This is a genomic window from Pusillimonas sp. T2, assembly GCF_002236805.1.
Taxonomy (GTDB): Bacteria; Pseudomonadota; Gammaproteobacteria; order Burkholderiales; family Burkholderiaceae_B; genus Neopusillimonas.
Window position 1 is genome coordinate 173,015 of record NZ_NIQA01000004.1, and the last position, 57,118, is coordinate 230,132.

Annotated in this window: 52 protein-coding genes and 1 tRNA gene (1 of these 53 only partly in view); 30 read left to right on the plus strand and 23 right to left on the minus strand. The window is 56.6% G+C overall.

The window, feature by feature from the left end; genetic code table 11:
* The 11 genes from phnE to uca form a co-directional block, all read left to right on the plus strand.
* Positions 1-382, plus strand: partial view of a phosphonate ABC transporter, permease protein PhnE gene (gene phnE, locus PuT2_RS08985; protein WP_256387469.1) — the end only. Its footprint begins 395 nt before the window's first position; 382 of the gene's 777 nt are visible here — the last part of the coding sequence; its start codon lies off the left edge, out of view; the stop codon is at positions 380-382.
* Positions 383-445: 63 nt separating this feature from the next.
* Complete coding sequence (locus tag PuT2_RS08990; protein ID WP_093970701.1) at positions 446-1,426, plus strand: NAD(P)-dependent oxidoreductase; 981 nt, start codon at positions 446-448, stop codon at positions 1,424-1,426.
* A 1-nt stretch (position 1,427) separates the two neighbouring features.
* Positions 1,428-2,411: a YeiH family protein gene (locus PuT2_RS08995; RefSeq protein ID WP_093970702.1), complete on the plus strand. Its 984-nt coding sequence runs from the start codon at positions 1,428-1,430 to the stop codon at positions 2,409-2,411.
* Between the two features lie 148 nt (positions 2,412-2,559).
* The gene (locus tag PuT2_RS09000) at positions 2,560-3,027 is read left to right on the plus strand and encodes a CopD family protein (RefSeq protein ID WP_093970703.1); all 468 of its coding nucleotides are present in this window, start codon (positions 2,560-2,562) and stop codon (positions 3,025-3,027) included.
* A 34-nt stretch (positions 3,028-3,061) separates the two neighbouring features.
* Positions 3,062-3,535, plus strand: a complete 474-nt coding sequence (locus PuT2_RS09005; RefSeq protein WP_093970704.1) for a Dps family protein — start codon at positions 3,062-3,064, stop codon at positions 3,533-3,535.
* A gap of 145 nt (positions 3,536-3,680) precedes the next feature.
* Positions 3,681-4,730 carry an NADP(H)-dependent aldo-keto reductase gene (locus PuT2_RS09010; protein WP_093970705.1) on the plus strand — a complete coding sequence of 350 codons (1,050 nt, stop codon included), beginning with the start codon at positions 3,681-3,683 and terminating at the stop codon, positions 4,728-4,730.
* A 6-nt stretch (positions 4,731-4,736) separates the two neighbouring features.
* Entirely contained in the window at positions 4,737-5,423 is a 687-nt protein-coding gene (locus PuT2_RS09015) for an ATP-binding cassette domain-containing protein (protein ID WP_093970706.1), read from the plus strand.
* Complete coding sequence (gene fetB / locus PuT2_RS09020; protein ID WP_093970707.1) at positions 5,413-6,207, plus strand: iron export ABC transporter permease subunit FetB; 795 nt, start codon at positions 5,413-5,415, stop codon at positions 6,205-6,207. Before PuT2_RS09015 ends, fetB begins: the two co-directional genes overlap by 11 nt.
* 59 nt (positions 6,208-6,266) lie before the next feature.
* Positions 6,267-7,061, plus strand: coding sequence for a histidinol-phosphatase (hisN, locus tag PuT2_RS09025; protein WP_093970708.1), 795 nt, complete (start codon positions 6,267-6,269; stop codon positions 7,059-7,061).
* Between the two features lie 183 nt (positions 7,062-7,244).
* Positions 7,245-9,086, plus strand: coding sequence for an allophanate hydrolase (gene atzF / locus PuT2_RS09030; protein WP_093970709.1), 1,842 nt, complete (start codon positions 7,245-7,247; stop codon positions 9,084-9,086).
* Between the two features lie 12 nt (positions 9,087-9,098).
* Positions 9,099-12,719 (plus strand): urea carboxylase, encoded by a 3,621-nt coding sequence (uca, locus tag PuT2_RS09035; RefSeq protein ID WP_093970710.1) that lies wholly within the window; start codon positions 9,099-9,101, stop codon positions 12,717-12,719.
* A gap of 32 nt (positions 12,720-12,751) precedes the next feature.
* Here uca and PuT2_RS09040 read toward each other — a convergent pair whose 3' ends face one another.
* Positions 12,752-13,246, minus strand: coding sequence for a MarR family winged helix-turn-helix transcriptional regulator (locus PuT2_RS09040; RefSeq protein ID WP_093970711.1), 495 nt, complete (start codon positions 13,244-13,246; stop codon positions 12,752-12,754).
* A 189-nt stretch (positions 13,247-13,435) separates the two neighbouring features.
* On the opposite strand from PuT2_RS09040, the gene PuT2_RS09045 reads away from it, so the two are divergent.
* From PuT2_RS09045 to PuT2_RS09075, 7 genes are read left to right on the plus strand one after another with little or no spacing between them, the layout of a single operon-like run.
* Positions 13,436-14,428, plus strand: coding sequence for a VOC family protein (locus PuT2_RS09045; protein ID WP_093970712.1), 993 nt, complete (start codon positions 13,436-13,438; stop codon positions 14,426-14,428).
* Positions 14,429-14,437: 9 nt separating this feature from the next.
* Complete coding sequence (locus PuT2_RS09050) at positions 14,438-15,583, plus strand: NAD(P)/FAD-dependent oxidoreductase (RefSeq protein WP_093970713.1); 1,146 nt, start codon at positions 14,438-14,440, stop codon at positions 15,581-15,583.
* Positions 15,584-15,625: 42 nt separating this feature from the next.
* On the plus strand, positions 15,626-16,813 hold the full coding sequence (locus PuT2_RS09055; RefSeq protein ID WP_093970714.1) for an amino acid ABC transporter substrate-binding protein: 1,188 nt from the start codon (positions 15,626-15,628) through the stop codon (positions 16,811-16,813).
* A 5-nt stretch (positions 16,814-16,818) separates the two neighbouring features.
* Positions 16,819-17,703 (plus strand): branched-chain amino acid ABC transporter permease, encoded by an 885-nt coding sequence (locus PuT2_RS09060; RefSeq protein ID WP_093970715.1) that lies wholly within the window; start codon positions 16,819-16,821, stop codon positions 17,701-17,703.
* An 11-nt stretch (positions 17,704-17,714) separates the two neighbouring features.
* Positions 17,715-18,617 (plus strand): branched-chain amino acid ABC transporter permease, encoded by a 903-nt coding sequence (locus tag PuT2_RS09065; RefSeq protein WP_158214029.1) that lies wholly within the window; start codon positions 17,715-17,717, stop codon positions 18,615-18,617.
* Positions 18,614-19,345, plus strand: coding sequence for an ABC transporter ATP-binding protein (locus PuT2_RS09070; protein ID WP_093970717.1), 732 nt, complete (start codon positions 18,614-18,616; stop codon positions 19,343-19,345). Before PuT2_RS09065 ends, PuT2_RS09070 begins: the two co-directional genes overlap by 4 nt.
* Positions 19,338-20,063 (plus strand): ABC transporter ATP-binding protein, encoded by a 726-nt coding sequence (locus PuT2_RS09075; protein WP_093970718.1) that lies wholly within the window; start codon positions 19,338-19,340, stop codon positions 20,061-20,063. Before PuT2_RS09070 ends, PuT2_RS09075 begins: the two co-directional genes overlap by 8 nt.
* On the opposite strand, the gene PuT2_RS15700 is transcribed toward PuT2_RS09075, so the two are convergent.
* The 11 genes from PuT2_RS15700 to PuT2_RS09125 form a co-directional block, all read right to left on the minus strand.
* A complete protein-coding gene (locus PuT2_RS15700) occupies positions 20,036-20,314 on the minus strand; it encodes a hypothetical protein (RefSeq protein ID WP_143516125.1) in 279 nt (92 codons plus the stop codon). The two genes, PuT2_RS09075 and PuT2_RS15700, sit on opposite strands and share 28 nt — an antisense overlap.
* Positions 20,315-20,418: 104 nt before the next feature.
* Positions 20,419-21,651 (minus strand): imidazolonepropionase, encoded by a 1,233-nt coding sequence (hutI, locus tag PuT2_RS09080; RefSeq protein ID WP_093970719.1) that lies wholly within the window; start codon positions 21,649-21,651, stop codon positions 20,419-20,421.
* 79 nt (positions 21,652-21,730) lie between these two features.
* Entirely contained in the window at positions 21,731-22,537 is an 807-nt protein-coding gene (gene hutG / locus PuT2_RS09085; protein ID WP_093970720.1) for an N-formylglutamate deformylase, read from the minus strand.
* Positions 22,538-22,561: 24 nt separating this feature from the next.
* Complete coding sequence (locus PuT2_RS09090) at positions 22,562-23,944, minus strand: formimidoylglutamate deiminase (protein ID WP_093970721.1); 1,383 nt, start codon at positions 23,942-23,944, stop codon at positions 22,562-22,564.
* Between the two features lie 46 nt (positions 23,945-23,990).
* Complete coding sequence (locus tag PuT2_RS09095; protein ID WP_093970722.1) at positions 23,991-24,602, minus strand: HutD family protein; 612 nt, start codon at positions 24,600-24,602, stop codon at positions 23,991-23,993.
* A gap of 42 nt (positions 24,603-24,644) precedes the next feature.
* On the minus strand, positions 24,645-26,360 hold the full coding sequence (hutU, locus tag PuT2_RS09100) for a urocanate hydratase (RefSeq protein ID WP_093970723.1): 1,716 nt from the start codon (positions 26,358-26,360) through the stop codon (positions 24,645-24,647).
* 57 nt (positions 26,361-26,417) lie between these two features.
* Positions 26,418-27,122 (minus strand): ABC transporter ATP-binding protein, encoded by a 705-nt coding sequence (locus PuT2_RS09105; protein ID WP_093970724.1) that lies wholly within the window; start codon positions 27,120-27,122, stop codon positions 26,418-26,420.
* Complete coding sequence (locus PuT2_RS09110; RefSeq protein WP_093970725.1) at positions 27,115-27,912, minus strand: ABC transporter ATP-binding protein; 798 nt, start codon at positions 27,910-27,912, stop codon at positions 27,115-27,117. The genes PuT2_RS09105 and PuT2_RS09110 overlap by 8 nt, the downstream gene beginning before the upstream one ends.
* Complete coding sequence (locus PuT2_RS09115) at positions 27,909-28,772, minus strand: branched-chain amino acid ABC transporter permease (RefSeq protein WP_254046985.1); 864 nt, start codon at positions 28,770-28,772, stop codon at positions 27,909-27,911. Before PuT2_RS09115 ends, PuT2_RS09110 begins: the two co-directional genes overlap by 4 nt.
* Before the next feature lie 11 nt (positions 28,773-28,783).
* Positions 28,784-29,647, minus strand: a complete 864-nt coding sequence (locus PuT2_RS09120) for a branched-chain amino acid ABC transporter permease (protein ID WP_093970726.1) — start codon at positions 29,645-29,647, stop codon at positions 28,784-28,786.
* Positions 29,648-29,707: 60 nt separating this feature from the next.
* Positions 29,708-30,868, minus strand: a complete 1,161-nt coding sequence (locus tag PuT2_RS09125) for an ABC transporter substrate-binding protein (RefSeq protein WP_093970727.1) — start codon at positions 30,866-30,868, stop codon at positions 29,708-29,710.
* 163 nt (positions 30,869-31,031) lie between these two features.
* Here PuT2_RS09125 and hutC point away from each other — a divergent pair, with 163 nt between their 5' ends.
* Positions 31,032-31,736, plus strand: coding sequence for a histidine utilization repressor (gene hutC / locus PuT2_RS09130; RefSeq protein ID WP_093970728.1), 705 nt, complete (start codon positions 31,032-31,034; stop codon positions 31,734-31,736).
* Positions 31,737-31,805: 69 nt separating this feature from the next.
* Here the strand turns inward: hutC and PuT2_RS09135 are convergent, their stop codons facing one another.
* Positions 31,806-32,420: an ATP-binding cassette domain-containing protein gene (locus PuT2_RS09135; protein ID WP_093970836.1), complete on the minus strand. Its 615-nt coding sequence runs from the start codon at positions 32,418-32,420 to the stop codon at positions 31,806-31,808.
* A gap of 13 nt (positions 32,421-32,433) precedes the next feature.
* Complete coding sequence (locus PuT2_RS09140) at positions 32,434-32,940, minus strand: nucleoside 2-deoxyribosyltransferase (protein ID WP_093970729.1); 507 nt, start codon at positions 32,938-32,940, stop codon at positions 32,434-32,436.
* A 149-nt stretch (positions 32,941-33,089) separates the two neighbouring features.
* Here PuT2_RS09140 and PuT2_RS09145 point away from each other — a divergent pair, with 149 nt between their 5' ends.
* Together PuT2_RS09145 and PuT2_RS09150 are read left to right on the plus strand one after the other, a co-directional pair.
* Positions 33,090-33,764, plus strand: coding sequence for an ankyrin repeat domain-containing protein (locus PuT2_RS09145; RefSeq protein ID WP_093970730.1), 675 nt, complete (start codon positions 33,090-33,092; stop codon positions 33,762-33,764).
* Positions 33,765-33,775: 11 nt separating this feature from the next.
* Positions 33,776-34,987, plus strand: coding sequence for a cyanate transporter (locus tag PuT2_RS09150; RefSeq protein WP_370318039.1), 1,212 nt, complete (start codon positions 33,776-33,778; stop codon positions 34,985-34,987).
* 205 nt (positions 34,988-35,192) lie between these two features.
* Here PuT2_RS09150 and PuT2_RS09155 read toward each other — a convergent pair.
* A tRNA-Arg gene (locus tag PuT2_RS09155) sits at positions 35,193-35,269 on the minus strand.
* Between the two features lie 298 nt (positions 35,270-35,567).
* Between PuT2_RS09155 and PuT2_RS09160 the strand changes: the two genes are divergently transcribed.
* Complete coding sequence (locus PuT2_RS09160; protein ID WP_093970732.1) at positions 35,568-36,695, plus strand: alpha-hydroxy acid oxidase; 1,128 nt, start codon at positions 35,568-35,570, stop codon at positions 36,693-36,695.
* A 22-nt stretch (positions 36,696-36,717) separates the two neighbouring features.
* Here the strand turns inward: PuT2_RS09160 and PuT2_RS09165 are convergent, their stop codons facing one another.
* Positions 36,718-37,005, minus strand: a complete 288-nt coding sequence (locus PuT2_RS09165) for an encapsulin-associated ferritin-like protein (protein ID WP_093970733.1) — start codon at positions 37,003-37,005, stop codon at positions 36,718-36,720.
* Between the two features lie 93 nt (positions 37,006-37,098).
* On the opposite strand from PuT2_RS09165, the gene PuT2_RS09170 reads away from it, so the two are divergent.
* Together PuT2_RS09170 and PuT2_RS09175 are read left to right on the plus strand one after the other, a co-directional pair.
* On the plus strand, positions 37,099-38,982 hold the full coding sequence (locus tag PuT2_RS09170; RefSeq protein WP_093970734.1) for an SLC13 family permease: 1,884 nt from the start codon (positions 37,099-37,101) through the stop codon (positions 38,980-38,982).
* Between the two features lie 2 nt (positions 38,983-38,984).
* Entirely contained in the window at positions 38,985-40,796 is a 1,812-nt protein-coding gene (locus PuT2_RS09175) for a SulP family inorganic anion transporter (RefSeq protein ID WP_216820811.1), read from the plus strand.
* A 59-nt stretch (positions 40,797-40,855) separates the two neighbouring features.
* On the opposite strand, the gene PuT2_RS09180 is transcribed toward PuT2_RS09175, so the two are convergent.
* Both PuT2_RS09180 and PuT2_RS09185 read right to left on the minus strand, forming a co-directional pair.
* Positions 40,856-41,884 (minus strand): adenosine deaminase, encoded by a 1,029-nt coding sequence (locus PuT2_RS09180; protein WP_093970735.1) that lies wholly within the window; start codon positions 41,882-41,884, stop codon positions 40,856-40,858.
* 41 nt (positions 41,885-41,925) lie between these two features.
* Entirely contained in the window at positions 41,926-42,303 is a 378-nt protein-coding gene (locus PuT2_RS09185; protein ID WP_093970736.1) for a DUF423 domain-containing protein, read from the minus strand.
* Between the two features lie 24 nt (positions 42,304-42,327).
* Here PuT2_RS09185 and PuT2_RS09190 point away from each other — a divergent pair, with 24 nt between their 5' ends.
* Genes PuT2_RS09190 through PuT2_RS09210 form a run of 5 tightly spaced genes read left to right on the plus strand, consistent with a single transcriptional unit; the run spans position 42,328 to position 49,325 of the window.
* Positions 42,328-44,598 (plus strand): ABC transporter substrate-binding protein, encoded by a 2,271-nt coding sequence (locus tag PuT2_RS09190; RefSeq protein ID WP_093970737.1) that lies wholly within the window; start codon positions 42,328-42,330, stop codon positions 44,596-44,598.
* Positions 44,595-45,572: an ABC transporter permease gene (locus PuT2_RS09195; RefSeq protein WP_093970738.1), complete on the plus strand. Its 978-nt coding sequence runs from the start codon at positions 44,595-44,597 to the stop codon at positions 45,570-45,572. The genes PuT2_RS09190 and PuT2_RS09195 overlap by 4 nt, the downstream gene beginning before the upstream one ends.
* 4 nt (positions 45,573-45,576) lie before the next feature.
* A complete protein-coding gene (locus tag PuT2_RS09200; RefSeq protein WP_093970739.1) occupies positions 45,577-47,034 on the plus strand; it encodes an ABC transporter permease in 1,458 nt (485 codons plus the stop codon).
* Complete coding sequence (locus PuT2_RS09205) at positions 47,031-48,788, plus strand: ABC transporter ATP-binding protein (protein ID WP_254046986.1); 1,758 nt, start codon at positions 47,031-47,033, stop codon at positions 48,786-48,788. The genes PuT2_RS09200 and PuT2_RS09205 overlap by 4 nt, the downstream gene beginning before the upstream one ends.
* Positions 48,789-48,815: 27 nt before the next feature.
* On the plus strand, positions 48,816-49,325 hold the full coding sequence (locus PuT2_RS09210) for a DUF1178 family protein (RefSeq protein ID WP_093970740.1): 510 nt from the start codon (positions 48,816-48,818) through the stop codon (positions 49,323-49,325).
* Positions 49,326-49,371: 46 nt separating this feature from the next.
* Here PuT2_RS09210 and efp read toward each other — a convergent pair whose 3' ends face one another.
* The 5 genes from efp to PuT2_RS09235 all read right to left on the minus strand — a co-directional run bounded on the left by efp (position 49,372) and on the right by PuT2_RS09235 (position 56,147).
* The gene (gene efp / locus PuT2_RS09215; RefSeq protein WP_093970741.1) at positions 49,372-49,929 is read right to left on the minus strand and encodes an elongation factor P; all 558 of its coding nucleotides are present in this window, start codon (positions 49,927-49,929) and stop codon (positions 49,372-49,374) included.
* An 83-nt stretch (positions 49,930-50,012) separates the two neighbouring features.
* Positions 50,013-51,110, minus strand: a complete 1,098-nt coding sequence (gene earP / locus PuT2_RS09220; RefSeq protein ID WP_093970742.1) for an elongation factor P maturation arginine rhamnosyltransferase EarP — start codon at positions 51,108-51,110, stop codon at positions 50,013-50,015.
* 51 nt (positions 51,111-51,161) lie between these two features.
* Positions 51,162-52,373 carry a DUF2863 family protein gene (locus tag PuT2_RS09225; RefSeq protein WP_093970743.1) on the minus strand — a complete coding sequence of 404 codons (1,212 nt, stop codon included), beginning with the start codon at positions 52,371-52,373 and terminating at the stop codon, positions 51,162-51,164.
* A gap of 102 nt (positions 52,374-52,475) precedes the next feature.
* Complete coding sequence (gene acnB / locus PuT2_RS09230) at positions 52,476-55,061, minus strand: bifunctional aconitate hydratase 2/2-methylisocitrate dehydratase (protein WP_093970744.1); 2,586 nt, start codon at positions 55,059-55,061, stop codon at positions 52,476-52,478.
* Positions 55,062-55,160: 99 nt separating this feature from the next.
* Positions 55,161-56,147: a malate dehydrogenase gene (locus PuT2_RS09235; protein WP_093970745.1), complete on the minus strand. Its 987-nt coding sequence runs from the start codon at positions 56,145-56,147 to the stop codon at positions 55,161-55,163.
* Between the two features lie 180 nt (positions 56,148-56,327).
* Here PuT2_RS09235 and PuT2_RS09240 point away from each other — a divergent pair, with 180 nt between their 5' ends.
* Positions 56,328-57,095: a GntR family transcriptional regulator gene (locus PuT2_RS09240; RefSeq protein WP_093970746.1), complete on the plus strand. Its 768-nt coding sequence runs from the start codon at positions 56,328-56,330 to the stop codon at positions 57,093-57,095.
* Positions 57,096-57,118 lie beyond the last annotated feature (23 nt).

The window sequence follows — 57,118 nt, forward strand, 5'->3', positions numbered from 1 at the left end:
GGCCCTTCCTGGTGTGCTCGCACTGGCGCTGCATTCAACCGGTATGGTGGGCAAGTTTTATGCCGAGGCAATAGAGCATGCGGACCCTAAACCCATGGAGGCTGCAGCAGCTGCAGGCGCAAGTCGTTTTCAGATCATTACACATGCCGTATTGCCGCAAGTGTTACCCCAATTGGCCGATATCACAATTTATCGTTGGGAATATCACTTCCGGGCCTCAGCAGTCTTGGGGATTGTCGGTGCAGGTGGGATTGGCTTTGAATTGATGGCGGCCTTGCGCCTCATCAAGTACTCCGAAGTGTCTGCGATCTTGTTGTCTATCTTGGCCTGTGTGATTGTGGTCGACAGCTTGGGTGGCTGGTTACGTAAGAACCTGAAGTAAGGCTTCAGACCGGCCCCGCGTCCAGATGAGGCGGGGCCTTATTTGAATAAGAAAAGATTTGATATGTCTAAAAAAATTGTGGTGACTCAGCCCGTGCATGCTGAGGTTTTACGCAGATTAGAAAGTGTGGGTGACGTGGTTATGAATACAGGGCCCGCACCTTGGACTCAGGCCGAACTGTATCAGCACCTGGTCGATGCCGAAGCCATGATGGCGTTTATGCCAGATCGTGTCGACGCAGAAGTGTTACGTCGTGCCCCCCGTTTAAAAACCATTGCGTGTGCATTGAAGGGCTATGACAACTTTGATCTGCAGGCCTGTGAGCAGGCCGGTGTGGTCGTATCGTTTGTGCCCGATTTGTTAACAGAACCGACCGCCGAGTTAGCGATTGGTTTGGCGATCGCAGCAGCACGCAATATCAAACCTGGTGATGATTTTGTCCGTACGGGCCAGTATGAAGGTTGGCGCCCGGTACTGTATGGAACGGGTTTGCATCAGTCTGTCGTGGCTGTGGTGGGTTTGGGTGCCGTCGGACGTGCGATTGTGGATCGTTTACAGGGGTTTGGGTGCGCGCAAATTTTGGGGGTTGATCCCTACAACGTCGATGAGCGTGTCGTTCAGGTCGCGTTGTCCACCGCAATGACACAAGCCGACTACCTTATTTTGGCCGTACCCTTGACCGATACAAGTCGTTATCTCATTGATGACGCGGCATTAGCCCAGGCTAAGCCGGGGCAGGTGCTGGTGAATATCGGACGGGGTTCAGTAGTATGCGAGGCTGCCGTAGCACGTGCCTTGCAGCGTGGTCAGTTAGGTGCTTATGCGGCTGATGTTTACGAAATGGAAGATTGGCGACTGGCCGATCGCCCTCTGTACATTAATCCGGTCTTGTTGGTCGCTGACAATACCGTATTGACCCCGCATATTGGTTCTGCTGTGGCACGAGTGCGGCTGGCGATTGAGTTGCGTGCGGCTGATAACTTAATTCAAGTGTTGGCGGGGCAGATGCCTGCAGATATCGTTCGTTCTGTTGTTCCGGCTTGAAATGTTCGCCGGGCTAGCGTTGACCGCCATTCTGGCGATATCGGGGGTAGGGCTCGCGCAGGTGGCTTGGGCTAACGCCATGGGGTTAAGCGGGCTGACGCTGGCGATTATCCTGGGCATGGTCGTGGGTAATACCGTTTTCCCCCATATGGCCAAGCAGGTCTCGGCGGGTGTTGATTTTTCAAAAAGCACGTTGCTCAAGGTCGGGATTGTCTTGTTCGGGTTCAAAATCACCATCCAGGAAATGATCCAAGTAGGTTGGAGCGGTGTGGTGATTGCGGTGGTCATGGTCGGGTTGACCTTTGGGTTGGCTTTGGGATTGGGTCGTTTATTGCGATTGGATAGACAAACGGCCATGCTGATTGGTGCCGGGAGTGCCATTTGCGGTGCGGCTGCAGTCATTGCAACCGAGTCTGTCGTGAAAGGGCAGGCTCATAAAGTGACAGTGGCCGTAGCGACAGTCGTTATATTTGGCACGTTGGCTATGTTTTCCTATCCATGGCTATATCCCGTTTTGAACATGACGGATCAGGCTTTTGGTGTCTTCGTGGGCTCAACGGTTCACGAAGTGGCGCAAGTCGTGGCGGTTGGCGTGGCTGTAAACGAGGCCGTGGCTTCAACGGCGGTCATTGAAAAAATGATTAGGGTCATGTTTTTAGCCCCTTTTCTCATGATCTTATCGGCTTTTGTGGCCTGCCCATCAGCCCAGGGCAGACGCATAGTCATCCCTTGGTTTGCCGCGTTGTTTATTGTGATGGTCGGACTGAATTCATTGCAGATACTGCCTGCAGAGTGGGTAGCCTTCATTGTGCAGTTGGATGCCGTGTTTTTGGCCATGGCGATGGCTGCATTAGGCTTGCGGACGCGAGTAAGTTTTTTGCGTGAGGCAGGGTTGCGCCCCATGCTGTTGGCGACAGCTTTGTTTGTTTTTTTAGTGGTCGGGGGCTATCTCGTTAACCTAGGGGTCATTGCTTGGCTAGGTTAGTTTTATTTAATGCGTCTGACGACGACGTGAATTCATCACAACCCTGTTACGGTTGTATCATTAACCACCAGTCGACGACAGATTGTCGGTCAAAATGAATATTTAAGGGCCGACGATGTAGCGCCATTATTATTCAAACGGAGCCCGCATGCTGTATGCCATTCTTAAAACCTTGCACGTCCTGTCCATTATTGTTTGGGTGGGCGGCATGGCGTTTGCCCATTGTTTCTTGCGGCCTGTGGCTGCACAACTCGACCCGCCAGTGCGCCTGAATTTGCTGTGCAACGTGCTAGGGCGTTTTTTCAAGACCTTGCTGTGGGTTGCCCCATTAGCCATTATTACGGGTATCTGGATGATCGGTAACGCGGCGCGCTCTGCGTCGCAAGCCGGTATTGGGTTCAGCATGCCCCTCGACTGGCACATCATGTCAGTGCTGGGTTTGCTCATGCTGGTTATTTTCCTGGCAGTGCGTTTTCGCTTGTATCCGCAGTTTGCCCGTGCGGTCGCAGGTGCCGATTGGCCGGTTGCTGGGGCCGCAATGGCCAAGATTCGCAAGTGGGTTGCCGTAAATCTGGTACTGGGGCTTACCACGGTTGTCGTAGCGTTGGTATATTGAAGCTTGTTCCTTCAACTGCAACAAGGTACTTATCATGAAGATCGATATCGGCATTTCAGAAAAAGATCGTAAAGCAATTACCAAAGGGTTGGGCAATTTGCTTGCTGACACCTACACGCTTTATCTGACCACGCACAATTTCCATTGGAATGTGACGGGCCCCATGTTCAACAGCTTGCACGATATGTTCATGCAGCAGTACACCGAGCTCTGGAACGCGGTCGACCCCATTGCCGAGCGTATTCGTTCGTTGGGCTTTCCTGCACCCGGTTCATATGCCGAGTTTGCCAAACTCAGCTCTTTGCCCGACGCACCGGTCAAGCCGCCCAAAGCCCTCGAAATGGTTGCCATTCTGGCCAAAGGCCACGAAGCCACGGCTAAAACCGCGCGTGCGTTGTATCCGTTGGTTGAAAAAGCCAGCGACGAGCCCACCGCCGATCTATTGACTCAACGTATTACCGTACACGAGCAAACCGCCTGGATGTTGCGTTCATTGCTGGAGCAATAAGCCACAGTTGTAGCGTGTCGATATGCCGGGCCACTCCGTTTCGCTTCAACGCGCCGGGGTAGCCCGGCTTTTTTTGCGTCCCGTTCTGTCGGATTGCCAGCAGCAGATACAATGTTCTCAGTCATTTCAGCACCAAGGAGCAACAATGCAGTATCGCAAGCTGGGTCATACCGATATTCAAGTCAGCCTGATTGGTTTGGGCACCATGACGTTCGGGGAGCAGAACACCGAAGCGCAGGCGCACGAGCAACTGGATTACGCCTACGCCCAAGGCGTGAACCTGGTCGATGTGGCCGAAATGTACCCAGTACCGCCCAAGCCTGAAACTTATGGTTCAAGCGAGCGGTTTGTCGGTTCGTGGCTGAAGAAAACAGGCTTGCGCGACAAAATTGTGTTGGCCACAAAAATTGCCGGGCCGTCACGTCAGGCAGGCCGCCCCAGCCATATTCGCGGTGCGGCCAACCAGTTCGACAAGCCTAATTTGGTAGAAGCGCTTGACGGTAGTTTGCAGCGCCTGGGTACTGACTACGTCGATTTATATCAGTTGCATTGGCCCGATCGCAGCACGACAACCTTTGGCCGTACCGCGTATCCCTACGAAGACGAACCTTATACGGTACCTATCGAAGAGACCTTGCAGGCGCTGTCTGATCTGGTGAAAGCGGGCAAGATCCGCTATATCGGTGTGTCAAATGAAACGCCCTGGGGTGTGTCACGCTTTCTAGCGGCGGCGCGCGAATTAGGTCTCGAGCGCATCGTATCAATTCAGAACCCGTATAGCCTGCTGAACCGAACCTACGAAGTGGGTTTGTCCGAATTTACGCATCGTGATGGGGTGGGCTTGCTGGCCTATTCGCCATTGGCGTTTGGCTGGTTGTCGGGCAAATACGAAGGCGGTGCCCGGCCGGCGGGTGCCCGTATTACCTTGTTCGAGCGTTTTACGCGCTACACACGGCCACAAGCCGTCGCAGCAACGTCGGCGTATGTGGCACTGGCCCTCAAGCATGGGTTGACGCCGGCATCCATGGCGCTGGCCTTCGTCAACCGTCAGCCATTCGTGACCAGCAATCTGGTTGGTGCGACCTCGCTCGAACAGCTTCGCGAGAATATCGCCAGCGTCAATGTCACGCTCGACGACGAGGTTCTGCAGGGCATTGCAGCCATTCATGAGCTTTATCCCAATCCGGCGCCTTAACGCCCGATGACCGATAACGTGTTCGAACTGTCGGGCGTGACGCACGCCCGACAGGGCCGCGAAGTGTTGCACGACATTAACCTGTGCTTGGCGCGTGGGCGGCCGGTGTGTCTGGTGGGTGCCAGCGGTAGCGGCAAGACATCCTTTTTGCGTCTACTGAACCGACTCGAAACTCCCGCTGAGGGCCGCATACTGTTCGATGGCAAACCTATCGAAGACTACCCGGTGCGCCGTTTGCGCACACAGGTGGGGTTTGCGTTTCAGACGCCGGCCATGTTCGACGGCACAGTGCACGACAACCTTGCCGCAGCAGTCAGGTTTTCAAAAGGTAAGTCGGCTCAAGACGATCACGAACGTATGCTGCGTGCCCTTGAATTGGCCGAGTTGTCGGGCGACTACCTTGAGCGCCCCGCCGATCAGTTGTCAGGCGGTGAAAAGCAGCGCGTTGCGCTGGCTCGCACCCTGATGACGGACCCGGCAGTCTTGTTGCTCGACGAACCTACTTCGGCGCTTGATCCTGATTCCGGAGCTCGTCTGATTAACACCCTCAAGAAGTTATCTGACGCCGGAATGACCATTATCATGTCGACGCATCGCTTGGGCGAAACCGAGGCGCTGCAGGCCGATGTGGTGGAGTTTGATGCCGGTCGTGTGGTGACACACAAAACGGCGAAGGAGCGTAATGTCGATTGAGCGAGCGATAGATCTGGATTGGATCAACCTGGCCATGGCATTGCCGCTGATTTTCGTGGCCATTGGGTTGTCGTGGTGGCAACGCCTTGGTTTGGGCAAGAGCCTCATCATTGGCGCTATTCGAGCGGCAGTTCAATTGCTGCTTATCGGCCAGATCCTGGTCTGGCTATTTTCCACCGAACGCTGGTATCTGGTGCTTGGGGTGCTGCTTGTCATGGTGGTGACCGCGACCTTCTCGGCCACGGGCCGGCTCGATGCCGTCGGGTCGCGCGCCGGCTTGCGGTGGTTGTGTGGGGGCGCCATCTTGATTGGCTCGGGCCTGACCATGGCCTACGTTGATTTGCTGGTGGTGCACATTACGCCCTGGTACGACCCCAGATACCTTATTCCCATATTTGGCATGATTGTGGGTAATGCCATGAACGGTGCGGCATTGGCGGCAGAACGCTTGCGCTCGGAATTTCAGTCGCGACGCGATGAGATTGAGGCTTGCCTCGCTTTGGGTGCCAGTCCTGCACAGGCGTCGGCAACGGTCGTGCGACAGGCAATGCAGGCGGCGATGATCCCTACTATTAATGCGCTGGCGGTGGTCGGTATAGTGTCGTTGCCGGGTATGATGACGGGGCAAATTCTGGCGGGCGCCGACCCAACCCAAGCCGTCAACTACCAGTTGGTCGTGATGTTTATGCTCACGTCTGCGACGGCCATTACCGCTATTTTAGTAACCTTGTGGTATCGCAATCGCTTTTTCAGTCCCGACGAGCAACTGGTAATGCTGGATTAAAGCGCCTTGCTTCCTCGTGATCGCCTCACGGTAGCCTTTCTGTTTTTTATCTTTGTACTATGTCTCTTAGCACTGACCAACTCAACGAATATCGGCGCTTTGCCGAAACGCTGGCCGACGCGGCTGCCAAGGCGATCATGCCTTATTTCCGGGCGCCCCTGCCGGTACAAGACAAGGGCGGCAAATTGTTCGACCCGGTAACCGAGGCCGACAAGGCAGCCGAGCGTGTGATGCGCGAATTGATTCTTGAGCACTACCCAACGCATGGCGTAGTGGGTGAGGAAGAAGACAACGTGGCCGGTAGCAGTGGGTTGACCTGGGTGCTCGATCCCATCGATGGTACGCGCGCCTTTATTACGGGTATGCCTTTGTGGGGTACGCTGATTGCGCTGAATGACGGCAACCGTCCGGTTCTGGGCGTCATGAATCAGCCGTACACTGGCGAACGCTTTGTCGGTGCGCCAGAGGGCGCCTGGTGCAATGGTCAGGCGCTTAAAACCAGGGCATGCGCCAGCATCGCGTCAGCACGCTTGATGTGTACGTCCCCGCAGATTTTTGATAATGAACAGCAGTTGGCGGCATTCAATGCCGTAGCCGAGCAGGTTCAGTTGTTACGTTACGGTGGCGATTGTTATGCCTATTGCATGCTGGCGTCGGGCCATGTCGATGCCGTTATCGAGGCGGGCTTGCAAACTTACGACGTGCAGGCTTTGATTCCTATTATTGAAGGCGCCGGCGGCGTCATGACCGCCTGGGATGGCGGCGATGCACAGCACGGTGGGCCGGTTGTCGCTGCGGGTGATCCGGTCTTGCATGCGCAACTGGTTGCGCAATTGTCGGCTGCAATGCGGTAGTTGTTGGTTCGGCCAAATGCACCTTTATGGTGCAGTCGCCAGTGTCGGCAAACCGATCGTTGTGGTGCGGCGGTCGCGCACCGTGGGATAACACCACGCCAGGAACAAATAACACGCTTCAATAATTAGTGGCATGTATCTTGCTTGATAACACCTGTTTCCACAAAAACCGGGTGTCGGATCATGCTGCTTGAAACTTCCAGGTCATTGATAACAAAAGGATGGACGATCGCCCAGTGGCAATCTGTCTATCGGCAGGCGTCCGCGTCGCCGTCCGAGTTGGTTTCTGAATTATTGAGCAATTTGTCCGACAATGATCCGGCGTGGATCTCAGTGGCTGGCGCTGATCAATTGGCAGGGCAGCTTGACGCGCTGGCGCGTCGTTTAGCGGATGTAAACGGCGATATGTCGGCCTTGCCGTTGTATGGGGTGCCTTTTGCGGTAAAGGACAATATTGATGCCGCGGGTTGGACGACCACGGCGGCTTGTCCTGCATTTGCTTATACCGCGCGTGACGATGCGCATGTCGTGGCCCTGTTGCGCGGTGCCGGGGCCATTCTTGTGGGCAAAACCAATCTTGATCAGTTTGCCACTGGTTTGGTTGGTACCCGTTCACCCTACGGCTGCGTCCCCAATTCATTCGACCCAAACTATATCAGCGGCGGTTCCAGCTCGGGCTCGGCCAGCGTCGTAGCAAGGGGATTGGTGCCATTTGCGCTGGGCACCGACACTGCGGGCTCGGGGCGCGTGCCCGCTGCGTTCAATAATATTGTGGGCCTCAAACCTACCCGAGGTTGGGTCAGTAATCGCGGGTTGGTGCCTGCGTGTCGGACGCTGGATTGCATTACAGCTTTTGCGCTCACGGTTGAAGATGCGTCGGCTGTTGTCTCGTTCTTTAGTGGTTACGATGCGGCCGATCCGTTTAGTCGTCCCCAGCCGACGCGTTTGCCTGTTCATTTTTCGTGCAAACCTGTGCTGGCGGTACCGGCTAATCCTTGGTTTGATGGCGACAAGCGGGCTCAATTGCATTTCGAGACCAGCCTGCGGCGACTGAAAGATATGGGGGCTACCCTGGTCGATATCGATTTCACGCCATTCAGCGAGCTGGCGCAGTTGCTTTACGCCGGCCCGTGGGTTGCCGAGCGGTATGTGGCGATAGAGCACATGATGACCGAGCAACCTGAGGCCGTTCATCCGGTAGTCCGGGGCATTATTGAACAGGCTGGTCGTTACAGTGCAGCAGATGCCTTTCGCGCTGAGTATCGTCGCGCTAATCTTGCCCGTCAGATTCAGCAGGTACTTGCTACGGCAGATGCCCTGGTGGTGCCGTCAACGCCTTCCATCTATACCATCGCGCAAGTCTTGCAGCAGCCCGTTGCCTTGAATTCTGCACTAGGCACCTATACCAACTTTACGAATCTGGCTGACTTGTGTGCGTTGGCTTTACCGGCCGGGTTGCGTAGCGACGGCCTGCCTGCAGGCATTACCTTGATTGCACCCGCCTGGCACGATGCAGCACTGGCCGATTTTGGTATGCGCTGGCAAGTCGCAAGCACGACCCCACCGGGGGCGCCGGGGGTATGGCAACACGAATGGCCGCTATCAGTGTCGTCTGGCAATTCGCTTGATAGCAGTGACGAGATTATGGTGGCCGTCGTCGGTGCGCATTTACGCGGCATGCCTTTGAACCATCAACTGACCTCGCGGGGCGCACGATTCGTCGAGGAAGCGAGAACTAGCGATGACTATCGTTTGTATGCCCTGGCAGGCGCGATTCCGCCTAAACCCGGCTTGAAGCACGTGCCGGTTTCGGGCGCCCAAATTGCGCTGGAGCTGTGGGCGTTGACGCCTCAGGCTTTTGGTGAATTTACGGCTGAAGTGCCTGCGCCGCTGGGTATTGGCAATGTCGTGCTGGCCGACGGCCGTTGCGTCAAGGGGTTCATATGCGAACCCTCGGGGTTTGAGGATGCGCTGGACATCACCGCCTATGGCGGTTGGCGCAGCTACGTTAAGCACGCGAAGTAGCGGAGGCACATCATGTTTCATACCGTACTTGTCGCCAACCGTGGCGAAATCGCAGTCAGAGCTATCCGAACGCTGAAGCGGCTGGGCATCAGGAGCGTGGCGGTTTACGCCGACGCTGACCGCAATACCAGGCACGTCCAGTTGGCTGACGAGGCTATTGCGCTGGTAGGCGACCGGCCCGTCGATACCTATCTGAATATCGAGAAAATCATTGCCGCTTGCCGCAAAACCGGTGCACAGGCAGTGTTTCCGGGCTATGGTTTTTTGTCCGAAAGTATGGCGTTTAGTCAGGCTTGCGTTGACAACGACTTGGTCTTTATTGGCCCGACCGCGGCGCAAATCGAGGCGTTCGGGCTTAAGCATCGGGCGCGCGAGCTGGCACGGGCAGCCGGGGTACCCATGACGCCAGGCACCGGTTTGCTGGGCAGTCTTGAAGAGGCGCTGGCGGCCGCACACGACATTGGCTACCCCGTCATGCTCAAGACCACAGCCGGTGGCGGTGGCATTGGTTTAACGCGTTGCGACACGGCCGAAGCGCTGGGCAAAGCCTATGACAGCGTGCAGCGCTTGGGCGAGACTTTTTTCCGTGACGGTGGTGTTTTTCTGGAGCGCTTTGTTGACCAGGCACGACACGTGGAAGTCCAGATTTTTGGCGATGGTGACGGCAAGGTTGTAGCGCTGGGAGAGCGCGATTGCTCGATACAACGCCGTAACCAGAAATTGATCGAAGAAACGCCCGCACCGTGTCTGCCTGCTACCACGCGTCAGGCGCTGCTTGATGCCGCCGTCATGCTGGGCAGGTCAGTCAATTATCGTAGTGCCGGCACAGTCGAGTTTATTTACGATGCCGCGCGCGACGCTTTTTACTTTCTTGAGGTCAATACGCGTCTTCAAGTCGAGCATCCGGTGACCGAGGCCGTAACTGGTCTTGATTTGGTCGAGTGTATGTTGCGTGTTGCGGCGGGTGATCCGCTGGACTGGACTGCGTTGTCGCGAGCACCGCAGGGTGCGGCGATTGAAGTGCGGCTGTATGCTGAAGATCCCCTTAAGCAGTTTCAGCCTTCGCCTGGTACGTTAACCGACGTTTATTTTCCAGAAGAGGTCCGCGTTGATGGCTGGGTGGATACCGGCACTGAAGTCACGTCGTTTTACGACCCCATGCTGGCCAAGTTGATTGTCTGGGGTGACGATCGCGCCACAGCTATTTCGCGTCTGCAGGCTGCGCTGGCGAAAACTCGTATTCACGGCATTGCCACTAACCTAGACTATCTGCGTCAAATTGCAGGGGCAACGGCATTTGCCCAGGGTCAAGTCAGCACTCAGTTTCTGGGTAGCTTCGAGTACCGGCCCCCTGTCATTGAAGTGATCGCGGCGGGCACGGCCACCAGCGTCCAGGATTACCCGGGGCGCGAGGGGTTCTGGGATATTGGCGTGCCCCCGTCAGGCCCGATGGACGATTTCGCCTTCAGGCTAGCCAACCGTCTGGTCGGCAATCATGACAAAGCCGCGGGGCTCGAGGCCACCTTGATCGGACCAACTTTACGTTTCCACACCGATGCCGTTGTAGCCCTTACCGGCGCGGCAATGGCCGTTACGCTGGATGACGACGAGTGCCCGATGTGGAGTGCGTTTGACGTCAGGGCCGGCCAGGTCTTGAAGTTTGGCAAGGTGTTGTCGGGCTGCCGGACATACCTGGCCGTACGTAACGGCATCGATGTGCCCGAGTACCTGGGGAGCCGATCGACGTTTGCCCTGGGGCAGTTTGGTGGGCATGGCGGCAGGGTACTGCGCGGCGGGGATATGCTGTCGGTATCCCAGCCCGGTTTACCCGCGTGCACGACACCGGCACCTGTCGCCGCACCGTCACGGCTGGAAACGCCGCTGGTGCCTACATACGGCAGTCGGTGGAGCATTGGTGTGTTGTATGGCCCGCATGGCGCCCCTGACTTTCTCGATCCGACCGCCATCGAGATGTTCTTTTCCACCGATTGGCAAGTGCATTACAACTCGAATCGTCTGGGTATTCGCCTGATGGGGCCTAAGCCCACCTGGGCACGGACCGACGGCGGCGAAGCGGGCTTGCATCCGTCCAACGTGCATGATTGCGAATACGCCATTGGTAGTATCAATTTTTCGGGCGACACCCCCATTATTTTGACCAAAGATGGTCCTAGCCTGGGCGGCTTTGTGTGCCCGGTTACCATCGCCAAAGCCGAGTTGTGGAAAGTCGGTCAGGTCAAGCCGGGCGATTTGATCCGCTTTCATCCTTTGACTTACGACCAGGCGGTGTTGTTGCAGTTGCGCCAGGAAGAGGCCATTGCAACTTTGTCTGCCCCCCCAGAAGGTATTGCCAGTGTGCCCGTAGCGCAGGCCGACGCCTTGGCGTCGACCATTGTGGCCCAGTTGCCGGCGCAAGGGCATCATCCACGGATTACATATCGGCAGGCGGGTGACAGCTATTTGCTGCTGGAGTATGGCGACAACGTACTTGAAATCGCCTTGCGCCTGCGTATCCATTTGCTGATGCAGCATCTGGCGCAGCACCCGATAGCGGGGGTGTTTGAGTTATCGCCCGGGGTGCGCTCATTGCAGGTGCGTTACGACAGCCTGCAGATTCGTCAATCCGATCTGGTCGACCGGCTGCTGGTCATCGAGGCACGTTTACCAGACGTTAAAACCGTTTGCGTGCCGACTCGGGTTGTGCATTTGCCAGTTGCCTGGGAAGACACCGCAACGCTTGACGCTGTCCAGCGGTATCAGGAAACAGTGAAGCCCGACGCCCCCTGGCTGCCAAATAATGTTGATTTTATTCAACGTATCAATGGTTTGAAAGATCGCGATGATGTACGGAAAATTTTCTTCGACACGCGCTATCTTGTCATGGGCCTGGGCGACGTGTATTTAGGGGCGCCGTGCGCCGTACCCCTGGATCCGCGTCACCGTTTGCTAACGTCAAAGTACAACCCGGCCCGTACGTTTACTGCTGAAGGCACCGTGGGCATTGGCGGGGTTTATATGTGTATTTACGGTATGGACTCGCCTGGCGGTTATCAGTTGGTGGGGCGTACCGTGCCGATCTGGAACAAGTTCTTGAAGAACCCCGTGTTCCATAAGGGCAAACCGTGGTTATTGCGCTTCTTTGACCAGGTGCGTTTCTATCCGGTGTCAGAGCCTGAGTTAACCCGGTTTCGCGACGACTTTCGAGAGGGTAGGGCGGTGGTGCAGATCGAAGAAGAGATCTTCGATTACGCCGCCTATCAGCAGTTTCTTGACGACAATGCCGATAGCATTGCGCAGTTCAAACAACGTCAGACGCAGGCGTTCGCCTCGGAAGTTGCCCGCTGGCAAGTTGATGATGTCGCCATGCAAGAGGCGCCGGCTGTGTTGGACTCTACCGTCAGCTTGACCAAGGGGCAGTCGCTGATCGAAGCCGATTTGTCGGGCAATATCTGGAAGGTTCAGGTCGTCGCAGGGCAGCGCGTTGTCGAGGGCGAGACGCTGTTGATCGTCGAGGCCATGAAAATGGAGGTGCATGTTACCGCCCCAGCGGCCGGGCGCGTCGACCGAGTTGTGTGCGCATCGGGGCGGACGGTTAATGCCGGGGATCCGCTGGTGGTATTTGCGGCTGATTGATAGTGCTGGTGAGCAGCTGGCCGGCTTGCTATTTAAGTTTCTTGCATGTGGTTGTCCATGCGGATCAGGACATCGCACAATTGTGAGCGCTCTTCGTTCGACACTACTTCGAGTGCCCGAGTCATGATCTGGTGCGCTGCCGGCCAGGCTTGCTCGTAGTGTTGCTTGCCTGTTTTGGTCAGGTAAACGCGCATATAGCGGCTGTCGTCTTTATCTTGTTTGCGTTGTACCAGCTTGCGCACTTCCATTTGGTCGATTACCCGGCTTAGCGCAGGTTGGCGCATAACGATACTGCGCGCAATATCGCCTATTTGTTGGCCATCTTTCTCGAAAAGCACCTGAAGTACGCGGAAATGAGCGTAAGTCAGGTCTAGTTTGCGCAGCACAGAGTCGCGCAATTCTTGGTCCATTCTGAAAATAACGCAGGCCATGCGGAACGCAATGTTCTGTTGCAGGCTCCAGTCTTCGTCACTGAGTTGAGGGGTTGAGACTGGTTTTTTGGTCTTGGTGCGTTGTGTGGTTGCCATGTATGGAATCACTGCCCGGGTTAAACGAAAGCGCCGTCAAAAGTGTAGGCGGCTCTGATCCTCTTACGATTTTAACGGTTCTGGTATTGGTGTAATCACTAATTATATTACATTACATATGTATTGACATGACAAAACATGATTCTTATAGTGTCCTTGCATGGATTGATTTCAGCGAGGAGATAAAGAATGAGTACAGCAGCAAACGTAACCGAGCGTCAGCGTTACTTTCGGCCGCGGCGCCTGGGTCACGTCAACCTTTGGGTAGACGATCTGGGCACGTCCGAGCGCTTTTACAGCGAAGTTTGTGGACTTAATGTTGAGTTTTCCGAGCCCGACCTGGTGGCCACTTTTTTGGGAACCGGTCATACCCCTCATGACTTGGGCATGATTCAGAAAACAAATGGGGTAGACCGATACGGGCGAGATGGTTTGCTGCAACTGCCTGGCACGATCGGGTTGCACGCAGGCTTGAACCATCTGGCATGGGAGCTAGAAAACGAGGCGCAACTGATTGAAGCCTTCAAAAACCTGAAGGATGACAACATTGAAACAGACATTACTGTTGATCATCAGGTCGCGCATAGCGTGTATATGTTCGACCCAGATGGCAATTACAACGAGTTTTACTGCGACACAGTGAAGGACTGGCGCAATGTTCTCAATGGCCCGATGGAGTTGCTGACCAGTCATTGGGACCCTTTGTCTGCCGAGGGCTTTACTGAAGGGCGTTACGAGAATAACCCCGTGCTCAAGACTGTAGAAGGTGCGCCTGTTCAACCATGGCGACTCACGCATGCCACGTTGCAGACATCAGATGTGGCACGTTTGGTTGATTTCTATACGAACGTCGCTGGCCTGAAGGTTGTAGGCGAAGAGGCCGGTGCTGTTTATTTGGCCGCTGATCTTGAGGCGTATGAGTACAACCTGGTTTTGGTGCCACATAGCCACGCGGCTTATCACCATGCGTCGTTCCAGTTAAAAGATGACGCCGCTTTGGCGTCCGCAAAAGCTGCGCTGTCCCAAAAGGGTGTTGCGCTTGTCAATGAGGTCGATCTGCCTTGGAAGCGCAGCATTTTCCTTAAAGACCCTGATGGGATGTTGAGCGAGTGGTATGTGGTGGGTAAAGAAAGCCGCCGGCTTGAGGCGCGCGGAAATGTCGATTTGGCGATGGCGGTGTAGGAGTCGGGTATGAGCAAGAAACTACATGCAGTAATTTCAGGTGGTGGTATTGGCGGTCTTGCGACAGCGGCGGCCATGGCACAGCGCGGTTGGGACGTTACGGTATATGAACGGCAAGATGCCTTGCGTGCGGTAGGGGCGGGTATCTATATCTGGGAAAACGGGCTTCGCGTGCTTGAGGCGCTCGGTGCCTACGAGGAAGCTACTGCGGGCGCGTTCCGCGGGACGCACTTTGAGCAGCGAGACAATTTGGGGCAGGTGATTGAGTCGGCGCGTATCGAAGAGAGCAAACGGTTGTTGACTGTTCCTCGCAGCGCCTTGCTGGACGCGTTGAAAAATGCGTGTTTACGTGCGGGCGTCAAAGTCGAGACACGGGCCGAAGTCATTGGTGCGACCGCCAAAGGCGAGTTGTTGTTTGCGAACAATCAGTCTGTCCAGGCTGACCTTGCCATTGGCGTTGATGGTGTGTGGTCGCGGGTTCGATCTTCGTTAGGTCTTGAGTTATTGCACGAGCAGACGCGTGAAGGTGCGTTGCGTACCATGATCCCGGCCCAACCGGGCGATTTTGGACCCGAAGATACGGGGAAATACATCGAGTGCTGGAATGGCGACCGTCGCTTTCTTATCACGCCAGTCAGTGAAAAGGAAACCTATCTGGCCTTGACCTGTCCTCACGATGACGCGAGAGGCCGTTCGATTCCTGTAGATAAAGCGCTCTGGGCAGAGGCGTTTCCGCAATGGAAGCACTTGATCGATCGCATCGGCGCGGCCCCGGTGAATTGGGGTGTTTACAGCATCACACGATGCACAGCCTGGTCAGCCGGGCGCGCCGCTATTCTTGGCGATGCGGCACACGCGCAACCGCCAAATTTGGGCCAGGGGGGCGGGATGGCCATGCAAAACGGACTTTCGTTGGCTGTTCACCTTCAGGGTCTCACAGACAGGCGGGACATTCCTGACGCACTTGAGCGCTGGGAGCGTAAAGAGCGTGAGTTGACTGAGCATTGTCAGCGTTGGGCCATTCTGTATGGTGAGGTTACTTATTTGCCAGACGAAATCCGGACGCGAGTGATGCGTAATGCGATGAGTGATCCATGGATCGCAGGACAAGTCTTCCGGGCAGCCAATCATTCCCCTACCGGCACCACCGATTAAGCAGTTGACCGTCACACCACAGGATATCAACAGGAGATAAGCATGAAAACAATGAAGAATCTCGCGCGTCTGGCGCTGGCGACCCTGACGCTTTCAGTGACCGCAACTTCGTTTGCGGTCGAACCGGTAAGGATCGGGTTTGGCATTTCAAAGACTGGCGAGCTCGCGCCAACTGCGGCGGGCCCTTTAGCAGCTTATGAGTTATGGCGAGATCAGGTTAACGCTCGAGGTGGATTGGACGTAGCGGGCACTAAAAGGCCTGTTGAGTTTGTCGTTTACGACGATCAATCCGACGGCGGCAAAGAGGCAGCCATCTATGAAAAGTTGATTACCGATGACAAAGTCGATTTGCTATTGTCACCCTGGGGCTCTCACAATCACTTTGCCATTGTCGGCGTGCTCGAAAAACATGGCTTTCCGATGGTTGGCAGTACAGCGTCATCCCAGCAAATCCGTTCTCTGAAGGCGAAAAATATCTGGTTCCCCACATCGGCGATTCCAGATAAGCACGGGGTGGAAATGGCGCGCATGCTCAAAGAGATGGGTGTCAAGACAGCAGCCGTTACAACGGTGCAAATTGGCTTCCCAATGGAAAATCGCAAAGAGCTGTTGCCGGCGCTGAAGGAAGCAGGCATCAAAGTTGTGCTTGATCAACAGTATGCCCCTGGCGTGAAAGACATGACGGGGATCCTGGCTGACATCAAGCGTTTGCAACCCGATGCGGTGATCAGCTTGTCTTATCCGCCAGACGCCATCCTTTACATGCGTGGTGCGCGTGAGCAAGACATCAAAGCACCTTTCCAGTTTTTGCTGGTCGGGCCCACTGCGGCGTTCTTCAGCAATATGTTCGGGAAGAATCTCGACAACATTGTCACTATGGGGCACTGGTCACCCGAAAAAACTGATTGGCCGGGTGCTCGTGAGTTCTTTGATGCCTACAAGGCGAAAACTGGTGAGACACCTGACTACCTGGATGCCGTGTTGACGTACGTCTCTGCACAGATTCTGGAGCAGGCTGTGGCCAAAGCCGGGCTCGAGAAAGACGCGTTGCGCAAGACAATCTCGAGCGAAACGTTCTCGACTATTAATGGGCCCATCCGATTCAATGGTGTACAGAACGATGTAACCCCGACGATGTTCCTGCAATTTCAAAACGGTGATGTACAGATTATTCATCCACCAGAAATGGCTACGGCTAAATTCCAACCTAAAACTCAGTGGGAAAAATAAGCGTCATGGCGAGCTTGTTCTCCTTTGAGCTCCTGATCGCAACCTTGGCATTGGCTTCGGTCTATGCCTTGGTTGCGCTGGGGTTGAATCTGATTTATGGGGCCATGCGGCTATTAAATGTGGCGCATGGGGAAATCATGATGCTAGGGGCATATGTGACTTTTTGGCTGTTTACAGCATACAAAGTATCGCCCCTGGTATCGATGTTTGCTGCGATGGCGGCTGCCGCTGTCCTTGGGTGGCTTTGCTATGAGTTGTTGATTCGTAAGTTGTCGTCCACACCTGCGTTGGTGCAACGCATCGAAGCTAACTCTTTGTTGGTGTTTTTCGCGCTTTCGGTGATTTTGCAGAACTTGGGCGCATTACTTTTTTCAGCCAATGCACGTAGTTACAGTTATATGGAGTCTTTGGTGCAAATTGGCGATGTCAGCATTGCATTGAACAGGCTTGTCATTATTGCCGTGAGTGTGCTGGCAACAGTCATGGTTATGTCTTTCCTGCGCTTTGGCACAACGGGTTTGGCTATCCGCGCCTTGATTCAGCAACGCGATGCGGCGTCGTTGGTTGGCGTTCATGCCGATAAGGTCAACCGCGTTATTTTTTGTTTGGGCTTTGCGTTGGCTGGGTTGGCAGGTTCATTGGTCAGCATGGTAGAGAGCATTACGCCCTTTTCAGGCTTTCCTTTCACCATTGCCGCATTTTTCGTCATTATCCTGGGTGGCTTGGGCTCGATTGGCGGAAGCGTTGTGGGTGCTATTTTGCTAGCTTGTGTAGAGGTCTACGGTTCTGCGCTGACATCACCTGCTTATCGTTCTATTTTGCTCTACGGGGTTTTCATTTTGGTTCTGTTCGTTCGTCCCCAGGGCTTGTTTGGCAGGAGATTGACATGAGGCGCTTGCGTATGACGGACCTTACCGTGTGGCTGGCGCTGCTCGCGGTATTCGCTGTTTTGCCCGCAGTATTGGGTACGTATGGTCAAGGCGTCATGTTCCAGCTGTTCGCCTGGATTGCGTTAACCGCAAGTTGGGTCGCGTTTTCGGGTATGACGGGTTATATCTCATTGGGTCATGCAGTGTTTTACGGCCTTGGCGGGTATGTAATGGCACTAAGCTGGATGACGTTGCCGTTGTGGGTTGCACTGCCGCTTTCCGCTGTCGTTGCCGCTGTGTTTGCGTTTTTGGCGGGCTTGCCTTCCTTGCGTGTTCGCGGTCCTTACTTCGTCATTCTTACCTTTGGTTTGGCCGAGTTTGTCAAATTCATCGTGATTGCGATTGAGTCCTCGTTAGGGATGAGCGGGCGTTTGCTGTTGGGTGCTCCTGATGTCAGCGTCCTCGTATACGCGATGCTCGGTCTGGCGGCACTCGCGGTTGCGTTGGTTATGGGCTTGCGACACTCGCGCTTGGGGATGGCATTGTGGTCGGTACGGGAAGACGAGGTTGCCGCCATGACATTGGGTGTGCCGGTGACCAAAGTAAAACTTCTGGCGTTTGTATTGTCTGCTGTTATTCCTGCAATGGTTGGTGCGCTGGCCGTGCTTAGGTCAACATATTTTGAGCCGATGCAGATGTTCAGCCCCATTACTTCGTTCACGATCGTCACGATGGCCATTATTGGCGGTAGCGAGCGTCCTGCAGGGCCCGTGCTTGGGGCCGGCTTCATCATGTTGTTGTCAGAGATCTTGTGGTCGCGTGCTCCCGAGTTCTACATGATGTTGCTTGGCGTGCTCTTGCTAGGTTTTGTGTTGTTTGCGCCTGATGGCATTGTGGGCAAATGGCAGTCGCGTCGTCGAGGTAAAGTCGTATGAGTGAATTTTTGAAAGTTGAAGGTCTGACTCGGCGGTTTGGTGGCGTTGTTGCGGTTCGCGATGTCAGCTTCCACATGAACGAGGGCGAGATTCTGGGGCTTATGGGGGCGAACGGCGCCGGGAAGACAACCTTGTTTTCGATGATTGCCGGTAATGTTGCACCCAGCGAGGGCTCCATTTACTTCCGTGGCCGTGGTGTTCCGGCCCGGCCTGATGAAGCCAGCCAAATGGGCATTGCGCGTACTTTCCAGATCGTGCGGCCGTTTCCCCAAATGAGTGTGCTCGAGAACTGTATGGTCGGCGCTCTTTACGGCCACCGTCGTCTAAGTGATTTGCAGTCGGCACAAGACGTTTGCTTGTCGCTTTTGGAAGAGGTTGGGTTGGCGGCTCAGGCCAATAAACCTGCCTCCACCTTGAATCTGGCGAGTCGAAAACGGCTTGAAATTGCGCGTGCGTTGGCTACAAAGCCGACGTTGTTACTGCTTGACGAAGTGCTTGCCGGTTTGAACGCAACAGAAGTAGATGCCGCACTTGAGTTAATACGTCATGTGCAGGAGCGATATTCGTTGAGCATCATCATTATCGAGCACGTCATGAAAGTTTTAATGCGGATGAGTGACCGTATTGTTGTGCTGCACGAAGGCCGAAAACTTATGGAAGGTGTCCCGGAGGCTGTCGGAAAAGACGAGCGGGTAATCAATGCGTATCTCGGGGAGCAGCATGGATAACATTCTTGAGGTCAAAGATTTGTGTGGTGGATATGGCGAAATTCGTGTCCTGAAAGGCGTTTCCGTTTCTATGAAGGAAGGAAGTGTCACTGCGTTTGTGGGCAGTAATGGCGCTGGGAAAACAACACTGATGCGTTTGTTGGCTGGCTTGATCCCGGTTTCTGAAGGCCATGTAACGTTGAACGGTACTGTTTTAAATAAACTGGCTCCGCCCGACCGATTGGCGCTGGGACTGTCTCTGGTACCCGAAGGGCGCATGGTGTTTCCGGACTTCACGGTTGCAGATACGCTGCGAATGGGGGCATACGCACCCCATGCTCGCGAAGGTTGGCGAGATCGTGCCGAGCAAATGTATGAGCTTTTTCCGCGTTTGCGAGAACGCAAGAGCAGCCAGGCCGGCTACTTGTCGGGTGGCGAGCAGCAAATGTTGGCGCTGGCGCGAAGCCTGATGTCCAAACCCCGCGTCTTATTGCTAGACGAACCGACTTTGGGGTTGGCGCCGGCAATGGTCAAAGAACTGTTTTCTATTTTGTCCGACATCCAGAAGACTGGTGTGACGATTGGTCTGGTTGAGCAGAATGTACATGCCGCCCTGAGTATGGCTGACTATGCTTATGTATTTGAAGACGGTCACGTAGCGTTTGATGGCATCGGTTCGGAGATGTTGGCCTCGCCAGCAGTAAAAGCTGCTTACTTGGGGATCGACGACGCTGCATAGCACTGGTGCGAATAGACTTCGTCACCAGCGCGATAACCCATGCCACGGCCTGAAATGTTCAACCTCCAGTGCGATGCCCCGTGCCAGTGCCTAAAGGCTTTGAGCATGCCGGCGGCAAGGCCTTGAACGTGGGGGCAAGGACGCGGCTGTTCGAGCGAGTCGTTTTCGACCAGCCGGGGGCTGGTCGATCTCGCGAGTTCCGCGTCCGCCACGGGCAAGGCCTGGACGGCGGGTAGCCCCGCAGGGGCCATGCGATGCCTGTGGGCACTGGCACGGGGTGTCGCACGACGCAAGAGCTAAAACAACAAGCCCTCGACGTACAAACGCCGAATAGCCCTAAGGCCGAAACCGACGTTTACCCCCGCAGCGTCCCCCGAAACACCACCCCCGCGCACGGATTAAACCCAATCGCGTAAGCCAGATCACCCGGCCGATCAATGCGCCATAACGCGAAATCGGCCGATTTCCCCACCGATAGCGTGCCCGTTTCCTCTGCAAGCCCCAATGCCTGAGCGGCATGACACGTCACGCCCGCCAACGCTTCTTGTGGCGTCAAACGAAACAACGTACAGGCCATGTTCATCGTCAACAACAACGAGGTCATCGGCGACGTACCTGGGTTGCAGTCGGTCGACACCGCGATGGGGACACCGGCCGCCCGCAACGCCTCAACCGGTGGAAGCCGCGTCTCGCGCAGCGTATAAAACGCGCCAGGCAACAGCACAGCGACCGTACCCGCTTGCGCCATTGCAGCAATGCCCTTGGGCGACAACCATTCCAGATGATCTGCCGACAGCCCATGAAACGCCGCCACCAGCGATGCACCATCTTGGTCCGAGAGTTGTTCGGCATGCAGCTTCACCGGCAAACCATGCCGTTGTGCAGCCAAAAAAACCTGTTCGGTTTGTTCACGAGAAAACGCAATGTTCTCGCAGAATGCATCGACAGCATCTACCAGGTTGTCTTCGACCAGCGTATCGAGCATGTCGTGGCAAACCAATTGCAAGTAGTCGTCAGCCCGCGTTTTAAATTCTGGCGGTATGGCGTGCGCCCCCAGAAATGTCGTGCGCACGCGCACATCAAGTTGTTCGCCCAACCGGCGGGCCACACGCAACATTTTGGCTTCTGTGTCCGTATCCAGCCCATAGCCCGATTTGACCTCCAGCGTTGTGACTCCCTCGGCCAATAAAGCTTTCACACGCGGCAAACTTGCGTCAAACAATGCATCTTCGCTTGCGGCCCGCGTGGCCTTGACGGTGGATACAATACCGCCGCCCCGACGCGAAATTTCTTCGTACGGCACACCATTCAGGCGCGCTTCGAACTCGTCGCTGCGGTTACCGGCATACACAATATGTGTATGGCAATCGATCAGGCCCGGGGTGATCCAGCACCCATGGCCGTCGTGTTGCCTGACGGCAGCGTGCCCGGTGGGTAAATCGGAACGCTTGCCTAGCCAAGCTATCCGCCCGTGCTTGACAGCGATAGCTGCATCAAGAAGTTCGCCATAGCCCGTGCCGGGCTGCATCGTGGCCAGGTGGACGTTCAGCCAGAGGTCGTCCCATGCATTGTCAGCAGAAAGTGTCATCGTGGCCTCTTTTTGGACTTGAGCGTATGAAAGATATGAAATGCGTGCTGCGCCCGAACGGTGCGATAGCGTGGAAAAACTAGCCTTGTTGCTTTGCCCAGGTCAGCATTTGCGACAAGAATGCGTGTAATGTCGGCCGAACCTGATTGGCCAGTGTTTCGTCGAACCCATAGGGGTAAGCTTCTTGCATGTAGGTGGCTTCGGAAAGCTCAAGCTGTATGGCGTGGATATTTTCTTGGGGCCTGCCGTAGTTTCGGGTAATGTAGCCCCCCTTGAAACGGCCGTTGACGGCCACGGTGTAGCCCGAGCCATCGGCAATGGTCTTAACCTGTGCCAAAAGCCCGGGGTCGCAAGAGGCGCCGTTGGCCGTACCAATATTCAGGTCGGGCAGTTTGCCTTCAAAAAATCGGGGTACTACCGAACAGATCGAATGTGCATCCCAGAGTAGGGCAACGCCGTGTGTTGCTTTCAGCTGGCTGAGCGTTTGAGACAACTGGTTGTGATACGGCGTCCAGTAAGAGGTCACCCGTCGTTGGATTTCGGCCGCATCGGGTTGCGCATCATTGCCATAGATGGGGTTGCGATGGAAAGTGTCGACCGGGCACAAGCCTGTCGTATCCTGGCCGGGGTACAGGTTTTCGTCATCTTTAGGGCGGTTAAGGTCGACGACATAACGCGAATGTGTCGCCACCAGCACCGAGGCGCCCAGGGCGACTAAGAAATCGTATAGTTGTTCAAGGTGCCAGTCGGTATCTGGCAGACGCAGCGCTTCGGGCGTCATGCCGGCCTTGATGTCGTCGGGGATATGCACGCCAACGTGCGGCATGGAGACCAGCAAAGGCGTCGTGCCCTGATGAAATTTGAAGGCGCGGACTGTATTGCTCATGATGAATTCCAGATAAAAAAGACCTTAAGCGGTCAATAGAATTGACAGCGTTTTGCGATAGCGATCGGTTACGGCCGCTTGCTGTACATGGGCGCCTTGGCGAACGCGCCATTGGCCCGCCGTCATGACATCGGTGATCAGGCCGTTACCGTGCCGGGCAAACACAAAGCTGTCTAATAACGCATTGCCTTTTTTGCAGCTCAGGTCGGGGTGGCCGGCGTCAAGCACAAGGGCGTCGGCCTGCTGGCCAACGGCCAAGCCGGCTACCGGTCGCGCCGCGGCACGGGCGCCGCCTTTCAGCGCTTCGGTAAACAAGTGGTGTCCCACCGAGCCATCAGCGCCGGCGGCCAACACGTTTCGTTGTCTGTGCAGCAGCCGTTGCGAATACTCATAAGATCGCAGCTCTTCGGCGACATCAACCATGATGTTGCTGTCAGATCCTATCCCCCAGACACCGTTTGCGTTTTTGTAGGTAATGCCGTTAAAGATACCGTCGCCCAGGTTGGCCTCGGTCGACGGGCAAAGGCCAACCACGGCGCCGCTGCGAGCGACTGCTGTAGTTTCTGCATCTGTCATGTGGGTGGCGTGCACTAGGCACCAGCGCGAATCGACATTGAAGTGGTTGAGCAGCCATTGCACTGGGCGCTGGCCGTAGTGCGCCATACAGTCATCGACCTCTTTGGTTTGCTCGGCAATATGGATGTGAATGGGCGCATCGGGGTTGAAGGTGGCCAGGCCATCGAGTAGTTCTTGCAACGATGTCTGAGACACGGCACGCAACGAATGCGGCGCTATCCCGTATCGCAGTCCCGAATGTTGAGGGTGCTGGCGTTGCAGCGCGGTCAACGTGTTCAGCATCCAATCGGGCGAATTCAGAAAGCGGGCTTGGCCGTTTGATGGCGGAGCGTTGCCGAACCCTCCGTACTGATACATGACCGGCAGCAGCGTTAAGCCCATGCCGGTTGCCTCGGCGGCTTCCACCAGACATTGCGCCAGCAGGGTTTGATCACTATAGGGCAGTCCGCCGATATCGTGATGAATGTAATGGAACTCGCAAACCGACGTGTACCCGGCTTGCAGCATTTCGACATACAGCTGACTGGCTACGGCCTTGAGCAGATCGGGGTCGAGCTTTTGTGCAAAGGCATACATCAGGGTGCGCCAGCTCCAGAAGCTGTCTTGTGAGGCCGACCTGTATTCGGTCAACCCGGCCATGGCGCGCTGAAAAGCGTGGGAATGAAGATTGGGCATGCCGGGCAGCAGTACGTCGACAACGGGCCACGCCGGCTGGGGTTGCGCGCTGTCGGGCAACACGGCGGTCAGCAGACCCTCGGCATTCCATTCCAGGGTGACGTTGTTAGCCCAACCCTGGGGTAATAAAGCAGTTTTAGCGAATAGACCATTCATAAGGTCACGTCTCGTATGCGGCAGTGTTGATGGGTGTCGGCGTGGTTTAGGCAGTGCCGGAGGGCGGTTGGCTTGCTTGTATGCAGGCCACCAGTATCAGCCCGTCGGGCTGTGTGGGGCTGGCACGCACATGCGTTGCCTGGTCGGGTAAAGGCACATAATCGAATGTGCTCAGTGTGATCGTGTCGGTGGTTGCGTCGGCACGCTCGACAAGAAGCTGCCAAGCGCCTTTCAGGCAGAAGACCCGATACGTTGTACCTGGTGCGCAAGGCCAGGCCGACGCTGCTGATTCGGCCTGAATGCGCCCTGCCGCTTGGCCACGGCGCAGCATCAGGTTCAGGTCTTGCACCGGCCCGTTCTGCAGCGTGGCATGCAGCGGACGTTCGCCCGCAAAAGGGTAGGGTACGCCGTATTCAAGGGTTTGCCGTTCGCCATCGTTAAAGTTCAGGTTGACGCCCGACCCCTTAACTAGGGTAATGATGCGATCGACGCCGTCGAACGCCGAAAAGTCACCCGCTTGCCCGATGTCGGCCAAGCTGATGCGCCAGACAAAATTATCGAAACCCGCCCCTGACGGGAAGGTTTCGATTTCGCGCGTTTGGCCCTGGCCATTTCGCCAGGGCACGGGGGGCAACTGAAGAACATTAAGAACGCTCATGGCTGACCTTGATGGGGGGTCTGCATGCTTGAACACCCACGATTATTTGATCATGGGCAGTTTAAGACCGTGTTTCTTGGCGCACGCAATCGCGGCTACGTAACCGGCGTCAGCATGGCGCATAACACCCGAACCGCAGTCGTTGATCAGCACGCGGGCCAGGCGTTTCTCTGCCGCGTCGGAACCATCGGCCACAATGACCATCCCGGCATGCTGCGAATACCCCATGCCGACGCCACCCCCGTGGTGCAACGAAACCCAGCTCGCGCCTCCCGCAGTGTTCAGCAGGGCATTGAGCAGGGGCCAATCAGATACCGCATCGGTACCGTCGCGCATGCTTTCGGTTTCTCGGTTGGGGCTGGCCACCGAGCCGGTGTCCAGATGGTCGCGACCGATGACGATAGGTGCTTTCAGCTCGCCCTTGCGTACCATTTCGTTGAAGGCCAGACCCGCCAGGTTGCGTTCGCCCAGGCCCAGCCAGCAAATGCGCGAGGGCAGCCCCTGGAACGCGATGCGCTCTTTGGCCATGTCGAGCCAGCGGCCGACCGCTTTGTTTTCCGGGAACAGTTCTTTAATTTTGGCGTCGGTCTTGTAGATGTCTTCAGGGTCGCCAGACAAGGCTACCCAGCGGAAGGGACCTTTGCCATCGCAGAACAGGGGGCGGATATACGCCGGAACGAAGCCGGGGAAGTCGAATGCATTTTTTACCCCAGCGTCGAACGCGACTTGGCGGATGTTGTTGCCGTAGTCGACCGTAGGAATGCCCATGGCGTGGAAATCGAGCATCGCCTGGACATGGTCAGCGCAGGACAATGTGGCTTGCTTGACCAGTTCGGGGTGCTGCGCGGCGTCTTTCTGGGCGGCTTTCCATTGCTCGACTGTCCAGCCTTTGGGCAAGTAGCCATTGATAAGATCGTGGGCCGAGGTTTGGTCGGTGACCAGGTCGGGGCGGATGCCCCCGGCTTTGGCGCGGCGAACCAGTTCGGGCAAAATTTCGGCCGCGTTGCCTAGCAGTGCGATAGAAATGGCTTCTTTGCGCTCGGTATGGTGTTTGATCAAGGCCAGCGCATCGTCTAGATCTTTGGCTTGCTTGTCGACATAGCGCGTACGCAAACGAAAGTCGATGCTGCTTTGCTGGCATTCAATGTTTAGCGACACCGCGCCGGCCAGTGTAGCCGCCAGCGGCTGTGCGCCGCCCATACCGCCCAGGCCCGCCGTCAGAATCCAGCGTCCGGCCCAGTCGCCGTTAAAGTGCTGGCGCCCGGCCTCGACAAAGGTTTCGTAAGTGCCCTGAACAATGCCTTGGCTGCCAATGTAAATCCAGCTGCCGGCGGTCATTTGGCCGTACATGAACAGGCCTTTGCGGTCCAGCTCGTTAAAGTGTTCCCAGGTGGCCCACTTGGGCACCAGGTTCGAGTTGGCGATCAGCACCCGTGGTGCGTCGGGGTGGGTTTTAAATACGCCGACCGGTTTTCCTGATTGCACCAGCAGCGACTCATCGTCTTCAAGGTCGCGCAGCGAAGCCAGAATCTGGTCATAGCACTCCCAGTTGCGGGCCGCGCGGCCAATGCCGCCGTACACGACCAGGTGCGTCGGGTTCTCTGCCACCTCGGCGTCCAGGTTGTTCTGGATCATGCGATAGGCGGCTTCGGTGACCCAGCTTTTGCAGGTTTTTTCGCTGCCGCGGGGGGCGCGGATGACGCGGCTGGGGTCAATGCGGGGATCGGCGAGGGGGTGGTTGTCTTTTGGGTTGTTCATGATGGCATTCCTTCAGAAACAGGCATAACAGCAGTTGTTGTGGTGTTGGGCCTAGCGTTAGTGCAGGCCCAGATAAGCAGCGACCAGGTCGGGGTCTTGGGCAGCGACTTGGGCGCTGCCCTGCCAGACCGTACGCCCAGACTCGAGCACGCAGATGTCGTCTGCAATTTTCAGGACACGGTCAGTGTTTTGTTCGACCAGCAAAATCGCCATGCCTTTGCCCTTCAGGGCGTCGAGTGCGTGGTAGCAAAGGTCAATAACTTTAGGCATTAGACCCAGCGAAAGCTCGTCGATGAGAATGACTTTCGGTCGGGTCATCAGCGCGCGCCCGATGGCGAGCATTTGTTGCTCGCCGCCTGACAGGTTGCCCGCCAACGACGTTAGCCGTTCGCCCAATCGGGGAAATAGCGACAGTACGAAGTCGCGGTCTTCGGCAAAATCGCTTTTGGGGCGGATCAGCCCGCCAACCCGCAGGTTGTCTTCAACGCTGAGGTCTTTGAACAAGCGCCGCCCTTCGGGCGAAATAGCCAACCCGCGCCGGACGCGTTCGTAGGCCGGCAGTTGGCTGATGTCTTCGTCGTTGAAAACAATACGACCACCGTTAAGTTGGACGTGGCCGGCCAGGCACATGAGCGTGGATGACTTACCGGCGCCGTTGGCACCCAGTAAGCCGGTGATCGTGCCGGGGCGCAGCGACAACGATATGCCGTGTACGGCTTCGAAGGCGCCGTAGCCACAAGAAAGATCTTTGATATCAAGCATGGGCGTCTCCGGTTTCGGTATCGCTGGCTTCGGTACTTTCGGCCCCAAGGTAGGCCGCCCGTACGTTGGGCTGGGCCATGACTTCGCGCGGCGCACCACTGGCGATTTTTCGACCGTTGTCGAGCACGACCAGGCGCTGGCAGATACGCATGACTTCGCTCAGGTTGTGTTCGATAAGAATGATGGTGACGCCTTGCTGATTGACCTCGGCAATGGTGTCGGCCAGGGTACGCGCCTCTTTTGAGTTCAGCCCGGCCAGCGGTTCGTCGAGCAGCAAAAGTTCGGGGTCGAGCGCCAGCGCACGCGCCATTTCCATGCGCTTGAGCACGCCTAAGGGCTGGATGCCCGGCATTTGGTCAGCCAGGTGCGCGATGCCCACGCGTTCGAGCATGGTTAGGGCACGAGTGCGTTCGGCCTGGGCTGACACATGCAGCAGGGCTTTAAGGGGTGATTGCGTGTAGCGGCTGCCGGCCGCCAGTGCGACGTTGTCGAGGATGGAAATTTCGCGAAATGGCCGGACCAGTTGTTGCGACAGCGACAGGCCTTTGCGGATGCGCTGATGAACCGGCAAGTTGCTGATATCTTTGCCATTGAGGACGACGCGACCAGCAACGGGCTTCACCACGCCAGTGATGCTGCGCATAGCGGTGGTCTTACCTGCCCCGTTGGGGCCGATCAGGCCGAGAAGTTCGCCGCGCTCTGCCGTGAACGACACGTTGTCGACGGCGACCAGCCCGCCAAATTGGACGGTTACCCCGGACACTTCAAGCAAATGCGTGTGCTGCGTCATGTGGCACCCCCTGTGACGGGCTTATTGAACCGGCGCCACACAGCGCGAACGATACCTGCCACGCCGTTGGGCGAAAAACGCATCATCAGGAATAACAGCCCGCCGTAGACCAGCAGTTTGTAGTCGCCAATGACCTGGAACCAGGCAGGTAGCGCAGATAACACCGCAGCACCGAAAATGACGCCGGGTACCGAGCCGATGCCCCCGAATACGACCATGGACAGCACGGTGACTGATTCGATAAAGCCGAAGCTATCGGGGCCAATGTAATTGAAGTGCTGCGCATACAAGCCGCCCGACAACCCGGCCAGCGCGGTGCCCATGGCAAAGGCGGCCAGCTTGTAGCGAGGCACGTCGATGCTGAGTACGCGCATGGTGTCTTCGTCTTCGGCAATGCCGTTGAACACTCGGCCCATCCAGGATTTTTTAATGTACAGGCAAAAGGCGGCAACCAGCGCGGCCAGGACGACGGCAAAAACCATGAATTCGGGCTTGCTGAAGCCCGACGATGGGAAGCCCGACAGGCCCATTTCACCACCCAGCCAGTCTTGCTGACGCACAATGCCCACAAACAAGAAGACGACGCCCATGGTGGTAATGGCCAGGAAGTCGTGTCGCACACGAAGGCTGGCCAGCCCGACGATAGCGCCGACTAAGCCCGCCAGCAACATGGCGACGGGCAAGGTCAGCAGGAAAGGCACACCGGCATTGCACAGCATGACCGAGGTGTACGCCCCGATGCCCAGAAACGCCGAGTGCCCTAAGCTGATTTGCCCGCAAAAGCCGGTAATGAGGTTAAGCGACAGCGCAAACAAGACGCTGATGGCCATGGAGGTAATAAGGGATATTTCGTAAGCCATGATCTGTCTCCTTAGCGCTTGGCAAACAGCCCCTGGGGCCGGATCATGAGAACCAGAATCAGGAAGGCGAAGGCGATGGCGTCACGGTCGACGAACTGGCTGAGGTAGATGGCGCCGAAGGCTTCGGTTACCCCAAGCACCAGGGCGGCCAGCAGGGTGCCGCGTACCGACCCCATGCCGCCCAGCACAATAATGGCCAGACCTTTGTACGAAGGCACGCTGCCCATGGTGGGCTCGACCAGATTATTGAGCATGCCCATCCAGACGCCCGCAAAGCCGGCCAATGCCGAACCGACGAAGAAGTTCAGGTCGCGTACTGTGCGCAGACGGATGCCGAACGATTCGGCCATTTGCGGATCGGTGACGGTGGCTTGGCAGGCAATGCCAATGCGGGTCTTGACCTGCAGGTAGCCCAACACGGCAATAATGGCAACCGTACTGAGTGTGGCCAGGATTTCGGCCTGCGAAAACTGTAAGCCGCCGAACAGGGGGATATGTTCTTGCAAGGGTTGAACCGCATACGACAGCCCCATGGCGCCGAACAAAATGCGGAAACCTTCTTCGAAGGCGATGTACAAGCCGATGGAGGCGATGAGGGCCACATAGGGCGGCTGTTTAAGAATGGGTTCGTAGCACAGGCGGTACATGGCGACACCGACCAGGCCGGCCAGCAACATGGCGGCTACAAAAGCCAGCGGCAAGCTGCCGGTGCTGTTATAGACCAGCACACTGACGTAGCCGCCTAATGTGAATAAGGCGGCGTGGGCAACGTGCAGGATGCGCAACAGTCCGTAGACCAGCGTTAGCCCCAGGGCGATGAGTGCATACAGACTGCCTTGCACCAGGCCTTGGGCAACGAGCTCGACAAAGAGCATGTTGACTCCAGATTCAGGAAGGGAAAAGAGGCCCCACCGAGGCGGGCGGGGCCGACGGGCTTACTTGCTGTCTTTGGTGGGGGCAGCCAGCAAGACAGGGTCGTGAATGACGGAGTGGCGTGCCCAGTAACCATTTTTGATGGTCTGGACCTGGACGTCTTTGTTGACTTCGTGCAGGTCGTTGAACTCGAGCTTGCCGATAGGCATTTCGTATGAGCCACTGGCGATTGCGTCGCGCAGTTCTGCACCGCCTTTACCGCCTGTTTTTTTCAGCCCTTCGATCAGGATGGACATGGCGCTGTAAGTAGAGGCGGCCACCATATCGGCCCCGAAACCCGCTTTGGCGCGGAAGTCTTTCAAGAAGGCTTGTGTGACGGGTGATGCCGATTCGCGATCGAGCGAGGTGGTGACCAACGTGCCTTCTGCAGCAGGGCCGGCGATTTCAATGAACTTGTCGCTGTCGTAGCCTTCTTGGCCAATGATGGGAGCCGTGATGCCGGCGGCGCGCATTTGAGACACCAGCGGGCCTGCGTTGAAGAAATAGCCGGATGCGTAGATGACTTCGGGGTTATCGCTTTTTACCTTGGCGATAAGCGGGCCAAACTGGCGGTCTTTGATACCGTATTCGTATTCGTTGACGATGTTGAGATCGAACTTTGGTGCGGCGTCTTTGAAGCCGTTGGCCAGTGCCTGACCGAAGTCGTTTTTAAGGGTGACCAGAACAACGCGTTTTTTGCCGAGGTTGTCGACCAGTTTTGCGCCGGCGCGGCCCTGGACCTCGCCCATGGAGGACACGCGGAACATGTAGTCGCCGGTGCGGGTGACGCTGGGGTCGATGGAGTAGGCGACCACATACGGTACTTTGGCGTTTTGGAAGATGCTGGCTGCTGCGCGTGTCGAGGCTGAATATGAGCCCGAGACGGCGCCTACAACCTCGTCTTTTTCCGTCAGTTTGGTGGCAGCCGGAATGGCGTCTTTGGGTGAGGCCTGGTCGTCGTAAACGATGAGATCTATTTTTTCGCCATTGATACCGCCGCTTGCGTTGGCTTTTTCAACGGCCAACTGTGCGCCGGTAAGGGCAGAGTTACCGTCGGCTGCGGCAAAGCCGGTAAGCGGTACGTTAATGCCGATTTTGATATCGGCCAGCGCCGAGGTGGTGCCGAAAGCAGCGCATACGGCCAGGGCGAGTGAAAACTTGCGGGTAAGCGAATAGCGTTTCATGTTGTCTCCTTGGTTATGAAAATAAGTGTTTCGCTACACTTTTTTTTCTATCATAATTTGTCTATACAACTTTGCAAAGCCTATTTGCAAAAAAAATTTTCCGGGTGAAAATCCCGATCTTTTATTTATGCAGTGCCTGCCCGTCGGGGAATGGAGCGAACGTATGTCTGAACAGGAAGTCCCGCTTTATCAACGGATTAAGGACTATCTGTTGACTGAAATACAGGCGGGCAAGTGGCGCGAGGGGGAGGTCATCCCGCCAGAAGTTTCGTTGGCGCGCCAATTTGGTGTGTCGCGCATGACGGTGAATCGGGCAGTGCGAGAGCTGACGACCGAAAATATTTTGAAGCGTATTCAAGGGTCGGGCACCTATGTGGCGCACCGCAAGTATCAGGCCACCCTGGTGGCTATCAAAAACATTGCCGACGAAGTGCGCAGTCGAGCTCATCGGCACAGCAGTCAAGTGTTGTTACTTGAAAGTGCACCTGCGTCCGAGGCGCAGACGGTGCAGTTCGAGGTGCAGCCGGGTCACCTCTTATTTCATTCCATCATTGTTCATTTCGATAACCAGACGCCCATCCAGTACGAAGATCGTTGGGTCAACGCTGCGGTTGCCCCCGACTATATGACACTGGATTTTTCGGTCTCTACGCCGAATGAGCATTTGATGCGCGTGGCGCCCTTGCAAGGCGTGCGCTATTGCATCGAGGCGGTCAACGCACCCGCTGATATTGCCGCTCATTTGCATGTGCCGGAACATGAGGCATGTTTGGTTCTGTACCGAACGACGTTGGCGCTGGACCAGGTCGCTTCGGTGGCGACGATGTGGTACCCAGGTAGCCGCTATCAGTTCGAGGGCCGGCTGTAGTCAGGTTTACGAGGTGGCAGGGGCTTGTGTTGGGCAGCCGTGCCGCCCGTTGCCGCTTGTTTCTGAAATTTAGTCTGGTGCCGAAATATTCAACGGCGTAGCACCGCATTCCTGCACCAGCTTGGCATCGTGGCTGGCAAACAGCACCACACGATCGCGACCCCAGGTTTTGAAAACGTCGGCCAGTACGGCACAGGAGGCCGAGTCCAGTCCGCTGCTCGGGCCATCGGCAACCACCACGGTCGGGTTGCCCAACGCTGCAGCGGTCAAGTAAACCTTGCGGCGCATCCCCGTCGACATTTGTTCAAAACGTTTGTCCAGGTGCTCTGTCAGTTCAAACCGCGACGCAAGCTCAATCACACTGTCGTCGATCGCTACATTTTTTTCCGCGGCGACACGCTCCAGCAGTGCCCGTCCGGTCATGTCCGGAAACTGCAGGCAATCGTCGGGGATGTAGGCCAGGCGCAGTTTTGCTTCGCGCGGTGCTTTTTTTAACGAATGCCCGTCAACCCAGACGTCGCCCGAGCTGGGCGCCATCGCACCCGCAATAATAGCCAGCAAGCTGGTCTTTCCTGTGCTTTCTTCTTCGCACAGGGCCACGCAGCCCGGTTCGAAGCTACGGTTCAGCCCCTCGAATACAAGGTGATCGTCATAGCGTTTGGTTAGGTTTTCGATGCGTAACATGTGAGTCATTTGCTTAATTTCGTTTATCGCTCGGGCCCAGTAAATGCTTTGCCATGGCCGAAATGGCCGCTTCTACCGTCGGGCTATAGCCTTGCCATTGACAGGCCAGCATCAGGTTTCGGGGCAGGCTGAAGTCTTCGACCAGCCAACCCTGAGTGCAATGCCCTTGATCATCGTGGGCGACTTGCTGTCGCAGGTCGCCCGCCCACGGGAAATACGCCCAGACGGGTTTACCCAAAGCCACGGCAACGCCCACTTCAAACACTGTGCCGGAATCGGGTTCGGCGCCTCGAAACGGTTCGAGGTTGGCGACAACCCCGTCTGCCTGCGCGATCATGCGCATATTGGCTTGTGCAATGGCCGATGCAGTTTGCTGCGGTGTCGCCGCTGGCGCAATCTCGTTATCCAGCGGGTACAGGCCGATCAGACCTTGTTGTTGGCAAAGGGCTTGTAAATGTTTGCCCCAGACGTGGCTATCGGGGCGAAACACATCAGGGCCGGCCAGATATACTTTTTTCACAATGGGTGTTCTGTTGGGTTGAGTGTGTTAATAGTGTGTTGCTGCAGTCTTTGGGTGCCCTTGCTTTTGCAGCAGGCGCTGACCATTTTAGGCCAGTATCGGGCGCGTGTAGGTGCTAAGCTTGCAGCGTAAAACGTGAGGTTTAAAAAATGAATTGTCGTCAAATTTTTGCGGGTTGTCTTATTGCAATCTTGGCCATCGCGCCGGGTCTATCGGCGGGCGCTGACGCGGCGGGTAATACGCCGTTGCATGTTGCAGCGGCTAAAAATGACATTGTCAGCCTTAAACAGCTGTTGGCCGATGGCGTCAGTGTCGACGCCCGCAATGACAACGGCGAGACTGCGCTTTTGGTGGCGACTCACGCCAACCTGGTCGACGCGGCTGCCGCATTGATTAATGCCGGAGCCGACGTCAACGCCAAAGACCGCATCAACGACAGCCCCTATCTTTATGCTGGCGCCCGCGGGCATCTCGACATTCTGAAGATGGCCTTGTCGCATGGTGCCGACTTAAAAAGCACCAATCGTTACGGCGGTACGGCACTTATTCCGGCGGCCGAACGTGGCCATGTCGATACGGTACGCACTTTGATCGAGGCGGGCGTAGACGTAGACCATGTTAATCGGCTGGGGTGGACTGCGCTTCTAGAGGCAATCATTCTTGGCGCTGGCGGCGAGCCGCACCAGCAAATTGTGGCGCTTCTGATCAACGCCGGGGCCGATGTCAATCTTGCCGATGACAAAGGTGTTACGCCGCTGCAGCACGCGCGTTCACGTGGCTATAAAGAGATCGAAAGCATGCTGAAAGCTGCCGGAGCCCGTTGAGCGTGTCCAGTATCCATAACGCTCAACCAGCACCGTCAGCGTCAACGGCTGTCCTTTTGGCTGCAGTTGTTCTTATCGGTCTTAACTTGCGGCCCTTCATCACGGGGGTAGGGCCTCTGGCCGCCGATATCAGCCAGGCCACCGGCCTCGATTTAAAAGGCATTTCGCTGCTTACCCTGGTACCCATGCTGCTGATGGGTGTCTTTGCATTTGCCGGCCCTGTGCTGCAAGCGCGTATCGGCGGGCGTCTTTCCATGGTGATCGCCCTAGTGTTGCTTGTGGCCGGTTCGTTCTTGCGTTTGTTTACCACCAATGGCTGGCAGTTGATCGGTACGGCGGCTTTACTTGGCCTCGGTGCCGCAGTTGTGCAGGCCGTACTTCCTGGGGTTATTAAACGTCAATTGCCACAGCGTGTCGGCATGGTAATGGGGCTGTATTCTGCCATGTTGATGGGCGGCGGTGCGTTGGGGGCGCAAGTATCGCCCTGGGTGGCTACAGCTACTGGCAATTGGCATGTCGGACTCGCCTGGATGGCATTGCCGGCGGCCGTAGCGCTGTTGCTTGTAGCTCGCTACTTACCTCGCGATGTTCCCGTTTTTCCGGCCCGTCTGTCATTGTCCGCCTATCTTCGCCGGCCCCGCGTCTGGCTGCTGATGGTTTGTTTTGGGCTGGTCAACGGGGGATACTCAACGGCGGTAGCGTGGCTGGCGCCTTTCTACCGAGAATTTGGATGGAGCGCCTCTGCCAGTGGCAGTTTGCTGGCGTATATGTCGGTTTGCCAGGCAGTAACGGCCCTAACGCTACCTATACTCGCTCGAAAAGGAAAAGATCGTCGGCCCTGGTTGGCGCTGGTGCTGGCCATGCAGGCGATTGGCTTTGCAGGGCTGGCCTTTTGGCCATTGGCGGCGCCACTGATCTGGTCCATGCTGCTGGGGGCCGGTCTGGGCGGATGTTTTGCCTTGTCGCTTATTGTGGCGCTCGATCACCTGCCCGATCCCACTCAAGCTGGCACGCTGTCGGCTTTGATGCAAGGCGGCGGCTTTCTTATTGCCGCTATGCCGCCCTGGATTGTCGCAGCGCTGCACGAGTCCACTGGCGGCTTCGGCGCCGGCTGGGCAATGCATCTGGGTTGCGTCGTTGTAGTGGCCGCGTTGTATTGGCAAGTATCGCCCGCAAGTTATGCCCGAAGTATGAATATGGCGGGCAAGGGCGCGGCTGTTTGAGTGGGCGTTTTCGACCCATTGGGTCGAGCCCACGAGTTCCGCGCTCGCCACGGGCAAGGTCTGGACGCTGGGAAGCCCCTTAGGGCCATGCGATGCGTGGCAAGACCTGTCTTGCAAAGGTCCCGCCTCAATACTCAGAAAAACCCGCGCCCAACAAAAGCCCACAAAGAAAAAGGGCCTTCCCGAAGGAAGGCCCTTTTAAATATGGCGCGGCTGGCAGGATTCGAACCCACGACCCCTTGGTTCGTAGCCAAGTACTCTATCCAACTGAGCTACAGCCGCTGTAAAGAAGCGAAACTATAACATAACTTTTTTGCGGTGTCATGTAAAAGCCAGAAAAATTTTTTGTTTTTATTTTCCGGCCTGTGTCTTTTGAACACAGAAGTTTCACGAAGGGCGCAACTATAACAAAAAAATCGGCCCTGCGCGCCAGTCCTGCAAAATAATTTGCATCCGCCGCACTCAGACCCCTTCCTTCCTATAATTGCCCCCATCAAATAAACACCCAGTACACAGGCGGCTGCATGTCGCCTTGTGCATCAAGACAATATCGGGGGCCGCCTTGACCAACCTATCCAAAATGACCTGCATCGAAGACCTGCATCGTGCTGCCAAGCGTCGTGTCCCCCGCATGTTTTACGAATACGTTGCTGCTGGGTCCTGGACAGAAAGCACCTTGCACGCCAACGAAGCCGATCTTCAGCGCATCAAGTTTCGCCAGCGCGTGGCCGTGGATATCGAACACCGTAGTATTCGTAGCACCATGCTGGGCCACGACGTGGCTATGCCCGTTGCCATTGCGCCCACTGGGCTGACCGGCATGTTGCATGCCGACGGCGAAATGCTGGCCGCCCGCGCCGCCAATAAATTCGGTATTCCGTTTACGCTGTCCACCATGAGTATCTGCTCTATTGAGGATGTGGCCGAATTTACGCAGGCGCCATTCTGGTTTCAACTGTATGTCATGCGCGACAAAGACTTCATGAAAAGCCTCATTCAGCGCGCGAAGGCAGCCCAATGCTCCGCGTTGGTGGTTACCCTTGACCTCCAAGTCATGGGTCAGCGTCACAACGACATTAAAAACGGCCTGACCGCGCCGCCAAAGCCCACCTTACGCAACCTGCTGAACCTGGCCACTAAACCGCACTGGTGCTTGGGCATGGCGCAAACACAGCGTCGTACCTTCCGTAATATCGTGGGTCATGCCAAAGGTGTTACCGACGTCTCATCGCTGGGTGCCTGGACAGCCGAGCAGTTCGACCCCCGCCTGAACTGGGACGATATCAAGCGCATCAAAGAGCTTTGGGGGGGCAAGCTCGTGCTCAAAGGCGTCATGGAAGTTGAGGATGCCCAAGCTGCAGCCGATGCTGGCGCCGATGCCATCGTCGTATCCAACCATGGTGGTCGTCAGCTGGATGGTGCGCCGTCGCCTATTGAGGTACTGCCTGAAATTGTCAGTGTGGTCGGCAATCAGACTGAGGTCTGGATGGACAGCGGGATAAGGTCGGGTCAAGACGTGTTGCGCGCCATTGCCCTGGGTGCCAAAGGCACCATGATCGGTCGCTCGTTCTTATATGGCCTGGGCGCCGCCGGTGAGGCCGGCGTTACCCGTTGCCTTGAAATTATGGCCAAAGAGCTTGACCTGACCATGGCCTTTTGTGGTCATAACGACATTAACCGCGTCAACGCCGATATTTTGCGGCGTTGAACGCGGTACAGGTTGGTGCCGGTTAGTGGTGGTCCAACTTTTTGTCGGTAAACAGCCAGTCGCGTAATTCTTTGTCAAACACTGGGTCGCGGCGGCGAATCCATTCTAGGGTCATGGCTGCGTGCTCTTTTTCTTCGTCGCGGTTGTGTTCAAGAATCGCTTTGAGTTCAGGGTCTTTACAGGCATCGACGCGCTGGTTGTACCAGTCGACGGCCTCGAGCTCTTCCATGAGCGAAACAATAGCGCGATGCATGTCGCGCGTTTCGTTGCTAAGTTCGGATACGGGTTCGTGATAGCCTTCATTTGACATCTGTAGCTCCTTTATTCGAGCCTTAAAAATAGCACAAACCCAAGGTATAGTGACTTCCATACCCCGGATCCGCCCGGGGCCGAAAGGCGCGCCATGACCCTGGACCAAACCCTGATTCTGTGTATTTTGCTCGTAACCATCGGCTTGTTTCTATGGGGGCGCTGGCGTCACGACATGGTCGCTACTGGCGCGATGCTGGCGTGTGTGTTTACCGGTCTGGTCAATCCATCCGACGCCTTTGCCGGGTTCGGGCATACCGCGGTGGTTACAGTAGCCTGTGTGCTGGTGCTGAGCAGTGCGTTGCAGTCGTCCGGCGCGGTCGATGTCTTGACCACGACTTTGCTGCCTGCCAAAGCAGGCCCCATGCTTAGCATTGCAGCGCTTACGGCATTGGCTGCGTTCTTGTCGGGCTTCATGAACAACGTGGGAGCGCTGGCGTTGCTCATGCCGGTGGCCATTCAGGTTGCGAGCCGTTTGTCGCTAGCGCCGGGGCAAGTGCTCATGCCGCTAGCGTTCGGCTCCATTCTGGGGGGCACCACAACCCTTATCGGTACGCCGCCCAACCTCATTATTTCGGGCTTTCGCGATTCGGCTGGGTTAGGTACTTTTGCCATGTTTGACTTCAGGCCGGTGGGCGTAGGGGTGACCGTGGTCGGGGTCGTGTTTATCGCCTTACTGGGTTGGCGTTTGGTTCCGGTTCGCGAGAAAGCCGGTATCGAGGGTTTCGAAACCGAGGCCTACATGACCGAAGCCCGAGTGCCTGAAGAAAGCAAACTGGCCGGCAAATCCTTGCGCGAGCTCGATACCGAGTTTGACGAGCTGGATGCCCAGATTATCGGGCTGGTGCGCAACGAGGTTCGCATGATGGCGCCTAGCGCCGCACGGGTTGTGCGTGCTAACGATATTCTGGTGATTGAAACTGATGCCGAGCGCCTGGCCGATGTCCTGTCTCGATTCGGGCTGGTGCTTGAAGAGGCTCAGTCCAATCAGGTAGACGATGAGTCGCAGGCCGATGACGCTGACGGTCAGAGCCTTGCAGCCGAGAAGAGGCGTAAAAGTTTGGTTCAAGACAATCCGACCGACCCAGCCGAAGAAGGGTCCGCCGATCGTCCGGAAGAGTTTGTCTTGCAAGAGTTGGCTGTTTTGCCCACTTCCGAACTGGTCAATCGTTCGGCCAGCGACCTGTTGCTGCGCACGCGTTATGGCATTAACCTGCTGGCAGTATCACGTCAGGGGCAGCGGCTTACCACCCGTCTGAGAACCCTGAGGTTGCGTGCTGGTGATCTGCTGTTGTTGCAGGGCCCTTCGGAGGCTTTGGGCGGGTTTGCCGGAGCCATGGGCGCAGTGCCGTTGGCGCAGCGCAATGTGCGTATTCCAGACAAGCGTAATGCTGTCTTGTCCTCCGTCATTATGGGTCTGGCAGTGCTGTCGGCCGCGTCGGGGTGGGTGTCGGCGGCCATCGCCTTTGCAGCCGGGGTTCTGGCGTCTATGGTGTTTCGTACCGTGTCGTTGCGCTCTGTTTACGAGCAGGTCGATTGGCCGGTTATCGTGCTACTGGCCATGTTGCTGCCTGTGGCAGGCGCCATGCAAAGCACCGGGGCGGCCGGCGTAGTCGCCGGTTTTTTGCTTGATCATCTGGCGCGCGGGGATGCCGTGGTGGCGCTTGTCGTTGTATTTGTGACCACCATGCTTCTGACCGACTTAATGAATAACGCCGCAACCGCGGCCGTATTGGCGCCTATTGCGCTAGGTGCGGCGCAGCAGCTAGGTGTCAATCCCGATACTTTTCTGATGGCCGTCGCCATTGGGGCGTCTTGTGCTTTTATGACGCCCATCGGTCACCAGAACAACACCCTTATTCTCGGGCCCAGTGGTTTTCGTTTTGGCGATTACTGGCGGATGGGCCTACCACTGGATATATTAGTCATAGCAACCGCTGTGCCGCTGTTGTTGTGGGTCTGGCCTTTAAAAGGGTAACTATGCAAGATCCGTCGGATCGGCCATCGTCGGCCAGTACACGCGAACCAACGCAGGTCGGTTCGGCTAACGCTGGCCAGCCTGGCTTTGTCGAGCGTGTCATGCCCGGGCTGCATGCGCTTTTGCATTACAACCGGGCCTGGCTTAAAAGCGATATTGTCGCCGGCTTGGTGCTGGTGACTATTCTGGTACCGGTGGGTATTGCTTATTCGGCGGCGGCAGGTTTGCCCGGCGTTTACGGTTTGTATGCCACCATAATCCCGCTGTTTGTCTACGCCTTGTTTGGGCCGAGTCGTATTCTGGTGCTGGGACCCGATTCTGCGCTGGCTGCAGTAATTTTTGCCGTGGTTGTCCCGTTGTCTGGCGGCGATCCTGCCAAGGCCGTGGCATTGGCAGGGGCTATGGCTATCGCCGCGGGTGTCACCTCGTTGCTTGCCGGCTTCATCAAACTGGGGTTCGTGACCGATCTGTTGTCCAAACCCATACGCTATGGCTACATGAACGGCATTGCGATTGTGGTCATGGTCAGCCAGGCGCCCACGTTGTTCGGCTTCACTGTCGATGCCGACAATATCATCGGCAAGTTTATCGGCTTTGTCGCAGGGGTGGCTCAGGGTAAAACGCATTGGCCTACGCTGGCCATTGGGGCTGGGGCGTTGGCGCTCATTGCCCTGTTGCGTCGCAACTTGCGTATTTCAGGCATTTTGGTGGCTGTATTGGCCGCTATGCTAACGGTCGGTTTATTCGATCTCGACCAGCACGGTATCGCCGTATTGGGGGCATTACCCCAAGGTTTCCCTGCGTTCACTGTGCCGCTTATTCCTTTGACCGATCTTTTTCAGGTGGCCATCGGGGGCGCCGTTGCTGCTGTGCTGGCCTTTTCGGAAACCAGCGTGCTGTCGCGCACGTACGCCATGAAAACCGGTGACCCGGTTAACCCGGATAAAGAAATGATTGGTCTTGGGGCGGCCAATTTGGTCACTGGCTTTTTTCAGGGTTTTCCGGTTAGCAGTAGCGCATCGCGCACGCCGGTTGCCGATGCCGCCGGCGCCAAAACCCAACTGGCTTGCGTTGTGGGTGCGTTTGTCGTTTTGCTGCTGATTGTTTATGGGCCCAATCTGCTGAAGACCTTGCCTGATGCCGTGTTGGCCGCTGTGGTGATTGCATCCATGGTCGGGTTGATGGATTTGAAAAGTCTGGTTCGTATCTATCGTATGCGTCCGGCCGAGTTCTGGCTTTCGGTAGGGTGCTCGGCAGGTGTAATTGTGCTGGGTACCATTGAAGGTATCGGGTTGGCTGTGGTTATCGCGTTGGTGGCTTTTGTATGGGAAAGCTGGCGGCCTTATTCGGCCATTTTGTCGCGTGTAGATGGTCTGAAGGGCTATCACGACATTAGCCGGTACCCGCAAGGACGCCGAATTCCCGGTCTGGTCTTGTTCCGTTGGGACGCGCCTTTGTTTTTTGCCAATGCCGAACTGTTTTCTATGCGGGTGCTCGATGCGATTGAGTCCTCACCTACGCCTACACGTTGGCTGATCGTGGCGGCCGAACCAGTGACCAGTGTCGATGTGACGGCTGCCGATGTATTGTCTGAACTTAAAGAAAGGTTGGACGCACGAGGCATCGTGCTGGCGTTTGCCGAAATGAAAGACCCGGTGAAAGATGACCTGAAAGCCTTAGGGTTGTTTTCCAGGTTCGAAAAAGATCATTTTTTTCCGACCTTGGGGCAGGCGGTGAACGGGTATCTTGAAGAAAACGGTGTGTCCTGGACAGACTGGGATGAAGACCGTCCTGCAGGTGAGGGGCCGGTTTAAGTTAGGCGCCATGCACCGGCAGGGGGGCGTATGCCCCCCTTGTCCGGCGTACGCTCTTGTTATTGCGCCATGGCCCGGATACGGGCACGCAGGGCCGCTTTGCGGCCGATAGGCAAGAAAGACGCCACAATACTGTTGTCGGCCAGTTGCGCTAATTCGCTGCGCGACAGTTTCAAGGATTTTGCGACCGCACGGTAGTTGTCGGCCACATAGCCGCCAAAGTAGGCAGGGTCGTCGGCATTGATCGTGACCAGTACGCCTTGACGCAAAAAACGCGCCAGATTGTGCTCGGCCATGTCGTCGACCACGCATAACTTCAGGTTCGACAGCGGGCACACCGTAAGCGGTATTTGCTCGTCAATTAAGCGCTGCATGAGTACCGGGTCTTCTTCGCTGCGCACGCCATGGTCAATGCGCTGGACGTGCAACAAGTCGAGTGCGTCGGATACATACTGCGCGGGGCCTTCTTCGCCGGCATGAGCAACCAGCTGGAAGCCCAGATCTTTGCAGCGCTGGAAAACACGTGCGAATTTTTCAGGCGGATTGCCCACTTCGGCAGAGTCCAGACCAATAGCGACCCAGACGTCGTCGTAGGCTTGGCGCAGGGGCAAAGCGGCCTCGAGTGTTTCGAAGGCCGACGCTTCAGACAGATGTCGCAGAAAGCTCATGATCAGGTAGCCGCTCAGCCCCGTGTCGCGCTGCATATCGCGTACTGCGTTGGCAATACCGGCAAAGACAGTTTCTATTGCGATGCCGCGTTCGGTATGAGTCTGCGGGTCGAACATGATTTCGGCATGACAGACGCCGTCGGCGTGGGCGCGTTTCAAGTACGCCATCGTCATGTCGTAAAAGTCTTGCTCGGTGATCAGAACGCTGGCACCGGCGTAATACAGGTCAAGAAACGATTGCAGGTCGGTAAAGGCATAAGCGTCCCGCAGTGACTGAACCGAGTCATAGGGCAGCGAAACGTTGTTGCGCTGGGCCAGTTCGAAGATCAGTTCGGGCTCAAGCGTGCCTTCGATGTGCAGGTGCAGCTCTGCCTTGGGCAGGGCTACGATGTAATCGTCGAGGTCGGCGTGAGGAATCATGTGTTTTCTCTGTTGTTATCGCGTTCTAAAAAATCGGGCGCTTAGCGGCGAAAGCGCCACGCTGCCATGGCAACCATAACCCATGCAGCAATAAATGCAACGCCACCAATAGGCGTAACCGCACCAAGCGTTCGGATGCCGGTCAGCGCCAGTATATAAAGGCTGCCGCTAAAAATAATGACGCCGGCAAACATGACCAGGCCGGCGGCCAGCAACAGTTTTGATGCAAAGTGGGGGGCAAGGGCGGCAACGCCCAACATACCCAGCCCATGTATCATTTGATACAGTACGGCTGTTTGCCATACCGCCAGCATGTCGGCAGATAGCCAGGCTTTTAGGCCATGCGCACCAAACGCGCCTGCGCCCACGCCAGTCATCAGGCAAAGGGCGGCCAATAAAACAAGGTGACGGTCACTCATGGTTTCTCTCCTGCAATTGTCGTTATGTTAACCGCGAGGCGTGCTTCGCGCAGGCAGGCTCCGCCTGCATTGTCGGTCGCTCGTGCCCTGGTGCGGTTGCCTAAAAAGCTGACGCGCGCCGTTTTGTGGGTTGGCCTGCTTGCTCTTACCGCCTGCTCACCGCAGCCGGTCAATAGTCCATATCCCGAACAGCAACTTTCTGAAAACGTTTTGTATACGGCGTTTTCCCAGCGTTCGCCTAAGTATCTCGACCCGGCAAGCTCTTACTCGACCGACGAAACGCCGTTTACCTATTCGATTTACGAGCCCTTGTATGGCTATCACTACCTAAAACGGCCCTACGAACTGATACCGCGTACGGCAGTCGATATTGCCACCCCGCAGTACTTCGACGCTAATGATCAGCCGCTGCCTCCCGACGCCCCAGGCGAGGCTATTGCCTACAGCGTGTACAACATCAGTCTGCAGTCGGGCATTAGGTTTCAGCCGCACCCTGCGTTTGCGCGTGATACCGACGGCAGCTACCTTTATTGGCCATTGTCTGCAGACGGTCTGAAAGACCGCTACGCCGTTACCGACTTCGAAGTAACAGCAACGCGTGAACTGACGGCGCATGACTACGTGTACGCGATTCGGCGCTTGGCCAGCCCGCGCGTGGTCTCGCCGGCTTTTGGCGTGTTGTCGTCTCATATAGTGGGGCTTACCGATTACGCGGCTCGGTTGAAACAGGCAGATGCTGCCTTGAAGGCCGAGCAGGGTGACGGCGCCTGGCTTGATTTGCGTGCTCATGGGTTTGACGGTGTTAAGGCGCTTGATGACCGCACGCTGCAAATTCGGGTCAAGGGCAAGTATCCGCAATTTAAATATTGGCTGGCCATGACGTTTACGGCGCCGGTACCCTGGGAAGCCGATCGGTTCTATCACCAGCCAGGCATGGCGCAACATAATTTGTCCTTGAACACCTGGCCGGTCGGTACCGGTCCTTATATGTTGGTTGAGTCCATTCAAAATCGTCGGCACGTCATGGCGCGTAACCCCAATTTCAGGGGTGAGCCCTACCCGTGCGAAGGTACGCCAAAAGATCAAAAAGCCGGCTTGCTGGCCGACTGCGGTCAAATGACGCCGTTTATCGATCGCATCGAGTTCTCGCTCGAAAAAGAAAGCGTTCCGCTGATGGGTAAGTTTTTGCAAGGCTATTACGACATTCCCGAGGCTGACGGCGGCAACTACGGCGTGGCCATGCGGGTGGCGGCCAGCGATTCGGCAGAGAAGGCTGCGCTTTATGCCGATCACGGGTTGCAGTTGTTGGCCTCAACCGAGGCGCAAATTACGTATCTTGGTTTTAACTGGCTGGATCCGGTGGTGGGGCAGGGCGATACCCCCGAACAGCAAGAAAAGAACCGAAAGCTGAGGCAGGCCATCAGCATCGCGTTTGACTGGGAACAATTCATCTCTATTTTTCTGAACGACCAGGGTGAGGTTGCCTATGGCCCAGTGCCGCCTGGCATCGCCGGTTATGAAGGTTTGCCTCAGGGGCTGAACCGCCAGGTTTATCGCTGGGAAGACGGGCGTGCTGTTCGCCGCAGTCTTGACGAGGCGCGTCGGTTACTGGCCGAGGCCGGCTACCCCGATGGCCGACATGTCGATACGGGCGAACCGCTGGTGTTGTATTTCGATTCGTCCGCGGGGATGGGCTCCAATGCCACCCTCGACTGGATGCGCCGTCAACTTAAGGCGCTGAACATCGAGCTGGAAATTCGGGCTACCGATTACAACCGCTTTCAAGACAAAATGAGGCAAGGTACGGCGCAGATGTTCATGTGGGGATGGGTGGCCGATTACCCTGATGCCGAGAACTTTCTGTTTTTGCTCTACGGGGGCAACGCCAAGGCAAAAACTGGCGGAGAAAACGCCTCAAACTACCAAAACCCACGCTACGACGCACTTTTTCGGCAAATGCGGTTTCTTGACGACGGCCCTGAGAAAGATCGTCTGGTACAAGAAATGATCAAAATAGCCCAAGAGGACATGCCCTGGATGTTTGGCTTTTATCCGATGTCGGGCGGGGCTTATCAGGCCTGGGTGGCCAACGCCAAGCCCACGCAAATGGTACGTAACACCCTGCAGTACCTGAAGCTTGACCCGCATACGCGCGCCGATCGCGTTGCGCAATGGAACCGGCCGGTGTGGTGGCCGCTTTGGTTGGGTTTGTTGGTGCTGGCCCTGGGGGTTTGGCCAGCTTGGCGCGTGCTTAAGCGTCGCGAGCAGGCGACTGCCCTCGGAGACCCAAAATGACTGCATATATTATCCGGCGTCTGCTTTACGGCGTGGCTGTTTTAATTGGCGTCAACCTGCTGACTTTTGTGTTGTTTTTTGCTGTGAATACGCCTGACGATATGGCGCGGCTGGCCATTGGCGGGCAGCGCGTCAGCGCCGACGCTGTTGAAAAATGGAAAGTCGATCGCGGTTACGACAAGCCGCTGTTTTACAACCCCGCCGCGGCCGGCATCGATAAGGTGACCGATACGATTTTCTATGAAAGGTCGGTACCGCTGCTTCGGTTCGATTTCGGGTTTTCGGATGCGGGTCGCGACATAGGCTACGAGATCAAGCAGCGGATGGGGCCGAGTCTTGCTCTGGCGCTGCCCAGTTTTTTTCTAGGGCTGATCGCCAGTGTCGCCTTTGCGCTGTTGCTGGTGTTTTTCAGGGCAACCCGATTCGATTTTGCGGGCGTGGTGCTGTGCGTCGTCATGTTGTCCATTTCGGGGCTCTTCTACATCATTGCCGGGCAATGGCTGTTTGCCAAAGTACTGCGTTGGGTACCTTATTCAGGCTATCTCGATGGCCTCGAAAGTTTGCGGTTTCTGGTGTTGCCGGTGTTGGTGGCGGTTCTTTCTGGCCTGGGCAGCGAGGCCCGTTTTTATCGCACGCTCTTCCTCGAGGAAATCGGCAAGGACTACGTCCGCACGGCGCGCGCCAAGGGGTTGTCCGAACGCATCGTGCTGTTTCGCCATGTGTTGCGTAATGCCTCCCTGCCCATCCTGACGGGGACGGTGTCTGCTATTCCGCTGTTGTTCATGGGTAGTCTTATTGCCGAATCTTTTTTCGGTATTCCGGGCTTGGGTAGCTACACCATAGACGCCATCAACGCGCAAGACTTTTCAATTGTGCGCGCCATGGTTTTCCTGGGGTCAGCCCTTTATATTGCAGGGCTGTTGCTGGCCGACATTTCTTATACCCTGGTCGATCCCCGGGTTCGATTCGAGTAACGCCATGCCGGAATTCGTTTTTCTGTTCACCGATGTTTTTATCGTGCTGTTGTTTGCGGCAATGCTGGCCTACGGCTTTCATGTGCGGCGCAGTGCCGCATTGCGTGCGGCCTGGCGTAACGTGGGGCAGTCTTCAGCAGCTATGTGTGCGGCCGTCGTGCTCTTTTGTTTTGCCTTGGTGGCGTTGCTTGACTCCATTCATTACCGTCCGGTGCTGCCCGCCGAACCCGGCCAGCCCGATCAAGCCGTTGTCTATTCACCGGTCGTTCGGTCGGCGCTCGACGACCTGTTGTCGTATACGCAAATGGCGCAGCCCGAAAAGACTTATTCTGCGCCGCTTGCTATACGGCAATTTACCAAAGAGACTCAGTTGCTTGACGGTCAACCCGTGCGTGACTTTCCGCGCCTGGTTCATGCGGGTCTGTCGCTGTCGTCAGATTCGGGGCATACAGCCGATGTGCTGCAACGCAGTTTGCTTGGGGTTGGCGTAGGCCTGTGCCTTGCGTTGGGGCTGGCGGGGTTGCTGACGCTTGTCGCGTTGCGTGGCGGGCGTCATGCCAGGCAAGCATTTGATTACTGGTGGCAAGGGCAGACGCAATTGCCGTGGCGAGCGATGTGGATCATGACGGCCATACTGCTAATGCTGTGTGGTTTGGTTGTGTCTCTAAGCCTTGACTACCATGTGTTGGGCACCGATCGTACGGGCAACGACGTTTTGCGTCAGGCGCTCAAAAGCATTCGGACGGCGCTGGTTATCGGTACATTGACGACGCTGTCCATGTTGCCGCCGGCCTTGGTGTTTGGCCTTTCGGCAGGGTATTTCAAGGGGCGTGTCGACGACGTCATCCAGTACATTTACACCACACTGACGTCGATTCCCGGTGTGCTGCTTATTGCTGCCTGCGTGCTGATGATGCAGGTGTATATCGACACCAACCCAGATGCCTTTCCCACGGTAGCGGCGCGGGCCGACTTGCGACTGTTTTTGTTGTGCCTGATTCTTGGGCTCACCGGCTGGGCCGGCTTGTGCCGTTTGCTTCGTGCCGAGGCCCTGAAGTTGCGCGAACTAGAATACGTTCAGGCGGCGCGGGCGTTTGGCGTCAGTCACTGGCGCATCATGTTTCGTCACCTTCTACCCAATGTTATGCATATTGTTCTAATTACGATGGTGCTGCAGTTCTCGGGGTTGGTGCTTTACGAAGCTGTTCTTTCTTATCTGGGTATCGGTGTCGACCCTAGCATGGCGTCGTTCGGTACGATGATCGATGCGTCGCGTCTTGAAATGTCGCGCGACCCAATGATTTGGTGGAATCTGTTGGCCGCCTTTGCGTTTATGCTGGCCTTGGTGCTTGCTGCCAATATTTTTGCCGATGCCGTGCAACAGGCGTTTGACCCGCGTATGCGCCGGTTCAAGCCTGTGCGCAAGTTGAAGGCGTTCGTGAATTCCGGGGGGCGCTCATGATGACAACTGTTCAGTTGGCTCAAGATCCGGCGCTGACGGTTGAAGCGTTGTCGGTGCGTTTGCAGTCCGAAGCCGGGGTTAATGATGCGGTGCGGTCATTAAGTTTGGCCATCGACAAAGGCCAGACCTTTGCCTTAGTGGGCGAGTCCGGTTGCGGAAAAAGCATGACGGCGTTGGCGCTGATGCGTCTGCTACCCGAAGCGGGGCAGGTCATGGGTGGCCGTGTGTGGGTCGGCGAGCAAGAGCTCAACGCCCTGCCCGAGGCGCAGATGCGTCGGGTGCGGGGTGGGCGTTTGGCTATGGTGTTTCAAGAGCCCTCTACCAGCTTGAACCCGGTCATGACTGTTGGGCGGCAAATTCTCGAAACGCTACATACACACACACAATATCGCGGTCATGCAGCCCGTCAACGTGCCGTTTACTGGCTGTCGAAGGTGGGTATCCCAGACCCCGAGCGCCGTATCGATGATTATCCGTTTCAGTTTTCGGGGGGGCAGAAGCAGCGCATCATGATTGCGATTGCCCTGGCGGCCGAGCCCGATGTCTTGATTGCCGACGAACCGACGACTGCGCTTGATGTAACGGTTCAAGGGCAAATTCTACGGCTTCTGGCCGATATCCAGAAAGAAATGGGGCTTGGGATTCTGCTGATCACGCACGACCTGGCCATCGTGAAAAGCGTCGCCGATCATGTCGCCTTGATGCGAGCCGGCGAAATTCTCGAAACCCGCACGGCTGCCGAGTTCTTTGCCGACCCGCGACACCCCTATGCGCGTGCCCTGCTGGCCGCAGTGCCTTCGTTCGCCAAGCGCGGGCACTCACTGGTGCCATCTGTCGACGCAACGACGCTCGTTGCAGGCATCGACGGCAGTGCTTCGACCCCTCACCCGGCGCAGGCTGCCAAAGTCCTGCACACGCCCCAGATTCATCCGGCGTTCAAGTCCGCGCTTGCTTCGGCGCCGGTAGTGCTGTCGGTTCAAAATTTAGGCGTCAGCTATCCGCAGCGCAGCGGTATTTTGAGACGTATTACAGGGCATACGCGTGTTGTCGACGACCTTTCGTTCGAGCTGCGTGCGGGAGAGACGCTGGCCTTGTTGGGTGAGTCGGGCTGCGGCAAGACAACGACGGCCAAGGCGTTATTAAGGCTACTCGACAAGCAGGCCATCATCACCGGCCAGGCGTTGCTTGAGGGCGAATCGTTATTCGATGTCGGGGGCGCGAAGCTCAAGGCTATGCGGCGGCGGCTGCAAATTGTGTTTCAAGACCCCTACGCGTCGCTCGACCCCCGCATGTTGGTGGGCGATATCCTGGAAGAGGGGGTGGCCGCGTTAAGGCCCGACCGTTCGGCGGCCGACCGGCGTGCCCACGTCGGGCAGCTCCTGGAAAGGGTCGGTCTGCCGGCAAACACGGTAAATCGCTATCCACATGAGTTTTCGGGCGGGCAGCGTCAGCGCATTGCCATTGCGCGTGCTTTGGCTGTCGAGCCTGCAGTTTTGGTCTGCGATGAGCCTACCTCGGCCCTCGATGTCTCTGTGCAGGCACAACTTATACAGTTACTGCAAGATTTGCAGGCTGAGTTCAATATGGCCTATCTGTTCATCACCCATAATTTTGGGGTGGTCGAATACTTGTCCGACCGGATCGCGATTATGCAGGGTGGACGCATCGTAGAAATCGGTGAGACGGCGGCGCTGCTCGAGTCGCCCAAACATGCAGAAACGCAACGCTTATTGGCGGCAGTACCCCGTCTTTAAGGCCTGCAGGGCTTATAATGAGGGTCTATGGCACTTAAAGTATTCGACCTTCAATGTGAGCTGGGCCACGTCTTCGAGGGCTGGTTTGGTTCTGATGACAACTACGAGTCACAACAGGCGCGTGGGCTTTTGACATGCCCGGTTTGCAACAGTAAACAGGTTGCCAAAAAACTGACGGCTTCGCGTATTAATCGTGGGCGCTCACGCGTTCAGGCGCCCAACCCGCCTGCCGAGGCTTCTACGGCCGCGTCTGTCGCGCCATCGCACCCGGCCCGCAGCGCCGAGTTGGCCGCGCCGGCTATGTCTCAGTTGGCGGCGTTGCAAGCCGAGGTCATGCACAAGGTGCGCGACATCATTCGCAATACCGAAAACGTCGGTCCTCGTTTTGCCGAAGAGGCCCTGCGGATGCATCATGGCGAGGTCGAAGAGCGTGCCATTCGGGGTACGGCTACTCCCGAAGAGCGTGAAGCGCTGGCCGAAGAGGGGGTAACGGTCTTGCCAGTGCCCGATTACCTCGACGACGATCGCATGCAATAAAAAAACGGGCCTTGGCCCGTTTTTTTATTGCGCTAGCACATGTGCTTTACATCACGCGGCTGCGGTACTCGCCTGTGCGGGTATCGATTTCGATTTTGTCGCCAATGTTGCAAAACAGCGGTACGCTGATTTCTTTACCTGTATTGATCTTGGCTGGCTTAAGCACTTTGCCCGATGTGTCGCCCTTGACGGCCGGTTCGGTGTAAGTGATTTCACGAACAATAATAGTGGGCAATTCAACCGAGATCGCACGGCCTTCGTAGAATACGACCTCAACAGTCATGCCTTCTTCAAGGTAGTCCAGTGCATCGCCCATGCTGTCGGATTCAACTTCGTATTGGTTGTACTCTTCGTCCATGAAGGCGTACATGGGGTCGGCAAAATACGAATAGGTGCATTCTTTTTTCTCGAGCATGACGATTTCGAATTTTTCGTCGGCTTTATAAACCGATTCGCTGCCCGAACCTGACAACAGGTTTTTGAACTTCAGTTTGACAACCGCCGAGTTACGGCCCGATTTATTGTATTCGGCCTTCTGGACAACCAGCGGCTCGCCACTTACCATTACGACGTTACCTACGCGCAGTTCTTGTGCGGTTTTCATTAGAAAAACTCCGGGAAATAGTGTGCTTAAAGCCGGCCTTCCGGGCCAAAAGCGTTAATACAAAGCCCACTATTTTAACGTGTTTAGCAATTTTTCGCGCAAAACGTCGTCAGGTTGGTGGCTAAGTCGGGTTGTTGTGCCAGGCTGTCCGTTCGGCGTGCAGCAGCTGCCACCCAGTCGTTCCATGCCGGGTACTGCAGCACGGCATCCAGGTGTCGTCTTGCGGCAGCGTCTTCTTTTTTGTTCCAGGCCATCATCAATTGCCCGACGGCGTCGGGGTAGCCGCTCTGCGCAAGCCACGCCTGCAGTTTAATCAGGTGTGTGTCGTCTTCCTGTTCGTAAATGTGCCATACCAGTGGTTTGCCCGCCCATAGCGCGCGCACCAAAGAGTCCTCACCCCTGACGAAATTCAGGTCGCTGCTCCACAGCAGACGGTCAAAGCCTGCCTGGTCTACAAATGGGATTTCAACGACACGAACATGGGGCGTGGCCACGTTGATGATGTTTGGGTGCATGCCTTGGGGCACCAGCACCACCCAGGGTGACTGCGTAGCCTCGAGCGCATGGATCAGAGCCGTTGCGGGCGCGCCCGGATAGCCGAACAACAAGGCTTGCCGCCAGCCTGCCTGGAGTCCGGCAATGACATCGGCCGGCACCTGCAGTGCGGCCAATAGTGCGGCGCGCTGACGGGCATCAGCTTGCCAGGCATCACGTTGCGCCAGCAAGTCGCGTTCTCGCAGCAGGCCGCCCGTGTTAGACGTGAACCCTGGATAGAAGAAAAACTTGCGCAGGCCGTTCGATTGCAGTGAGGGCACGGCATGAAAAGATTCGACCCAGGCTTCGGCGCTTAAGTATTCCAGGTTAATCCACAAGCTGCCTTTGGCTTTCATTGCTTCGATAAAAGTTTCGGGCGGGTCGCAGCTGAAGGCTTCGATGACTACGTCACCGGGTTCACGCAGTGGCGCAGGGGTTGTCCAATGAACCACCTTGATGTTGTGTGTCAGCGATTGAACAGGCTGGACGGCAACCGAGGCCTCGATACGCTGGAATCGATGAATATCATCTACCCATAGCGTGACCTGATGCCCGTCGGGTGCATCGGCCAGTTGGCGCGCCAGGCGCCAGCACACACCGATGTCACCGAAGTTGTCGATAACCCGGCAGAAAATATCAAAATGCATGGCAAAGTTGGCGAAGCGCGGTGGCGTGGGGTGCCACCGCCTGGCAAGTGTTCAATGAAAGTGGCGCGGCTCGAGGTCGGTTTCTTCAGGAAGCTCGGGGTGCATCATCTCGCCCAGAGCATTGGGAAAAAACGGCGCGCCGCAGTCTTCGCAAATTTCGGTGGTTGCCAACCCATTGATGAGCTTGATTTCGGTAACGCCTACCTCAGCCAGATGCGCAGCGATTTCGTCAGGGATAGTTGGCGAGCCGTTGTCGATTGCTGCGCCTGCAGCTTCTTCTTTGCTAAGAATAGGCCAGACGCAGCCGTAAATAACTTGCTGGCTGTGACGGGTGGTAAAGCCAACCCGGTATTCTTCGATCATGGATTCGCCGCACCCGACAATAGCTGCCTGTAGTTCGGGGCCCCTGAGATTGGCTGCATTTTGCAGCCATATCACTGCAGCCTTCAGGGCAAGCGGGCGAATACGGCGGTCGGCCTCGCGACTGTTGACGTAATAGGCGTCGGGCTGGACGTAGTCGATGGTGCAAGCGGTGTAGCGCGCCTGAATGACCGGGTTGATGGCCTCTTGCCATTGCTGAAGGCAGTTTGCTCGATGTGTGGCTACGTCGTCGGTGGCGGCTTGCCAGGCAAACACCGCATTGCCCTTAGGGACGGCGACTGCGGCAACGACGAAACGTGCGTCGGCCAGCATGCCGTCGGTGTTGGGCATGGGGCGAACCTCGGGATGAGGCGCTTTGCCCGACAGGGCGGCCTGGCCGAGTTGCTGCGTCCAGCGCGCTGTATCTTGAAAAGTTTGCGGCATTTGCTCGAAGCTGACGATTTCTGGCAGCAGGGCGACGCGGGCACCCTCGGCCAGCACGTTCTCGTGCAAGGCTTTGACCAAGGTGTCGGATTCTTTGGCGGTTAAGGGCGAGGGCACAGGTAACTGGTAACGTGTCCATGCCAGGATAGGTGCCGACAACAGCAAAACATCATACGCGCCATCGGGGCCTTCGAGCTGTACGGATTCAGAACCGGTTTCGGCCATTTCGACCAGGATTTCGTAGGCGGCCATGCGGTCGGGTACCAGTGCCTCGAGCGCAGATTCGATATGCCGATTGGGCTTGCCCTTGAGCATCTTGGAAATCAGCGCGGTAATCTGGTGTTCCCAGAATAAATCTTCGACGCGGCTGCCCGACAGCGCCAGGGCTTCGGCCAAAGACGTGAGACGTCGCGCATCGGCAGGCAGGCGGGTGGAGCCGGATTTTGGTGTAGTTGACATGGTGCAATACAAGATTCAGACGGTGCTAGTGTAACGCGTGCAAGAAGTAAAAATCCCCCGCGCATTGCTGCGCGGGGGACAAGCAGATCGGGCCGGTTAGGGTCAGACCTTGACGGTATCAGCGACTTTCTGGAATTCTTCGATTTGGTCGAAGTTCATGTAGCGATAGATATCGCTGCTGTTTTGTTCCAGAATGCCCATGTCAGCCAGGTACTCTTCTTTGGTCGGGATACGACCCAGACGCGAGCAAATGGCGGCCAGCTCGGCCGAACCCAGGAATACGTTTGAGTTTTTGCCCAAACGGTTCGGGAAGTTACGGGTGCTGGTCGACATAACGGTTGCGCCTTCGCGAACCTGAGCCTGGTTACCCATGCACAGCGAGCAACCGGGCATTTCCATACGGGCACCTGCACTACCCAGTACGCCGTAGTGACCTTCCTCGGTCAGCTGATGCTGATCCATTTTGGTTGGGGGGGCAACCCACAGCTTGACCGGAATGTCGCGCTTGTTTTCCAGCAGCTTGGATGCTGCACGGAAGTGGCCGATGTTGGTCATGCAGCTGCCGATGAACACTTCGTCGATGGTTGTGCCGGAAACATCGGACAGCGTCTTGACGTCGTCGGGGTCGTTCGGGCAAGCCACGATAGGTTCGTGAATATCGGCCAGGTCGATGTCGATGACCGCAGCGTACTCGGCGTCGGCATCGGGTTCGAGCAACTGGGGGTTGGCCAGCCAGGCTTCCATGGCCTTAATGCGGCGGCCGATGGTGCGTTCGTCTTGGTAGCCGTTGGCGATCATCCACTTCAACATGGTGATGTTGCTGTTGATGTACTCGATGATGGGCTCTTTGTTCAGGCGCACGGTACATGCCGCAGCGGAACGCTCTGCTGATGCGTCTGACAGTTCGAAAGCCTGTTCGATTTTAAGGTCGGGCAAGCCTTCGATTTCGAGGATGCGGCCCGAGAAAATGTTTTTCTTGCCCTTTTTCTCGACGGTAAGCAGGCCCTGCTTGATGGCATACAGCGGAATGGCATTGACCAGGTCACGCAAGGTTACGCCAGGCTGCATTTTGCCTTTGAAGCGCACCAGTACCGATTCGGGCATGTCGAGTGGCATGACGCCGGTGGCAGCGGCAAAGGCGACCAGACCGGAGCCTGCGGGGAAGCTGATCCCGATGGGGAAGCGTGTGTGCGAGTCGCCGCCGGTACCGACAGTGTCAGGCAACAGCATGCGGTTCAACCACGAGTGGATGATGCCGTCGCCAGGGCGCAACGAAATGCCGCCGCGGGTGCTGATGAAGTCTGGCAGTTCGTGGTGGGTTTTGACGTCGACAGGCTTGGGGTAGGCCGCTGTGTGGCAGAACGACTGCATGACCAGGTCGGCCGAGAAACCCAGGCAGGCCAGGTCTTTGAGCTCGTCGCGGGTCATCGGGCCAGTGGTGTCCTGGCTACCGACCGATGTCATTTTGGGTTCGCAGTAGGTGCCGGGGCGAATACCTTGGCCGTCAGGCAAGCCACAGGCGCGACCGACCATCTTCTGGGCCAGCGTAAAGCCTTTGCCCGAATCGACAGGGCTGCTGGGCAGACGGAACAGGGTGGAAGCAGGCAAGCCGAGTGCTTCACGGGCTTTGGCTGTCAGGCCGCGACCGATGATAAGGGGGATGCGGCCACCAGCGCGCACTTCGTCAAACAAGACGTCGGACTTCACCTGGAATTCGGCAATGACTTCGCCGTTTTTCAGGGCTTTGCCTTCGTAGGGGCGCAGCTCGACAACGTCACCGGTGTTCATGGCCGAAACGTCGAGCTCGATAGGCAGTGCGCCGGCATCTTCCATAGTGTTGTAGAAGATAGGAGCAATTTTGCTGCCCAGGCAGACGCCGCCAAAACGCTTGTTAGGTACAAACGGGATATCTTGACCGGTGAACCAAAGAACCGAGTTGGTGGCCGACTTGCGCGACGAACCAGTACCCACCACATCGCCAACGTAGGCAATTTGATGACCTTTGTCTTTCAGGCTTTCGAGGAACTTTACCGGGCCTACTTTGCCGGGTTCGTCGGGCTCGATGCCGGGACGCGGGTTCTTGAGCATGGCCAGCGCGTGCAGCGGGATGTCGGGGCGGCTCCAGGCGTCGGGTGCCGGCGACAGATCGTCGGTGTTGGTTTCGCCCGATACCTTGAATACGGTAACAGTCATGCTTTCGGGGACTTCGGGGCGCGCAGTGAACCACTCGGCGTCGGCCCAGCTTTGCATGACTTCTTTGGCGAACGCGTTACCTTTTTCGGCCTTTTCCTGAACATCGTGGAAGGCGTCGAACATCAGCAGCGTGTGCTTGAGTGCGTTGGCAGCAACAGGCGCCAGTGCTGCATTGTCAAGCAGCTCGATGAGCGGGTGGATGTTGTAGCCGCCCAGCATTGTGCCCAGCAGTTCTGTCGCTTTCTCGGGGCTGATGAGTGCGCACTTTTCGGTGCCGAAAGCAACGGCCGCCAGGTACGATGCCTTGACTTTGGCTGCGTCATCGACACCTGCGGGAACGCGATAGGTAATCAGGTTGAGCAGGTAGTCTTCTTCGCCAGCGGGCGGGTTCTTCAGCAGTTCGATCAGGTCGGCGGTTTGTTGAGCCGACAGGGGAAGCGGGGGAATGCCCAGCGCGGCGCGCTCGGCAACGTGTTGGCGGTAAGTATCCAGCATGTGACGTGCCCTTTGTCGAGGGTTGGAGAAAATTCAAAGACAGCCCGGGCGCCGGGTAGGGCGCGAGGGCTGTCGGGAAGTGGTCAGACCCGCAGTTGATTACAGCAGGTCTTTGACGCCGTCGCGCTCTTCGAGCAGTTCGTTAAGTGTGTTGTCCATGCGTTCGCGCGAGAAGCTGTCGATGTCCAGGCCTTGAACGATGGTGTATTCGCCGTTTTGTGTTGTAACGGGGTAGCCGTAAACGATGCCTTCGGGGATGCCGTAGGAACCGTCGGACGGAATGCCCATGGTGACCCATTTGCCGTTCGAACCCAGAACCCAGTCGCGAACGTGGTCGATGGCGGCGTTAGCTGCAGAAGCGGCCGAAGACAGGCCTCGTGCTTCGATGATGGCTGCGCCGCGCTTGCCGACGGTGGGGATGAATGTATCGCGGTTCCAGGCGTCGTCGTTGATGACCTGAGCGAGTTTGTCGCCGTTTGCTGTGGCAAAGCGGATATCGGGGTACATCGTGGGCGAGTGGTTGCCCCAAACGATAAGGTTTTCGATGTCGGCGACTTTTTTGCCCGATTTTGCAGCCAACTGAGACAACGCACGGTTGTGGTCGAGGCGCAGCATGGCGGTAAAGTTTTTGGCGGGCAGGTCGGGGGCCGATTTCATGGCGATGTAAGCGTTGGTGTTGGCGGGGTTGCCTACAACCAAAACTTTAACGTTACGGCTGGCGACGTCGTTAAGCGCCTTGCCTTGCACCTTGAAGATCTCGGCGTTGACTTTGAGCAGGTCTTTGCGCTCCATGCCTGGGCCGCGAGGACGCGAACCAACGAGCAGGGCAACGTCAGCGTCTTTGAAGGCTTCGCGGGGGTCGCTGTGGGCGGTCATGCCTTGCAGCAGGGGGAACGCGCAGTCGTCGAGTTCCATCATGACGCCTTTGAGTGCTTTTTGTGCTTTCTCGTCAGGGATTTCGAGCAACTGCAGGATGACAGGCTGGTCTTTGCCCAACATTTCGCCCGAGGCGATGCGGAACAACAGGGCGTAACCGATTTGACCGGCAGCGCCGGTGACGGCGACACGCATGGCGGGTTTGGACATGAAGGATCTCCGAAAAAGATGAGGGTAAGGACAGATTTTAATAGGTAAAAGATTAGTTGAAATCGTGCGTGTAGTCAAACATCTTATATCTTATATAAGACAGAAGAGTGTTAGACATTCGTCGCGAACCGTGCGAGAATGTCGGGCGTTCTCAGTAAACCGTCCTGACTTTTGTCGACCATGTCCGATCAATCTATAGATACCTCTGCGGTGCCCGAACGTGCCCATGCCGGCGCGGCGTACAGCCCGTTGTATCAACAGATTAAAGGTTTGTTGCTTCAAAGCCTCGATCGGGGTGAATGGAAGCCCGGCGAAGTCATCCCCAGCGAATTCGAGCTCGCGGCACGCTTTAATGTTAGCCAAGGCACCGTGCGCAAGGCAATCGACGAACTCGCAGCCGACAATCTGCTTATTCGGCGTCAGGGTAAGGGCACGTTTGTGGCGACCCACAACGAAGCCAAGGTACGGTTCCGTTTTTTACGTCTTACGCCCGACGACGGCCAGCCCTCGGCGTCAAACAGTCAACTTATCGACTGCCGCCGGGTCAAGGCGCCCGCCGATGTCGCGCGTCTTCTCGATCTGGCGTCATCCGAAAGTGCAGTCAATGTCCGGCGCATGTTGTCTTTCGATGACGAACCCACCATCCTCGACGACATCTGGTTGCCCGGCTCGGTGTTCAAAGGGCTTACCACCGAGTCCCTGACCCGCTATCGGGGGCCGTTGTACGCCTTTTTCGAGTCCGAGTACGGGGTCAGCATGGTTAGGGCCGAAGAAAAAATCAAGGCGGTGGCCGCCACCGCAGCTCAGGCTGAGCTGTTGCAGGTGGCCCCCGAAAGTCCGCTCTTGCAGGTCGAGCGGGTGTCGTTTACGTATGGCGATCGCCCCATGGAGTTGCGTCGCGGGCTATACGTTACAAACCGGTTCCATTACCGGAACTCACTGAACTAGGTTTTTTTCAACCGATTTGATCC

Coding starts and splice junctions, on each gene's coding strand:
- PuT2_RS09165 (WP_093970733.1), bottom strand. CDS start 37,005: ATGTCAAATGAAGGCTATCACGAACCCGTATCCGAACTTAGCAACGAA.
- PuT2_RS08990 (WP_093970701.1), top strand. CDS start 446: ATGTCTAAAAAAATTGTGGTGACTCAGCCCGTGCATGCTGAGGTTTTA.
- PuT2_RS09185 (WP_093970736.1), bottom strand. CDS start 42,303: ATGAGTGACCGTCACCTTGTTTTATTGGCCGCCCTTTGCCTGATGACT.
- PuT2_RS09055 (WP_093970714.1), top strand. CDS start 15,626: ATGAAAACAATGAAGAATCTCGCGCGTCTGGCGCTGGCGACCCTGACG.
- PuT2_RS09105 (WP_093970724.1), bottom strand. CDS start 27,122: ATGCTTGATATCAAAGATCTTTCTTGTGGCTACGGCGCCTTCGAAGCC.
- PuT2_RS09075 (WP_093970718.1), top strand. CDS start 19,338: ATGGATAACATTCTTGAGGTCAAAGATTTGTGTGGTGGATATGGCGAA.
- PuT2_RS09045 (WP_093970712.1), top strand. CDS start 13,436: ATGAGTACAGCAGCAAACGTAACCGAGCGTCAGCGTTACTTTCGGCCG.
- atzF (WP_093970709.1), top strand. CDS start 7,245: ATGCTGCTTGAAACTTCCAGGTCATTGATAACAAAAGGATGGACGATC.
- efp (WP_093970741.1), bottom strand. CDS start 49,929: ATGAAAACCGCACAAGAACTGCGCGTAGGTAACGTCGTAATGGTAAGT.
- PuT2_RS09160 (WP_093970732.1), top strand. CDS start 35,568: ATGACCTGCATCGAAGACCTGCATCGTGCTGCCAAGCGTCGTGTCCCC.
- PuT2_RS09135 (WP_093970836.1), bottom strand. CDS start 32,420: ATGTTACGCATCGAAAACCTAACCAAACGCTATGACGATCACCTTGTA.
- hisN (WP_093970708.1), top strand. CDS start 6,267: ATGTCTCTTAGCACTGACCAACTCAACGAATATCGGCGCTTTGCCGAA.
- PuT2_RS09190 (WP_093970737.1), top strand. CDS start 42,328: ATGTTAACCGCGAGGCGTGCTTCGCGCAGGCAGGCTCCGCCTGCATTG.
- PuT2_RS09205 (WP_254046986.1), top strand. CDS start 47,031: ATGATGACAACTGTTCAGTTGGCTCAAGATCCGGCGCTGACGGTTGAA.
- PuT2_RS09235 (WP_093970745.1), bottom strand. CDS start 56,147: ATGTCCAAACCCGCCATGCGTGTCGCCGTCACCGGCGCTGCCGGTCAA.
- PuT2_RS09010 (WP_093970705.1), top strand. CDS start 3,681: ATGCAGTATCGCAAGCTGGGTCATACCGATATTCAAGTCAGCCTGATT.
- PuT2_RS09145 (WP_093970730.1), top strand. CDS start 33,090: ATGAATTGTCGTCAAATTTTTGCGGGTTGTCTTATTGCAATCTTGGCC.
- PuT2_RS15700 (WP_143516125.1), bottom strand. CDS start 20,314: ATGGCCCCTGCGGGGCTACCCGCCGTCCAGGCCTTGCCCGTGGCGGAC.
- PuT2_RS09065 (WP_158214029.1), top strand. CDS start 17,715: ATGACGGACCTTACCGTGTGGCTGGCGCTGCTCGCGGTATTCGCTGTT.
- fetB (WP_093970707.1), top strand. CDS start 5,413: ATGTCGATTGAGCGAGCGATAGATCTGGATTGGATCAACCTGGCCATG.
- PuT2_RS09125 (WP_093970727.1), bottom strand. CDS start 30,868: ATGAAACGCTATTCGCTTACCCGCAAGTTTTCACTCGCCCTGGCCGTA.
- PuT2_RS09050 (WP_093970713.1), top strand. CDS start 14,438: ATGAGCAAGAAACTACATGCAGTAATTTCAGGTGGTGGTATTGGCGGT.
- PuT2_RS09015 (WP_093970706.1), top strand. CDS start 4,737: ATGACCGATAACGTGTTCGAACTGTCGGGCGTGACGCACGCCCGACAG.
- PuT2_RS09200 (WP_093970739.1), top strand. CDS start 45,577: ATGCCGGAATTCGTTTTTCTGTTCACCGATGTTTTTATCGTGCTGTTG.
- PuT2_RS09110 (WP_093970725.1), bottom strand. CDS start 27,912: ATGACGCAGCACACGCATTTGCTTGAAGTGTCCGGGGTAACCGTCCAA.
- PuT2_RS09225 (WP_093970743.1), bottom strand. CDS start 52,373: ATGTCAACTACACCAAAATCCGGCTCCACCCGCCTGCCTGCCGATGCG.
- PuT2_RS09005 (WP_093970704.1), top strand. CDS start 3,062: ATGAAGATCGATATCGGCATTTCAGAAAAAGATCGTAAAGCAATTACC.
- hutU (WP_093970723.1), bottom strand. CDS start 26,360: ATGAACAACCCAAAAGACAACCACCCCCTCGCCGATCCCCGCATTGAC.
- PuT2_RS09060 (WP_093970715.1), top strand. CDS start 16,819: ATGGCGAGCTTGTTCTCCTTTGAGCTCCTGATCGCAACCTTGGCATTG.
- acnB (WP_093970744.1), bottom strand. CDS start 55,061: ATGCTGGATACTTACCGCCAACACGTTGCCGAGCGCGCCGCGCTGGGC.
- hutI (WP_093970719.1), bottom strand. CDS start 21,651: ATGACACTTTCTGCTGACAATGCATGGGACGACCTCTGGCTGAACGTC.
- hutG (WP_093970720.1), bottom strand. CDS start 22,537: ATGAGCAATACAGTCCGCGCCTTCAAATTTCATCAGGGCACGACGCCT.
- PuT2_RS09175 (WP_216820811.1), top strand. CDS start 38,985: ATGCAAGATCCGTCGGATCGGCCATCGTCGGCCAGTACACGCGAACCA.
- PuT2_RS09090 (WP_093970721.1), bottom strand. CDS start 23,944: ATGAATGGTCTATTCGCTAAAACTGCTTTATTACCCCAGGGTTGGGCT.
- PuT2_RS09040 (WP_093970711.1), bottom strand. CDS start 13,246: ATGGCAACCACACAACGCACCAAGACCAAAAAACCAGTCTCAACCCCT.
- PuT2_RS09210 (WP_093970740.1), top strand. CDS start 48,816: ATGGCACTTAAAGTATTCGACCTTCAATGTGAGCTGGGCCACGTCTTC.
- PuT2_RS09170 (WP_093970734.1), top strand. CDS start 37,099: ATGACCCTGGACCAAACCCTGATTCTGTGTATTTTGCTCGTAACCATC.
- PuT2_RS09115 (WP_254046985.1), bottom strand. CDS start 28,772: ATGGCTTACGAAATATCCCTTATTACCTCCATGGCCATCAGCGTCTTG.
- PuT2_RS09240 (WP_093970746.1), top strand. CDS start 56,328: ATGTCCGATCAATCTATAGATACCTCTGCGGTGCCCGAACGTGCCCAT.
- PuT2_RS08995 (WP_093970702.1), top strand. CDS start 1,428: ATGTTCGCCGGGCTAGCGTTGACCGCCATTCTGGCGATATCGGGGGTA.
- PuT2_RS09195 (WP_093970738.1), top strand. CDS start 44,595: ATGACTGCATATATTATCCGGCGTCTGCTTTACGGCGTGGCTGTTTTA.
- hutC (WP_093970728.1), top strand. CDS start 31,032: ATGTCTGAACAGGAAGTCCCGCTTTATCAACGGATTAAGGACTATCTG.
- PuT2_RS09095 (WP_093970722.1), bottom strand. CDS start 24,602: ATGAGCGTTCTTAATGTTCTTCAGTTGCCCCCCGTGCCCTGGCGAAAT.
- PuT2_RS09120 (WP_093970726.1), bottom strand. CDS start 29,647: ATGCTCTTTGTCGAGCTCGTTGCCCAAGGCCTGGTGCAAGGCAGTCTG.
- PuT2_RS09070 (WP_093970717.1), top strand. CDS start 18,614: ATGAGTGAATTTTTGAAAGTTGAAGGTCTGACTCGGCGGTTTGGTGGC.
- PuT2_RS09000 (WP_093970703.1), top strand. CDS start 2,560: ATGCTGTATGCCATTCTTAAAACCTTGCACGTCCTGTCCATTATTGTT.
- PuT2_RS09180 (WP_093970735.1), bottom strand. CDS start 41,884: ATGATTCCTCACGCCGACCTCGACGATTACATCGTAGCCCTGCCCAAG.
- uca (WP_093970710.1), top strand. CDS start 9,099: ATGTTTCATACCGTACTTGTCGCCAACCGTGGCGAAATCGCAGTCAGA.
- earP (WP_093970742.1), bottom strand. CDS start 51,110: ATGCATTTTGATATTTTCTGCCGGGTTATCGACAACTTCGGTGACATC.